This window comes from Flavobacterium sp. ACN2, from assembly GCF_002303885.1.
GTDB lineage: Bacteria > Bacteroidota > Bacteroidia > Flavobacteriales > Flavobacteriaceae > Flavobacterium.
In genome coordinates this window covers 230,686-288,356 of sequence record NZ_MRCM01000002.1, presented here as the reverse complement: position 1 = coordinate 288,356, position 57,671 = coordinate 230,686, and the positions used below count along the sequence as shown (strand labels likewise).

The 57,671-nt window shown below is 34.1% G+C and carries 46 protein-coding genes, 1 pseudogene and 1 riboswitch (2 of these 48 only partly in view); of the genes and pseudogenes, 32 read left to right on the top strand and 15 right to left on the bottom strand.

The annotated features are described in order from the left end of the window. From BSF41_RS03150 to BSF41_RS03080, 15 genes are all read left to right on the top strand, one after another. Positions 1-10: the 3' end of a HEPN domain-containing protein gene (locus tag BSF41_RS03150; protein ID WP_095928064.1), read on the top strand. The gene continues 2,081 nt to the left of window position 1, outside the view; only the last 10 of its 2,091 coding nucleotides appear in the window; its start codon lies off the left edge, out of view; it ends in the stop codon at positions 8-10. Further along, a complete protein-coding gene (gene cobA, locus BSF41_RS03145) occupies positions 3-776 on the top strand; it encodes a uroporphyrinogen-III C-methyltransferase (RefSeq protein ID WP_095928063.1) in 774 nt (257 codons plus the stop codon). Before BSF41_RS03150 ends, cobA begins: the two co-directional genes overlap by 8 nt. A 73-nt stretch (positions 777-849) precedes the next feature. Beyond that, the gene (locus BSF41_RS03140; protein ID WP_095928062.1) at positions 850-1,431 is read left to right on the top strand and encodes a bifunctional precorrin-2 dehydrogenase/sirohydrochlorin ferrochelatase; all 582 of its coding nucleotides are present in this window, start codon (positions 850-852) and stop codon (positions 1,429-1,431) included. A gap of 97 nt (positions 1,432-1,528) precedes the next feature. Then, positions 1,529-2,581, top strand: a complete 1,053-nt coding sequence (locus BSF41_RS03135; protein ID WP_095928061.1) for an NAD(P)/FAD-dependent oxidoreductase — start codon at positions 1,529-1,531, stop codon at positions 2,579-2,581. Positions 2,582-2,936: 355 nt separating this feature from the next. Then, positions 2,937-3,053, top strand: a riboswitch (SAM riboswitch). Between the two features lie 340 nt (positions 3,054-3,393). After that, on the top strand, positions 3,394-4,398 hold the full coding sequence (locus BSF41_RS03130; protein WP_095928060.1) for a homocysteine S-methyltransferase family protein: 1,005 nt from the start codon (positions 3,394-3,396) through the stop codon (positions 4,396-4,398). A 32-nt stretch (positions 4,399-4,430) separates the two neighbouring features. Then, positions 4,431-4,733: a hypothetical protein gene (locus tag BSF41_RS03125; RefSeq protein ID WP_095928059.1), complete on the top strand. Its 303-nt coding sequence runs from the start codon at positions 4,431-4,433 to the stop codon at positions 4,731-4,733. 344 nt (positions 4,734-5,077) lie between these two features. After that, positions 5,078-7,753 (top strand): methionine synthase, encoded by a 2,676-nt coding sequence (gene metH, locus BSF41_RS03120; RefSeq protein ID WP_095928058.1) that lies wholly within the window; start codon positions 5,078-5,080, stop codon positions 7,751-7,753. A gap of 160 nt (positions 7,754-7,913) precedes the next feature. Then, the gene (locus BSF41_RS03115; RefSeq protein ID WP_095928057.1) at positions 7,914-8,270 is read left to right on the top strand and encodes a four helix bundle protein; all 357 of its coding nucleotides are present in this window, start codon (positions 7,914-7,916) and stop codon (positions 8,268-8,270) included. A 69-nt stretch (positions 8,271-8,339) separates the two neighbouring features. Then, positions 8,340-9,296, top strand: a complete 957-nt coding sequence (gene metF / locus BSF41_RS03110; protein WP_095928056.1) for a methylenetetrahydrofolate reductase [NAD(P)H] — start codon at positions 8,340-8,342, stop codon at positions 9,294-9,296. A gap of 199 nt (positions 9,297-9,495) precedes the next feature. Further along, positions 9,496-10,149: a class I SAM-dependent methyltransferase gene (locus BSF41_RS03105; protein WP_095928055.1), complete on the top strand. Its 654-nt coding sequence runs from the start codon at positions 9,496-9,498 to the stop codon at positions 10,147-10,149. A gap of 182 nt (positions 10,150-10,331) precedes the next feature. Then, positions 10,332-11,555 carry a dicarboxylate/amino acid:cation symporter gene (locus BSF41_RS03100; RefSeq protein ID WP_095928054.1) on the top strand — a complete coding sequence of 408 codons (1,224 nt, stop codon included), beginning with the start codon at positions 10,332-10,334 and terminating at the stop codon, positions 11,553-11,555. Between the two features lie 112 nt (positions 11,556-11,667). Continuing rightward, the gene (locus tag BSF41_RS03095; RefSeq protein WP_095928053.1) at positions 11,668-13,068 is read left to right on the top strand and encodes a pyridoxal-dependent decarboxylase; all 1,401 of its coding nucleotides are present in this window, start codon (positions 11,668-11,670) and stop codon (positions 13,066-13,068) included. Positions 13,069-13,354: 286 nt separating this feature from the next. Then, a complete protein-coding gene (locus BSF41_RS03090) occupies positions 13,355-15,718 on the top strand; it encodes a TonB-dependent receptor (RefSeq protein ID WP_095928052.1) in 2,364 nt (787 codons plus the stop codon). A gap of 24 nt (positions 15,719-15,742) precedes the next feature. Continuing rightward, positions 15,743-16,972: a DUF4374 domain-containing protein gene (locus BSF41_RS03085; protein WP_095928051.1), complete on the top strand. Its 1,230-nt coding sequence runs from the start codon at positions 15,743-15,745 to the stop codon at positions 16,970-16,972. 99 nt (positions 16,973-17,071) lie between these two features. Next, positions 17,072-18,229, top strand: coding sequence for a PepSY domain-containing protein (locus BSF41_RS03080; RefSeq protein WP_095928050.1), 1,158 nt, complete (start codon positions 17,072-17,074; stop codon positions 18,227-18,229). A gap of 187 nt (positions 18,230-18,416) precedes the next feature. Here the strand turns inward: BSF41_RS03080 and BSF41_RS03075 are convergent, their stop codons facing one another. Together BSF41_RS03075 and gldA are read right to left on the bottom strand one after the other, a co-directional pair. Continuing rightward, positions 18,417-20,537, bottom strand: a complete 2,121-nt coding sequence (locus BSF41_RS03075) for an outer membrane beta-barrel family protein (RefSeq protein WP_095928049.1) — start codon at positions 20,535-20,537, stop codon at positions 18,417-18,419. 375 nt (positions 20,538-20,912) lie between these two features. Then, on the bottom strand, positions 20,913-21,809 hold the full coding sequence (gldA, locus tag BSF41_RS03070; protein WP_095928048.1) for a gliding motility-associated ABC transporter ATP-binding subunit GldA: 897 nt from the start codon (positions 21,807-21,809) through the stop codon (positions 20,913-20,915). Positions 21,810-21,957: 148 nt separating this feature from the next. Here gldA and BSF41_RS03065 point away from each other — a divergent pair, with 148 nt between their 5' ends. The 4 genes and pseudogenes from BSF41_RS03065 to BSF41_RS03050 all read left to right on the top strand — a co-directional run bounded on the left by BSF41_RS03065 (position 21,958) and on the right by BSF41_RS03050 (position 25,270). Then, positions 21,958-22,542, top strand: a complete 585-nt coding sequence (locus BSF41_RS03065) for an outer membrane beta-barrel protein (protein WP_095928047.1) — start codon at positions 21,958-21,960, stop codon at positions 22,540-22,542. Between the two features lie 223 nt (positions 22,543-22,765). Then, positions 22,766-23,353 carry an outer membrane beta-barrel protein gene (locus BSF41_RS03060; RefSeq protein WP_095928046.1) on the top strand — a complete coding sequence of 196 codons (588 nt, stop codon included), beginning with the start codon at positions 22,766-22,768 and terminating at the stop codon, positions 23,351-23,353. Between the two features lie 283 nt (positions 23,354-23,636). Beyond that, positions 23,637-23,825: pseudogene (locus BSF41_RS03055) on the top strand (Lrp/AsnC ligand binding domain-containing protein); the annotation flags it as partial. 98 nt (positions 23,826-23,923) lie between these two features. Next, positions 23,924-25,270, top strand: coding sequence for a deoxyguanosinetriphosphate triphosphohydrolase (locus BSF41_RS03050; RefSeq protein WP_095928204.1), 1,347 nt, complete (start codon positions 23,924-23,926; stop codon positions 25,268-25,270). A gap of 60 nt (positions 25,271-25,330) precedes the next feature. On the opposite strand, the gene BSF41_RS03045 is transcribed toward BSF41_RS03050, so the two are convergent. From BSF41_RS03045 to BSF41_RS03025, 5 genes are all read right to left on the bottom strand, one after another. Next, positions 25,331-26,332, bottom strand: coding sequence for a DUF3078 domain-containing protein (locus tag BSF41_RS03045; RefSeq protein ID WP_095928045.1), 1,002 nt, complete (start codon positions 26,330-26,332; stop codon positions 25,331-25,333). 34 nt (positions 26,333-26,366) lie between these two features. Continuing rightward, positions 26,367-28,154 carry a 1-deoxy-D-xylulose-5-phosphate synthase gene (locus BSF41_RS03040; protein WP_095928044.1) on the bottom strand — a complete coding sequence of 596 codons (1,788 nt, stop codon included), beginning with the start codon at positions 28,152-28,154 and terminating at the stop codon, positions 26,367-26,369. Between the two features lie 51 nt (positions 28,155-28,205). Beyond that, positions 28,206-28,844, bottom strand: a complete 639-nt coding sequence (locus BSF41_RS03035) for a hypothetical protein (protein ID WP_095928043.1) — start codon at positions 28,842-28,844, stop codon at positions 28,206-28,208. Then, entirely contained in the window at positions 28,844-29,662 is an 819-nt protein-coding gene (locus BSF41_RS03030; RefSeq protein WP_095928042.1) for an energy transducer TonB, read from the bottom strand. Before BSF41_RS03030 ends, BSF41_RS03035 begins: the two co-directional genes overlap by 1 nt. Before the next feature lie 80 nt (positions 29,663-29,742). Continuing rightward, a complete protein-coding gene (locus tag BSF41_RS03025; RefSeq protein ID WP_095928041.1) occupies positions 29,743-30,708 on the bottom strand; it encodes an energy transducer TonB in 966 nt (321 codons plus the stop codon). 60 nt (positions 30,709-30,768) lie between these two features. Between BSF41_RS03025 and BSF41_RS03020 the strand changes: the two genes are divergently transcribed. The 5 genes from BSF41_RS03020 to pbpC all read left to right on the top strand — a co-directional run bounded on the left by BSF41_RS03020 (position 30,769) and on the right by pbpC (position 41,053). Continuing rightward, positions 30,769-31,212 (top strand): nucleoside deaminase, encoded by a 444-nt coding sequence (locus BSF41_RS03020; protein ID WP_095928040.1) that lies wholly within the window; start codon positions 30,769-30,771, stop codon positions 31,210-31,212. Positions 31,213-31,224: 12 nt separating this feature from the next. Beyond that, positions 31,225-31,857 carry a hypothetical protein gene (locus BSF41_RS03015; protein WP_095928039.1) on the top strand — a complete coding sequence of 211 codons (633 nt, stop codon included), beginning with the start codon at positions 31,225-31,227 and terminating at the stop codon, positions 31,855-31,857. A gap of 175 nt (positions 31,858-32,032) precedes the next feature. Next, positions 32,033-37,720: an alpha-2-macroglobulin gene (locus BSF41_RS03010; RefSeq protein WP_095928038.1), complete on the top strand. Its 5,688-nt coding sequence runs from the start codon at positions 32,033-32,035 to the stop codon at positions 37,718-37,720. Between the two features lie 128 nt (positions 37,721-37,848). Continuing rightward, positions 37,849-38,439 carry a transposase gene (locus tag BSF41_RS03005; RefSeq protein WP_095928037.1) on the top strand — a complete coding sequence of 197 codons (591 nt, stop codon included), beginning with the start codon at positions 37,849-37,851 and terminating at the stop codon, positions 38,437-38,439. 238 nt (positions 38,440-38,677) lie between these two features. Then, a complete protein-coding gene (gene pbpC, locus BSF41_RS03000) occupies positions 38,678-41,053 on the top strand; it encodes a penicillin-binding protein 1C (protein ID WP_095928036.1) in 2,376 nt (791 codons plus the stop codon). Between the two features lie 8 nt (positions 41,054-41,061). On the opposite strand, the gene BSF41_RS02995 is transcribed toward pbpC, so the two are convergent. The 3 genes from BSF41_RS02995 to BSF41_RS02985 all read right to left on the bottom strand — a co-directional run bounded on the left by BSF41_RS02995 (position 41,062) and on the right by BSF41_RS02985 (position 44,261). After that, on the bottom strand, positions 41,062-41,865 hold the full coding sequence (locus BSF41_RS02995) for a hypothetical protein (protein WP_253251751.1): 804 nt from the start codon (positions 41,863-41,865) through the stop codon (positions 41,062-41,064). Between the two features lie 147 nt (positions 41,866-42,012). Continuing rightward, positions 42,013-43,557: a ribonuclease E/G gene (locus tag BSF41_RS02990; RefSeq protein ID WP_095928035.1), complete on the bottom strand. Its 1,545-nt coding sequence runs from the start codon at positions 43,555-43,557 to the stop codon at positions 42,013-42,015. Between the two features lie 413 nt (positions 43,558-43,970). Beyond that, complete coding sequence (locus tag BSF41_RS02985; RefSeq protein ID WP_007805026.1) at positions 43,971-44,261, bottom strand: HU family DNA-binding protein; 291 nt, start codon at positions 44,259-44,261, stop codon at positions 43,971-43,973. A gap of 140 nt (positions 44,262-44,401) precedes the next feature. Between BSF41_RS02985 and mutY the strand changes: the two genes are divergently transcribed. From mutY to gldD, 4 genes are read left to right on the top strand one after another with little or no spacing between them, the layout of a single operon-like run. After that, complete coding sequence (mutY, locus tag BSF41_RS02980; protein ID WP_095928034.1) at positions 44,402-45,448, top strand: A/G-specific adenine glycosylase; 1,047 nt, start codon at positions 44,402-44,404, stop codon at positions 45,446-45,448. A 35-nt stretch (positions 45,449-45,483) separates the two neighbouring features. Beyond that, on the top strand, positions 45,484-45,921 hold the full coding sequence (locus tag BSF41_RS02975; protein WP_095928033.1) for a single-stranded DNA-binding protein: 438 nt from the start codon (positions 45,484-45,486) through the stop codon (positions 45,919-45,921). Between the two features lie 26 nt (positions 45,922-45,947). Continuing rightward, the gene (locus BSF41_RS02970) at positions 45,948-47,243 is read left to right on the top strand and encodes a gliding motility-associated protein GldE (RefSeq protein ID WP_095928032.1); all 1,296 of its coding nucleotides are present in this window, start codon (positions 45,948-45,950) and stop codon (positions 47,241-47,243) included. A gap of 1 nt (position 47,244) precedes the next feature. Further along, entirely contained in the window at positions 47,245-47,805 is a 561-nt protein-coding gene (gldD, locus tag BSF41_RS02965; RefSeq protein ID WP_095928031.1) for a gliding motility lipoprotein GldD, read from the top strand. Positions 47,806-47,854: 49 nt separating this feature from the next. On the opposite strand, the gene BSF41_RS02960 is transcribed toward gldD, so the two are convergent. After that, positions 47,855-48,232 (bottom strand): heavy-metal-associated domain-containing protein, encoded by a 378-nt coding sequence (locus BSF41_RS02960; RefSeq protein ID WP_095928030.1) that lies wholly within the window; start codon positions 48,230-48,232, stop codon positions 47,855-47,857. 102 nt (positions 48,233-48,334) lie between these two features. Between BSF41_RS02960 and BSF41_RS02955 the strand changes: the two genes are divergently transcribed. Next, positions 48,335-49,201 (top strand): DMT family transporter, encoded by an 867-nt coding sequence (locus tag BSF41_RS02955; RefSeq protein ID WP_095928029.1) that lies wholly within the window; start codon positions 48,335-48,337, stop codon positions 49,199-49,201. Between the two features lie 299 nt (positions 49,202-49,500). Here the strand turns inward: BSF41_RS02955 and BSF41_RS02950 are convergent, their stop codons facing one another. Together BSF41_RS02950 and BSF41_RS02945 are read right to left on the bottom strand one after the other, a co-directional pair. Further along, complete coding sequence (locus BSF41_RS02950; RefSeq protein WP_172426840.1) at positions 49,501-51,549, bottom strand: pitrilysin family protein; 2,049 nt, start codon at positions 51,547-51,549, stop codon at positions 49,501-49,503. A gap of 12 nt (positions 51,550-51,561) precedes the next feature. Further along, on the bottom strand, positions 51,562-52,884 hold the full coding sequence (locus BSF41_RS02945) for a pitrilysin family protein (RefSeq protein ID WP_095928027.1): 1,323 nt from the start codon (positions 52,882-52,884) through the stop codon (positions 51,562-51,564). A gap of 274 nt (positions 52,885-53,158) precedes the next feature. Between BSF41_RS02945 and rplU the strand changes: the two genes are divergently transcribed. The 3 genes from rplU to BSF41_RS02930 all read left to right on the top strand — a co-directional run bounded on the left by rplU (position 53,159) and on the right by BSF41_RS02930 (position 55,293). Further along, the gene (rplU, locus tag BSF41_RS02940; RefSeq protein WP_073412831.1) at positions 53,159-53,596 is read left to right on the top strand and encodes a 50S ribosomal protein L21; all 438 of its coding nucleotides are present in this window, start codon (positions 53,159-53,161) and stop codon (positions 53,594-53,596) included. A gap of 24 nt (positions 53,597-53,620) precedes the next feature. Continuing rightward, entirely contained in the window at positions 53,621-53,881 is a 261-nt protein-coding gene (gene rpmA / locus BSF41_RS02935; protein WP_012023622.1) for a 50S ribosomal protein L27, read from the top strand. A 119-nt stretch (positions 53,882-54,000) separates the two neighbouring features. Next, positions 54,001-55,293: a hypothetical protein gene (locus tag BSF41_RS02930; protein ID WP_253251750.1), complete on the top strand. Its 1,293-nt coding sequence runs from the start codon at positions 54,001-54,003 to the stop codon at positions 55,291-55,293. Between the two features lie 6 nt (positions 55,294-55,299). Here the strand turns inward: BSF41_RS02930 and BSF41_RS02925 are convergent, their stop codons facing one another. Together BSF41_RS02925 and BSF41_RS02920 are read right to left on the bottom strand one after the other, a co-directional pair. After that, positions 55,300-55,812, bottom strand: a complete 513-nt coding sequence (locus tag BSF41_RS02925; RefSeq protein ID WP_095928025.1) for a ClbS/DfsB family four-helix bundle protein — start codon at positions 55,810-55,812, stop codon at positions 55,300-55,302. A 108-nt stretch (positions 55,813-55,920) separates the two neighbouring features. Then, positions 55,921-57,671: the 3' portion of an AsmA-like C-terminal region-containing protein gene (locus BSF41_RS02920; RefSeq protein WP_095928024.1), read on the bottom strand. Its footprint extends 1,012 nt past the window's final position; 1,751 of the gene's 2,763 nt are visible here — the last part of the coding sequence; the start codon falls outside the window, past its right edge — the gene reads right to left on this strand; it ends in the stop codon at positions 55,921-55,923.

Below are 57,671 nucleotides of genomic sequence, written 5' to 3'. Positions count from 1 at the left end.
AAATGCATAATATAAAACCCAAAATAACTTTAGTCGGTGCAGGTCCGGGCGATCCTGATTTACTTACGCTAAAAGCTGTAAAGGCATTGGCTGAAGCAAATGTGGTTTTATACGACGCTTTGGCCAACGAAGAAATTCTGGATTACGCACCTAAAAATGCAATTCGAATTTTTGTTGGAAAAAGAATCGGAAATCATGCTTACACACAGGATCAAATCAATCAGCTAATTGTTGACAATGCTTTGACTTACGGAAACGTAGTTCGATTAAAAGGCGGTGATCCATTTATTTTTGGAAGAGGTGGTGAAGAAATTGATTTTGCAGAAAGCTTTGGAATAGAAACTATCGTAGTTCCAGGAATTTCATCAGTAGTTGCCGTTCCTGCAAGTCAGGGAATTTCAATAACAAAAAGAGGCGTTTCAGAAAGCTTTTGGGCTATTACAGGAACAACATCTGATAGAAAATTATCGTCAGATGTAGCTTTGGCTGCGCAATCATCTGCAACGGTTGTAATCTTGATGGGAATGCACAAATTGCCTCAAATCATCGATTTGTTTCAAAAAGAAGATAAAGGAAATTTACCCGTTGCGATCATCCAAAACGGAACAACAACAGAAGAAAAAGTGGGTGTAGGAACAGTAGATTCAATTTTAGAAGTTGTAAAAGAAAAAGAATTAGGTTCACCAGCCATTATTGTTTTAGGCGAGGTTGTCCGCGAAAGCAATAAACTAAAAGGATTTTACGAAGAATTTCTATCAAAAGAAACCATTCATTAAAATAATTATATGTTCCGTTAGGAACAATTCGTTGGTAAATCATCTAATTTTGTTTAGATGAAATTAAATTAAAATGGAACAAAACGAATTATATCCAATATTTCTAAAGCTTCACAATTTAAATGTACTAATTGTAGGTGGAGGAAATGTAGGTCTGGAAAAGCTTTCTTTCTTGCTAAAATCAAGTCCGAACGCAAATGTTGAGGTAGTGGCAAAAGAATTTCATTTAGAAATAAAAGTTCTGGCCGAAAAACATCCTTCGATTAAATTAACAGAATCGAAGTTTAAAAAGAAAATGCTCAAAAAACGTCACATGGTAATTGCCTGTACAGACGATTTGAAAGTAAATAAAAAGGTTTACGATTTAGCGAGAAAACGTTATTTGATTTGCAATATAGCCGATACACCAGATTTATGTGATTATTATTTGGGCGGAATCGTAACAAAAGGAAATGTAAAAATTGCCATTTCAACCAACGGAAAATCACCAACAACAGCCAAAAGGCTTCGGGAGTTTTTTGAAGAAGTAATTCCTCAGGATATCAACCAAATGGTTGAGAATCTGAACGAATATCGAAAAACCTTAAAAGGCAATTTTGAAGAAAAGGTTAAACGAATGAATGAGATAACCGATTCATTGAAAAATAAAGAGTAAAAAAGTTTCGGAAAGAAATTAATGATAAAAATCATTGAAAGTACAAGGATTTATTCGTTTCTTTGCGTTATTAAGAATGATTATAAACAACAACATAATGATTAAAACAGATATACTTATAATTGGAGCAGGCCCAACAGGTTTATTTGCCGTATTCGAGGCAGGATTGTTAAAATTAAAATGCCACATTTTAGATGCTCTTCCACAACCAGGAGGACAGCTATCAGAGTTATATCCAAAAAAACCAATTTATGATATTCCTGGATTCCCAGAAGTATTAGCCGGAGATTTAGTTGACGGATTAATGGAGCAAATCAAACAATTTGAGCCAGGATTTACTTTAGGAGAGCGTGCTGAAACAGTTGAAAAGCAAGAAGACGGAACTTTCATTGTAACATCAAACAAAGGAACTAAATTCCACGCACCAGTTATCGCAATCGCTGGAGGTTTAGGAAGTTTCGAGCCTCGTAAACCACTTATCGAAGATATCGAGTTTTATGAAGATAAAGGAGTAAAATACTTCATCAAAAATCCTGAGAAATTCAGAGATAAAAGAGTTGTAATTGCAGGAGGAGGAGATTCAGCATTAGACTGGAGTATCTTCTTAGCAAATGTAGCTTCAGAAGTAACTTTGATTCACAGAAGAAACGAATTCAGAGGAGCTTTAGATTCTGTAGAAAAAGTACAGGAATTAAAATCAGCTGGAAAAATCAAATTAGTAACTCCAGCAGAAGTTATCGGAATCAATGGTGCTGAACACGTTGAGTCACTAGATATTGAAGAAAACGGAGCACACCGTAAAATCGAATGTGACTATTTCATCCCACTTTTTGGATTAACACCAAAATTAGGTCCAATTGGAGACTGGGGATTAGAAATCGAAAAAAATGCAATTAAAGTAAACAATGCATTAGATTACCAAACAAACATTCCGGGAATCTTTGCTATTGGAGACGTAAATACATACCCAGGAAAATTAAAGTTGATCCTTTGTGGTTTCCACGAAGCAACTTTAATGTGCCAGGCTGCATACGGAATCATCAATCCAGGTAAAAAATACGTATTGAAATATACAACGGTTTCTGGTGTAGACGGTTTCGACGGAACTCGTAAAGAAGCTCCAAAAGCGGTTGTTAAGGCGATTGTTTAATCGAAGGAGCTAAGGTTCTAAGGGACTAAGGCGCTAAGGTTTTTTAAATATCTTAAAGCCCAAACTTTTAAAGTTTGGGCTTTTTTAATTAATCCCAGAGGGATGACATATTTATAGAAAAGAAATAATTACGTTTATGTAAGAGCTCCAGCGGAGCGAAATATTATGTCGCTTCGCTGGAGCTTTTGTGTTGTAAATGTTGTTTTTCTATAAGTATTATACTCCTCCGAAGCTAAATCACGTAAAAGATAAAACCTTAGAACCTTAGCATCTAAGTCCCTCAGAACCTTAGAAAAAAAACATTTGCAAATAGAAAGCCTATTTCATACCTTTGCACTGTTCTTAAAATTATTGTCAGTTATCACGAAAGGCGGAGGGATAGACCCGATGAAACCTTAGCAACCCTTTATCATAAAGAAGGTGCTAAATTCTACTTTATACGACATTTTCCAGTATTAAAGATAGATAACACAAATACATACTCGTATTTCTCAAAACTTTTCTCGATAACATATAATATTTACTGAAACAGATTCTGTATCAGGAGCGAATCATTGGCGCATTTTTGCAGTCAACAGTTCCCGCTTTTCGTTGCAATCTTTTGCTTTTTTAAAGAAAAAAATCAAAAGGATTTCCACTTCAATCGGGGCTAATGAGCCAGCAATAGTGCACTTTTGGAATTAATGTGAACAAAAAAATATCCGAAGCAAACCTAACAGGTTTTAAAACCTGTTAGGTTTAAACTTCACAATCATAATAAAAAAACTTAGCATCTTAGAACCTTAGTATCTCAGAAGCTAAAAAAAGAAGCCATGGCAATAACAATTCAAGAAGCAATAAAAAAAAATATCCTAATCCTTGATGGAGCAATGGGAACAATGTTGCAACGCTATAATTTCTCAGAAGAAGATTTTAGAGGCGAGCGTTTCAAAGATTTCCCGCATCCGTTAAAAGGAAACAACGATTTACTATCCCTAACACAACCACAAGCGATTCGCGATGTTCATGCCGCGTATTATGAAGCTGGTGCAGACATCGTAGAAACCAATACCTTCTCAGGCACGACAATCGGTATGGCCGATTATCATATGGAAGATTTGGTTTACGAGTTAAACTACGAATCGGCAAAAATCGCAAGACAAGTAGCCGATGAGTTTACCGCAAAAAATCCAGAAAAGCCACGTTTCGTAGCGGGTTCAATTGGGCCGACAAACCGTACAGCAAGTATGTCGCCAGATGTAAACGATCCAGGATACAGAGCCGTAACTTTTGACGATTTACGAATTGCTTACAAACAACAAGCAGAAGCTTTAATGGATGGGGGATGCGATTTACTTTTGGTAGAAACCATTTTCGATACATTAAACGCAAAAGCTGCGCTTTTCGCAATTGAAGAAGTAAAAGAAGAACGAAACATCGATATTCCAATCATGGTTTCGGGAACAATTACAGATGCGTCTGGAAGAACACTTTCTGGACAAACTGTAGAAGCGTTTTTGATTTCAGTTTCGCATATTCCGTTATTAAGTGTAGGATTCAATTGCGCTCTTGGAGCCGATTTGCTAAAACCATATTTAAAAACATTAGCACATAACACAAGTTTTAATGTGTCGGCACATCCAAACGCAGGATTGCCAAATGCATTCGGACAATATGATGAAACGCCACAACAAACTCAGGCTTTCATTAGAGAATATTTAGAGGATAATTTAATCAATATTATTGGAGGTTGTTGTGGAACAACGCCAGATCATATTCGATTAATGGCTGAGGTTGCCAAGGATTATAAGCCGAGAGTTGCTCCGATTTTTGAGTAGAATTATTGTTTAATTAATGTAAGAATGTTGAAATGGAAGAGGGGCATTTTGATTTATTGGATGAATTAATGATAAAATATTCATTTAAGAAATATGGGAAATACAAAGATTGGAGTTCTTACGGAAATTTATTTTATTATAGTTTTAAAAAAGGTCTCTTGTCAATAATATTACATCCAGAAGGTAAGCCAACTGATCATATTGAATTAATACAATCAATTGTTAAAGATCTAATTGAAATTCTTCCAAAAGATTATAAATACAAATTATCTATTGATGGTTGGTATAGTGATATACAAAATGGAGATTTAAATATTGATTTTAAAAAATCATAAAGTATAATTGTGATTCCGACGAAGGAGGAATCTACATAATTTAAACAACTAACGAAGATTCCTCCTTCGTCGGAATGACAAAAATGAGGATTCAGAAAAAAGGTTGAATTTGTTTCGTTACCCATAATGACAATTGAAATCGAGTGTGCGTGAGGGATAGAAGTGAAAAGCCCACAGCCTGACGAAGGAAGAGCGAGGACTTGTAACGGATAGCCCGACCCGGAGGGGCACGCCCAAAATATTAAACATAAATACCTACAAGGTTTTGGAAACCTTGCAGGAAAGAAAATAGAATAAAAAACTTAGAACCTTAGAATCTCAGGATCTTAGTAACTTAGAAAGAAATGACAGAAAAAAGAAGAGACCTTGTATTATCAGGATTAGAACCGTTGATTATTACGCCCGAAAGTGTTTTCGTGAATGTTGGTGAGCGTACAAACGTAACAGGTTCAAGAAAATTCCTAAGATTAATCAAGGAAGAGAAATATGACGAGGCGCTTGATATTGCAAGACAGCAGGTAGAAGGAGGAGCACAAATCATCGATATTAATATGGATGAAGGAATGCTTGACGGTGTTAATGCAATGACTAAATTTTTGAATTTAATTGCTGCAGAACCAGATATTTCGAGAGTGCCAATTATGATCGACAGTTCGAAATGGGAAATCATCGAAGCAGGTCTAAAAGTAGTACAAGGAAAAAGCGTTGTAAACTCGATTTCGTTAAAAGAAGGAGAAGAAGCCTTTATTCACCACGCCAAATTAATCAAACGTTACGGAGCAGCTGCTATTGTTATGGCTTTTGACGAAGTTGGTCAGGCGGATAATTACGATCGTAGAGTTGAGATTTGTCAGCGTTCGTATGATATTTTGGTAAACAAAGTAGGATTTCCTCCGCAGGATATTATTTTCGATTTGAACATTTTCCCAGTTGCAACAGGAATGGAAGAACACCGCCTGAATGCTCTGGACTTTTTTAGAGGAACAAAATGGGTTCGTGAGAATTTGCCACATGCACATATCAGCGGTGGAGTGAGTAACGTTTCGTTCTCGTTTAGAGGAAATGATGTTGTTCGTGAAGCGATGCACTCGGTGTTTTTGTATCACGCAATTAAAGAAGGAATGACGATGGGAATCGTGAATCCGGAGATGCTTACGATTTATGATGATATTCCGAAAGACTTATTAGAACACGTTGAAGACGTAATTTTAGATAGACGTGACGATGCTACTGAAAGACTTCTGGATTTTGCAGAAAATGTAAAAGGTGAAGTAAAAAGCGATGAAAAAGCCATTCAGGAATGGCGTTTAGGATCTGTTCAGGATCGTATTACACATTCGTTGGTAAAAGGAATTGATGCTTTTATTGAAGAAGATGTAGAAGAAGCACGTTTGGCAGCGACAAAACCAATTGAAGTTATCGAAATCAATTTGATGACGGGAATGAATGTGGTAGGAGATTTATTCGGAAGCGGAAAAATGTTCCTGCCTCAGGTAGTTAAATCGGCTCGTGTAATGAAAAAAGCTGTGGCTTATTTATTGCCTTTTATCGAAGCAAGCAAACAAGCGGGAGATAAACAAGGAAACGGAAAAATCCTAATGGCAACCGTAAAAGGTGACGTTCACGATATTGGAAAAAACATAGTTTCGGTTGTATTGGCTTGTAACAATTATGAGATTGTAGATCTTGGCGTTATGGTTCCTCCAGAAAAAATCATTGCAGCGGCGATTGAACACGAAGTAGATATTATTGGATTAAGCGGATTGATCACACCTTCGCTTGACGAAATGGTATATTTAGCCAAAGAATTAGACAAACAAAATATTAAAATCCCGATTATGATTGGCGGGGCAACTACTTCTCGCGCGCACACCGCGGTGAAAATTGCGCCTCAATATAGAGAAACTGTAATTCACGTAAACGATGCTTCAAGAGCCGTTACCGTTGCAGGAAATCTGCTAGATCATAACCGAAAAATATATGCGGCAGATATTCGTGCAGAATACGATTCGTTTAGAGAAACGTTCTTAAATCGTTCGAGAGATAAAAATTTCTTGACGATTGAAGATGCCCGTAAAAATAAATTACCATTGGATTGGTCTGAGTATACACCAACTAAACCAAAAGTAATTGGCGCACAAACCATCGAAATTGAACTGGATGTTTTGGTTCCGTATATTGACTGGACACCGTTTTTCCAGACTTGGGAATTGTACGGAAAGTATCCAGCGATTTTAACCGATGAGGTTGTGGGCGAACAAGCAACATCTGTTTTTAAAGATGCTCAGGCGATGCTTAAAGTAATTTTAGAAGAGAAAAAACTAAAAGCGAAAGGTATTTACGGAATTTTCCCTGCGAATCAAGTTGGTGATGACGATATTGAATTGCGTGATGAAAACGGAAAAGTTTTAGAGAAATTCTTAACGCTTCGCCAGCAATCACAAAAAACAAAAGGCGCTCCAAACATCGCTTTAGCCGATTTTATTCTGCCAAAAGAAAGCGGAATCGAAGATTATATGGGAGCTTTCTGCGTAACTACAGGTTTTGGTGTAGATGAATGGGCTGCGGAATATGAAAAGAATTTAGACGATTATAATTCGATTATGGTGAAAGCACTTGCTGATCGTTTTGCTGAGGCTTTCGCCGAATATCTTCACGAGAGAGTTCGTAAAGATTTTTGGGGTTATGACAGCGAAGAATCTTTAACCAACGAAGAATTGATTAAGGAAAATTATAAAGGAATTCGTCCAGCGCCAGGTTATCCGGCTTGTCCTGATCACTTGGAAAAACCAACGATTTGGAAGCTTTTAAATGTAGCCGAAGAAATTGGAGTTACCCTGACAGAAAGTATGGCGATGTGGCCGGCTTCTTCAGTTTCAGGATATTATTTCGGAAACCCAAAAAGTAGATATTTCGGATTAGGAAAAATAAAAGAAGATCAGGTTGTAGATTACGCCAAACGACGTAATGTCTCAACAGATTACGCCATGAAATGGTTAAACCCTAATATAGCAGACTAGAATAGTTGATGGTTGATGGTTTTTGGTTGATAGGTTTTGTCAGATCTATAAACTTTTAATTTGAACCGATTAAAGTAGATTAATTTAGTTGATGTTTTTTGGTTGTAGATTACAAAAGAGAACCAACAACTATCAACCATCAACAAACAACTAAATAAGAATGGAATACAGTAAATTGGAAGTTTGGATTGAAGCGAGGAAGTTGGTGAATTTATTGTATGACTCTTCTAAACTGTTTCCAAAGGAAGAATTATTTGGATTGACAAATCAGATGAGAAGAGCTGCAATCTCAATTCCTTCAAATATAGCGGAAGGTTGTGGGCGTCAAACATCAAAAGATACAATACATTTTCTTCATATTTCACGAGGATCATTATATGAATTAGAAACACAATTTTATTTAGCATTAGATCAAAAATACATTGATGAGAATACATTTAATATTGTATTGGCACAGATTCAAACTTGTAAAAAGTTATTAAACGGTTTTATTAACTATTATAAAAAATTAATATAGTTGAAGTTGTAACTGTTGAGTTCGATAAGAACCATCAACCATCAACCAAAAACTATCAACTAAAAAAGAATGAAAGTAACAGAGCATATAGAAAACGCCAAAGGAAAAACATTATTCTCATTTGAAATTATTCCGCCTCAAAAAGGGAAAAGCATTCAGGAATTATACGATAATATTGATCCGTTAATGGAGTTTAAACCGCCGTTTATTGATGTAACGACTTCTCGTGAAGAATATATTTATATTGATAAAGGTAACGGACTTTTGGATAAGAAATTAACTCGTATGCGTCCAGGAACGCTTGGAATTTGCGCTTCTATAAAACATAAATACAATGTAGATACGGTGCCACATTTGCTTTGCGGTGGATTTACACAAGAGGAAACCGAATACATGCTGGTTGATTGCCAATATTTAGGAATCAACAACGTAATGGCACTTCGAGGCGATGCAATGAAAGACGAACAATCTTTTGTACCGAAAGCAGGAGGAAATCATTACGCAGTTGATTTGGTTCGTCAAATCAAAGATTTAAATTGTGGAAAATATCTGCATGAAGTGATGGATATCGATAACAAAGCTGATTTTTGTATTGGTGTTGCGGGTTATCCTGAAAAACATTTGGAATCGCCATCTTTACAATCAGATTTAAAAAGATTAAAAGAAAAAGTAGATGCAGGAGCAGATTATGTCGTAACACAAATGTTTTTTGACAACTCAAAATATTTTGCCTTTGTAGAAAAAGCAAGAGAAATGGGTATTACAATTCCGATTATTCCTGGAATTAAACCAATTGCGGTTCAGAGGCATTTACAGGTTTTACCACAGATTTTCAGAATCGATTTGCCAGAAGATTTAATCGATGCTGTAGATAAATGCAAAAACAACGCTGAAATCAAACAAGTCGGAATCGAATGGGCGATTCAGCAGTCATTAGAATTAAAAGCCGCTGGAGTTCCATTTTTGCATTATTACTCAATGGGGAAATCTGAGAATATTCGCCAGATTGCAAGTCAGGTTTTTTAATCTGTATGCAGTTTGTCATTCTGAGGAACGAAGAATCACACTAGAAATTCCGCAAAGTATGTCGTCCAATCTTTGTAGACATGCGAGTGTGATTGCTTTGCCAGTTCGCTATCGCTCGTGTCTTCGTTCCTCAGAATGACAAAAAAATACTCTTCGAATTTGGATTTTTGTTTAATTTAGATACTTAAATTTTCACGCCATGAAAAATGAAGAATTACAAGAAATTGCCTCTCAATTAAAACATCCATCGGGAGAAAAAGGAATCGAAATGGGCAATATGATGAACGAAACGAACATCAACATGACCAAACATTCGATTCAGAATTTAAATATAGCAAACGAAAATAGAATTCTAGAACTAGGCCACGGAAACGCTGGTCATGTAGAGTTTTTGTTTGAACAAGCCGAAAAGCTAAAATACTACGGACTGGAAATGTCGGAACTGATGTTTCAGGAAGCAAGACAAATCAACCGAAATTTCGTTTCTCAAAAACAGGCTTTCTTTTCACTTTATGACGGAAATACTATTCCGTTTGAAGCTGAATTATTTGATAAAATATTTACAGTAAACACCATTTATTTTTGGCAGAAACCTGAGGAATTACTATCAGAAATCTACAGGGTTTTAAAACCAAACGGTACTTTCTGCCTGACATTTGCCGAAGAAGATTTCATGAAAAAACTGCCTTTTACACAATTCGAATTTGAATTGTACAGTACAGAAAAAGCGCAGGAATTAATAAAAAAATCGGATTTTAAAATTGTGTATACAGAAACACAAACCGAAAAAGTAAAAAGCAAAACAGGAGAATTAGTCGATAGAGCTTTTACTACTATTGTTCTGGAGAAGTAGTTGAAATTTTTAAACACATAGAAACATAGATTTTTCTTAATTTTAGTTGAGAAGAATTAAAAGAAAAATATATTTTTTCACACATAGCTATGTTTGTTTAAATAAGTGAAACGCCTTTATAGACAAAGAGAAATATGTTTCTAAAAAATAAAGGTTGCTGAATTCTAAACCCTTGTATCATTATGGAAGTTAAGAAAATCAATTTTTTGCAGAATTACAGCAGTATTTTATGGCTTCTTGGCGGTATTATTATTGGAAGTATTTTCGGATTGGTGTTTGGAGAAGATGTTTTGATTATAAAACCACTTGGCGATATATTCCTGAATTTACTTTTTACAGCCATTATACCACTTATATTTTTCACAATCGGTTCTTCGGTTGCGAATCTGGAACGTACAGAAAGGTTAGGAAAACTGTTTGTTATAATGGTATTGGTTTTTCTCGCTACAATTCTGATTTCTGCCATTGTAATGATTTGTGCTGTTTATCTTTTTCCGATTCATGAAGATATCGCAATTGCGAAAGTTCCGTTTGAAGAAGTAGCGTCAGGATCAGCGGGAGATCAAATTGCCAAACTGCTTACAGCAAATGATTTCTTCGAATTATTGTCTCGAAAAAGTATGTTGGCGTTGATTATTTTTTCTTTTTTAGTGGGTTTTGCCACATTGCAATCAGGAGAAAAAGGAAACGCATTCAAGAGTTTTCTGGATTCTGGAAACGAGGTAATGAAACAGCTTTTAAACATCATCATGAAATTTGCGCCAATTGGTTTAGGAGCGTATTTTGCTTATCAAGTTGGAGTCTTCGGGCCACAATTGCTAGGAGTTTATGCAAAACCAATGGCAGTTTATTACGCTGCTTGCATTTTCTATTTCTTTGTGTTCTTTAGTTTATATGCCCTTGTCGCTGGCGGAAAAAGGGCTTTTAAAGTTTTTTGGAGCAATAACATAATGCCTTCTTTAACCGCTATAGGAACCTGTAGTAGTATAGCGACCATTCCAGCCAATTTAGCGGCAGCAGAAAAAATGGGAATTCCGGCACATGTACGAAATCTGGTAATTCCGCTTGGCGCACCTCTACACAAAGACGGTTCGAGTATGTCATCCATCTTAAAAATAACCTTTTTGTTTGCCATGTTTGGGAAAGATTTTACAGATCCAATGACGATTCTTTTAGCACTCGGAATTACAGTTATAGTTTCAATTGTCGAAGGCGGAATTCCAAACGGAGGTTATATTGGAGAAATTTTAGCTATTACTGTTTATGGTTTTCCGATGGAACAAGCTTTGCCGGTTGCCATGATTTTAGGAACTTTAGTAGACCCAATTGCTACTTTATTAAATGCCAATGGAGATGTAATCTGTTCTATGATGGTTTCACGATTCTCCGAAAAGACAAAGTGGTAGCTTCACTATAAATTTCCAATTCTTAAAATAAATACTGAAAACAACTTATCTCGCGTGAAATGGCTTCGACTTCGCTCAGCTTGACAATGCGTGATATAAATAACTATATAATATGAATTCAAAATTACAGCACGATCTCGACAATTTTGAGAATATCTTAGAAAAAACAAAACAGCAGGGAATTGATTTTTTGAGTAATATCGATAACATTCCAACCTCTAATACTTATTCAATAGATCCTAAAACGGAGCTAAATGAGCTAGGATTAGGATCTATTGAAGCTTTAAAGGAATTTAATGAAAGATTGGCTCCATTGATGGTTTCCTCGCCTGGTCCACGATATTGGGGATTTGTAACAGGGGGATCAACTCCCGCTTCTATTGTTGGAGATTGGCTGGCATCAGTTTACGATCAAAATACTCAGGCGGTTAAAGCACAGGGCGGAGCATCTGCATTAATAGAATTCGAAACCATCAATCTATTGTTGCAATTATTAGAACTTCCGGATGCATTTTTAGGAGGATTTGTAACTGGCGCAACAATGTCCAATTTCACCAGTTTAGCAGTTGCGAGACAATGGTTTGGAAAACAGTATGGAAAAGATTTTGCTAAAAACGGGATCTCTGAAACCATTAATATTTTAACAGCGACTCCACATTCTTCCTCCATAAAATCATTATCGATGTTAGGAATTGGAAGCCAGAATTATACAGTTATAAAAACAATTGAAGGCAATCGTGAAGCTTTGGATACTGCCGATTTAGAAGAAAAGATCAAAGCTCTAAACGGAGAACCTTTTATTCTAATTTCAAGTGCTGGAACGGTAAACACCGCCGATTTTGATGATTTTGAGGCAATTGCCAAACTAAGAGAAAAATACAATTTCTGGTGGCATATTGATGGTGCTTTTGGCGGTTTTGCGGCAGTTTCAGAAAAATACAAACATTATGTAAAAGGTTGGGAAGGAGCAGACAGTATTACGATTGATTGTCATAAATGGCTGAATGTTCCATACGAAAGTGCTTTTTATTTGGTTAAAAAAGAGCATGTTAATCTGCAAATTGAAACATTCCAAAATTCTAATGCGCCTTATTTAGGGAATCCTTTAGAGAATTTTAATTATCTGAATGTGCTTCCTGAAAATTCACGCCGTTTGCGTGCGCTGCCGGTATGGTTTTCGCTTAAAGCCTATGGAAAAGAAGGTTTTAGAGACCTTATTGAAGATAGTATAGCATTGGCTTTACATTTTGCAAATGCTCTAATAGAAAATGATTTTGAGCTTTTAGCGCCAATTCGTTTAAATAATGTTTGCTTTACATTAAAAGGAGAACACAATCAGGAAAAAGTAACTCCCTTTTTATCTGCTTTGAATGATACTGGAAAAGTATTTATGACGCCAACAGTTTATCAGAACAAAAAAGGAATTAGAGCTTCATTTGTGAATTGGAGGACGAATGAAGAAGATGTTAGAATAGTAATTAAAGAGATGAAAGATCTATTAGAAATCATTTAATCTGAAACATAATTACTCCTTTTAGAAACCTGCTTGCTAAGCAGGTTTTTTTATTTTTTGTAAGTTTTTTTATAAAAGCGATTTTAAATTTCTGATTTTATTTTGATTTTTTTTAATGTGATTTTAATCTAAAATTAATTAAATCTTAAGAAAGCATCTTTTTTTTAGAAGAAAATCATTTTTTACGTTAATAAAAACTTTTATTTAGAATAATTAAAAATAATTTGTTAAACCTGATTGTTGATGTTAATTTTGTGCCAAATTTAATTTAAACTAATTTTAAATAATGCAGATTAAAAGAATTGTAATCCTGTTATTACTGACACTTTCTTCGGTTCAGGGTTTCTCGCAAAACGGCAAAGTAGTTTTAAGTGGAGTGATTATGGTAGACAATGGTCAGCCGGCAGAAGGAGTTTCTGTAGCTCTAAAAGGAACCAATTATGCAGCCCTTACAAATGCAAATGGTGAATATGAAATTACTGCAGAACCTGGTAATTACACTTTAGTAGTTAATTATGTTGGTTATAAATCCAAACAGACCAAAATCAATTTACTATCCAATCAAACTGCGCCAAAAATTACTATCGAAGAAGATATGGCGGCTTTAGATGAAGTTCAGGTAACTGGAAAGTCTAAAATTGAGCGAGTTAAAGAACAGCCTTTTAATATTGCAGCAATTGATTTAAAGAAAACATATAATTCTTCAGCAGATTTAAATCAAGTATTAGGTACAACTACTGGAGTTCGTATTAGAGAAACAGGAGGAATGGGCTCTGATTTTAAATTTTCATTGAATGGATTTTCAGGGAATCAGGTAAAATTCTTTATGGATGGAATTCCAATCGACAGTTACGGATCTTCATTTACCCTGAATAACATTCCAGTAAACATGGCAGAGCGTATCGAAGTTTACAAAGGAGTGGTGCCTGTTGAGTTAGGTAGCGATGCCTTAGGTGGAGCGGTAAACATTATTACCAACCAATCTGTAAAAAGATATATTGATGCATCTTACAGTTTTGGATCTTTTAATACACACAGAGTTGCTGTAAACACCAGATTTACGGGTAAAAATGGTTTAGTGGCCAATGTCAATGCATTTGGTAATTATACCGATAACAGCTATAAAATTACTGCGACTACCTCTAATCCCGATGGTACATTTAACCCAGAACAAGAATACAAACATTTTCATGACGGTTACAAATCTGGAGCTATTATGGCTGAGGTTGGAGTAAAAGGAAAGAAATATGCAGATTATTTGTTGATTGGCATGATGGCTTCAGCAAATAAGAAAGAAATACAAACGGGATCTACTATGCAAAGAGTAGTTGGACAGGCTTTTAATGATAGTAAAGCTTTTGTGCCTTCCCTAAAATTCAAAAAAGACAGTTTATTCACTAAAAATTTATCGGTAAACTTCATTGCTTCGTACAATGTCGTTCAAAGCCGTTCTGTAGATACTTCATCTTATAGATATCAATGGGATGGGAGTAGTACGCCAAGTGTAGTAAGCAATAGCGGAGGAGAGTTAAATGATGAAAAAACGATTTATGTTTACGATGATAATTCTTTTCAAGCTAATACTAACTTCAAGTATGATTTGAATGACAGGCAGTATTTTGCTTTTAATTATTCTGTTAATACTTTAAAAAGAAAAGAAGACGATGAAGTTCGTGAAATTACTAAACCAGGTTCTCCAGTAGTAAACAAAAATATTTTAGGACTTTCTTATAATCTTGCTGCATTTGATAGAAAACTATCTGTAATCGCATTTGGAAAGAAATATTTCCTAAATACCAGTATGAATGTTTTAGAATACATAAATGGTAAAAATGTGTATACGCCACTTAAAAGCTCTTTTGATGACATAGGATATGGAGCAGCATTAGCGTATTTTGTAACAAGTGAACTGCAATTGAAAACGTCTTACGAGCATGCATATCGTTTGCCAACAGGCGATGAAATGTTGGGAGATGGTTTAAATCTTAGACCAGCACCGACTTTGAAACCAGAGGCAAGTGATAACTTTAATGCAGGACTTGTGTACAAGAAAGCTTTAGAAGATCATTCTTTTGGAGTGCAAGGAAATTTCATTTATAGAGATGCAAAAGATTTTATCCGAATCCAGACTCAAGGATTTCAGTCTATTTATCAAAATGAATACAGTGTAAGAGTTACTGGTTTTGATGCTTCTTTGCATTATGGATATAAAAATTGGCTGACAGTTGAAGTAAATGCTACTCATCAGAAAACTATTGACACCAATAAATTTGACCCTCCTGGATCTAATATTATCAATTACAATAATGGTTCTCAGCTGGCAAATGTTCCTATTTTTTATGCTAATGCAAGTGTTGGTTTAAACTTTAGAAAACTAAGAACTTCAGATGACAATTTATCAATTAATTTATTTACAAATTACATTGATGAATACTACTTAGTATCTACAAAAAATGGAACTCCCGACAGTAGAAAAACAATTCCGGAGCAACTTACACAGAATATTGCGGCTTCTTATTCTTTTCAAAATGGAAAATACAATATCGGAATAGAATGTAATAACGTTGCAGACACAAAAGTCTATGACTATTTTAAAGTGCAAAAGCCGGGAAGATCTTTTGCAGTTAAATTGAGATATTTTTTAAACTAATTATATAATTTTAAATTGAACACAATGAATAAAAGAATTAAAAATCTTTTGGCTTTAGCAGTATTGCCTGCTCTGTTTTTTTCATGCAGCAGTGATAATGATAATTCAGAGGTAAGAAATCCAGCTGATGAAACTTATGTGCTTTCATATCAAACAACTGATTGGGATGTTTATGTTTGGCAGTTTGAATCTGTAGATGAATTGATGACTGGGTCAATCAACATGGTTGGTAAAGGTATCGAGCAAGCAGGAGCTTTAGTTCCGGTTGCAAACACATTTTTTGCTTTAACAGGAAATGCAGAAGGGTCTGTTGGATATTACCTTAACACAGAAGGTAAATTAGGTACAACGGCAAACTTATTTACAGGAGATAGTTATGCTTACGGAACTACTGATGATAACAAATTGGTTATGATTAATTCTCCATGGGATGCTAGTTCTACTCAAAATGAAATTTTAATTTACGATCCAGCTACAGTTACAATTTCAAAGCGTGTTTATGATGACTTTGCTATTTCTAACGGACACTTTTTATGGCCAACTAGTGTAAATGTATCAGGAGATAAATTATTTGTTTCGACATTTGAGCGTGATAAAGACTGGAAACTTTACCAAGAAAAAGCAGTTGTAAAAGTTTACGAATATCCATCTTTAAAATACTTAAAAACTCTAGAAGATTCTCGTACTACAGCAATTGGTCAATATTATACTAATACTGGTATGGTACAAACAGAATCTGGAGATATTTATACTTTCTCTTCAAATTCAGTTTTATGTGGTTATACACCAACTGCGTCTCACTCAGGAATTCTTAGAATTAAAAAAGGACAGTCAGAATTCGATTCAACTTACTTCTTCGACTTTGAAACAAGTTCTCTAAAAGGAAAAGTTTTATCTGCTTATCCAGCAGGTGGAGAAAAAGTATTAGTTAACTACATTCCTGCAGATATTGACGCTGCACAACCAAACTGGGGATTCTTAAACTATAAATCTTTCAATTTAAAATCTGCTATCATCGATCTTAATACAAAAGCAATTACGCCAGTTACAGGATTGCCTGATCACGCTGGAGACAATTATTTTGGTTTCGGAAGTGCTTTAATTGAAAGTGGTAAAATTTACAAAAGTTTTGTAACTAATACAGAAGGACGTGTTTATCAAATTGATATTGCAACTGGTGTGGCAAAAGCAGGAGCTTTAATTACAGGCGGAGTTGATTTGCCAGCAATCACAAGATTGACAAAAAAGAAATAAGCAGTTACACAATTTAATTTTTACATAATTAAGACCATACAATTATTGCTTTAAAGCATTGATTGTATGGTTTTATTGCGTCATTAAACTAGGAACAAAATGAGTGTTATTAAATCACCAAAACCAAAATCAAAAGAGAAATCTCGATTCAGTAAAATTAATGCCTGGTTGCATCTATGGCTTGGACTTGCTTCTGGAATAGTAGTTTTTATAATGGGAATTACAGGCTGTATTTTGGTTTTTGAACATGAAATAAAAGAATTGACTTCTCCGTGGCTAAATGTAGAAGCACAAACTCCAGATAAAGTTTTGCCTCCTTCTAAAATTTATGCTGCAGTAAAAAAAGCCTTGCCAGAAAAGGATATTCATGGAGTATGGTATAATGGTTTAGATAAAACAATAAAAGTAGATATAGAATCTGATTCTTTGATTTATGTAAATCCTTATAACGGAAAAATAACCGGAATGGTCGATCATGAAGATTTTTTCCATGAAATTGATGAAGGTCATCGCTATGTTTGGCTAGGAAGAGAAATAGGAACTGCAGTAACCTCTTGGGCAACTCTTATTTTCTTCTTTTTATTAATAAGTGGCATCATTTTATGGTTTCCTAAAAAATGGAATAAAACAGGAATTAACAATAGTTTTAAAATTAAATGGAGTGCCAAATTTAAAAGACTGAATTATGACCTTCACAATGTTTTAGGGTTTTATTCGCTTCTTTTGGCATTTTTAATTGCGTTAACCGGATTAATAATGAGTTTTCATTGGGTACGAGAAAGCACTTATTGGATTACAGGAGGTTTTGGCAATGAAAAAGCAAAGAAAGAAGTGGTAGCCGAAATAAAATCGGATACGCTCTTAAAACCTAAATATGATATGCTTACTTCTGCTGATATTATATTTAATAAAGTCAGAAACGAGATTGCTAAGCATAATAATGAAGCTGTAATTATTCATTTTCCAGATGAACCCAAAGATGATTTTTATGCCTGTACCGATATGCATAACGGAAATTGGAGAGATTTATATTTTGATCAGAAAACATTGGAATTGCTTCCAAAATCTAGAAAATATATAGGCGACGAGAAATTCCACGATTGGATGAGCCGCTCAAATTATAGTCTTCACGTTGGTGCCATTGGCGGAATAACAACTAAAATTCTCTATTTTACAGCTAGTTTAATCTGCGCTAGCTTGCCAATTACAGGTTTTTATATTTGGTGGGGAAGAAAGAAAAAAACAAAGAAAAACTAAGAGGTTTCAAATAAAATAAAAAAAGTCTTTTAAAGCGAATAGCTTTAAAAGACTTTTTTTTATGTCTCAAAATCTAAAATCTAAAATCTAAAATCTGCAATCTAAAAATAGAAGAGCCTGTTTGAAGGAACAGGCTCTTGACTAACACAAAAAAAAACAAAAAACAAGGTATTTAAAGAACGAAACTTTATATACGGTATGTAAATGCAATTGTCGCTATACGATTGTCAAGATCATATCTTTTATCAATAGTAGTTTGCGCAACAGCAGATTTAATGTAGAAATTATTGGTATTGAAAACATCGGTAAAATTTAGTTTAATATTCCCTTTTTTAGCCAAAACTTGCTTAGAAATTCCAATGCTAAAATCAAAGAAACCATCTCTTTGGTAAATTCCAAGATTAGATTTTGACTGGTATTGTGCGTTTCCTTCTGCTTTCAAGGTTTCGGTTATAGTAAAAGAGTTTTGAACACTCAGATTGATTGTCATAATGGGATCAATTGTATTGCTGTTTAAAATTTGCCCCATAAATTTATTTTCAAAAACATTGAATAAAGTATTGACAGACCACCACTTGCTTAACTCAGAAGTATTGGTAATGTTAACTCCGTAATTGTATGATTTATCCACGTTTATTTGAGTGGTAACGGTTGTATTTGTGTCTAGATTGTAGTTGTACACTTCCGTAAAAACATCTTTGGTGCTATTGAAATAAAGAGAAGCCATAAAATTACTTTTCCAAGCATAACCAATTTCCATAGCGTGGGTAATCTCTGGAATCAAGTTCGGATTTCCTTGCGAGTAATTGAATGAATCATCGTAAAAACGGAACGGATTCAAATCAAACTGGCTTGGTCTATTGATTCTTTTGCTATAAGATGCATGCGCAGAATGATTGCTCGTGAATTCATATTTTAAAGAAAGACTCGGGAACCATTTCAAATAATCATCTTTATGTTCTTCATTCAATGTTTTCTGATCAATATTGATTGCAGTGTATTCGCTTCTTAAACCAGCCTGAATATTTAATTTTTCTAACTGATATTTGTAGTTGGCGTAAGCCGCGTAAATCTGTTCATTATATTCAAAATGATTGGTCGAATTAAAATCAATAAGCCATTCGTTGTTATCATAATATTCGTAAACAGACGGATTATCATTGTTTTTAATGCTGGCTTTAAAACCCCATTCAATAGATTGTTTTTCCTTGAACGGATTTACAAAATCGACTTTTCCTGTAAAGACTTTTAATTGAGAAGGAATATAACCGCGACGATCGTTTACAACAGTAGCATTTGCCGTATTATCGGCACTTTGAAATTGATTAGATCTAAACTTCGAAGTTTCATATTCAAAATCAAAAATCATATTTTTTCCTTCGTCATTAAATTTATGCGTACCAGAAAAAGCATACGTATAATCGTTCCATTTTTCTTTACTATCATTGTAAGTCAAAGCATCAAAAATGGGCTGATTTGAGGTGTTGAACACTTTATTTGTTCCGTCCGCCATATTTTCATAGCGTCCGATTTTGGCATCAACATAGAACTCTAAATTGGTTTTAGGCGAAACCTCATATTGAGTTCCAACCTTAAAATTATTAGAAGTCAAAGGCTCATCTGTTATAGAAGTTTGGTGATTGGTAGAAGCAATTTCCTGATGCGTAAGATTTGTATATTGAGTCTGATTGAACTGTTTGTGTTCTTCTTCGCCACGGAAAGTATAGCTGTAATTTCCGAAAACGCCCCATTTATCTTTATTGTAGTTTAAATTGAAACCCGAATTGGTTCTGTTTTTTCGACCTCTTCCGTAACTCGCAAAAGCAGTACCTTTTAAACCAGCTGAGTTTGGTTTTTTAAGTATGATGTTTATAATTCCAGCTTTTCCGGCTGCATCGTATTTAGAAGAAGGATTGGTAATTACTTCTATTTGTTTGATGTTCGATGAAGTTGTAGCTTTTAGATAATTGGCCAATTCTTTTTGAGAAAGCTGTGTTAGTTTACCGTTAATCATTACTGCAACGCCTTGTTGTCCGCGAATGGACAAATCGCCATCTTGAGACACAACAACGCCTGGCGCACGTGATAAGACGTCAAGCGCGGTCCCGCCTTCAGAAACGATGCTGTTTTCTACATTAAAAACAAGACGATCCGATTTTTGAGTGTAAAGTACTTTCTTTTTACTAATCACAATTTCATCTAAAGCATTTATAGTGGTTTCAACAATACTATCGGTTTCTTTTTCTGTTTGAGAATATCCATCATATACCGAAAAAGCAAGCATAAGAGAGGTTATAATTTTTTTCATGTTGTTTAAATTTGGCTAATTCTAAACCGAGATTTAGAACATAATAATCTTTTGTAGTTTTTAAAATCAGAATTTATTGCAGTACAATTTGTTCTAATTTGTCCGAAAACCTTTTTCGAAGATGTATTACTTGATTTAAAACAACAGAAATAAGTTTTTTAAGAGTAAGGAGAATAGGTAACATACCGTGGCATTTAAAATTTGATTTGCCAAATATAACACTATTTATAACAAGTCTAAATAAAAATAGAAATTATTTTTTTTGAAAAAGCCCTATTTTACTGATTTGCAGAAAAGAGGCAATAAAAAAAGCGGTCTGTTTTATTTAAAAACAAACCGCTTTTCTAACTGAAAACCTTGACTGCGATTGAAAAGTTACTTAGTAATTTCTCTAAAAACAGCTTCCAGATTTTTATTTTTCTGATTGAGTTGTAAAGTTTTTAATCCATTTTCGTTGGCAAAGTCAAAAATAGCGGGACGCATGTCTTTTTCTGTAACAAAAGTTAGTTCCCATGTCATGTCATGCGTATTTATATAAGAAGAAATATTTTCTAGTCTAGCCAAAAGCTGTTCTTCAACTTTGTAATCAAACTCTACTTCAATTACTTGCTCTTTATTGGTAGTAACTAAATGATCCAATTTATTGTCTGCAACGATTTGTCCTTTGTCAATAATTATGACACGATCGCAAATTGCTTCAACCTCTTGCATGATGTGTGTCGATAAAAAAACAGTTTTATTTTTCCCTGCATTTTTAATCACATTTCGAATTTCCATTAACTGGTTAGGATCCAGTCCAGTAGTTGGTTCATCCAAAATTAAAACTTCTGGATCATGAAGCAGGGCATTTGCCAATCCAACGCGTTGGCGGTATCCTTTAGAAAGCTGTCCAATCTTTTTATGACTTTCGGGTGTCAGTCCTGTCAGTTGAATTACTTCTTCAATTCTTGATTTTGGCACGTTGTAAACATCAGCATTAAATGCCAAATACTCACGAACATACAAATCCAAATATAACGGATTGTGCTCTGGTAAGTAACCAATCGAGCGTTGAACCTCTTTTGCGTTTGTCATGACATCGTGACCATTTACAAGGGCTGAGCCACTATCGGCAAGTAAATAAGTGGTCAAAATTTTCATCAAAGTAGATTTTCCAGCTCCGTTTGGACCAAGAAATCCTACGATTTCTCCTTTCTCGATTTTAAAAGAAATTTCATTTAGAGCTTTTTGCTCTCCGTAACTTTTTGATATACTGTTTACTTCTATCGACATGACTTTTTATTTGTTACAAAAGTAGCGAGAAATAGTTTCGATTGCTACAAATTTATCTCTTAAAGTAATTATAAAAAAATTGAGCAGCCCAGTATTCACGGCATCGTTATTGTTAAAGGAATGCTAAAATTAAAATAAAACCCAAATCATGAAAAAAATTCTAGTGATGGCTGCTTTAGCTATCTGCAGTTTTGCAAACGCACAAAAAGGTACAATCTTAGTTGGTGGAAACATCAGTTACACTTCTGAAAAATCAGAATACAGATTTAGCGAAGACAAAACAAGTACATTTACTTTTTCTCCAAAAGTAGGTTACCAATTTAACGATAACTGGACAGTAGGAGGAGAATTTGCAGTAAGTTCATCTAACAACGAAACTACAGCTGGTATCGAAGAAAAAAACAACAACTTCAAATTAGGAGCATTTGTTCGTTACTCTGTGCCATTAAGCCAAACTTTTGCAGTTTTTGCTGATATGGGTGCAGGTTTCCAAACTCAAAAAGACAAAGTATACGGTCCTGGAAATGCTTTCTCAAAATACAAAGGAGACGGTATGTATGTTGGAGTAACTCCAGCTCTTTTCATCAACATGAAAAAAGGTTTTGGTCTTAACTTCAGCATTGGTGGTTTAGGATACGAAACTTTAAGCTATGACAACAACGGAGCTGATTACAGTAAATTCTACTTCAACTTTGGTCAAACATTTAACATTGGAATCTCTAAAAACTTCTAATCTTAGTTTTTATATTCAATTTCAGAAAGCGCTCCATTTGGAGCGCTTTTTTTATGCTCTAATGTAAACTTATTGTTTACGAATTTGTAATAAAAAACGCAATTATTGCCAATGTGTTTAGAATGTATTAAGTAACTGTAAATGTTTGGTTTTTCGATTATTATTGATTGTCTGATGGCATTGTTGTTGGTTAATGCCTACAAATTTTAAATTATAAACCATTATGAAAAAAATGCTACTTATTCTTGCATTGTCAGTTTTTGGCTTTGCAAATGCCCAAAAGGGAACAATTTTAGTTGGAGGAAATATTGGTTATTCTTCTGAAAAAACGGATAGAGAAATTGCATCAGCAAAAAACAATGTTTTTGAGTTTTCTCCAAAAATCGGATATCAATTTCATGATAACTGGACAGCTGGAGTCGAATTTTCGGTACAATCTTCAAAAAGTAATCTTGGAGAGGGTGAAGGTAAAGCGAATACTTTTAAAACAGGAGCCTTTGTACGTTATACAATGCCATTGAACGAAACTTTTTCAGTTTTTGCCGATTTGGGGGCGGGGTTTCAAAATCAAAAAAACAAAAATTACGAAAATGGATCGCTTGTGTCAGAAAACAAAGCTGATGGTTTTTATACGGGTATCACGCCAGCTCTTTTTATTAATATGAAAAAAGGTTTTGGCCTAAATTTTAGTATTGGTGGATTAGGATACGAAACATTAAACTATGATATAAGTGGCAGTGATGTTGATTATAGTAAGTTTTTCGTCAATTTTGGAAAAACCGTAAACATAGGAATTTCTAAAAACTTCTAGTTTTGGATTTTTAATAAATACAAAAGCGTTCCAATTGGAGCGCTTTTTTGTTTACTAAAGTTCTTCTGAAAAATAATAGTTGTTTTTTAGCCCCGATAGGAACGGTATCCTTTTTCTGGCTTCTTTAGACAGGAAAAGATATAGTGGATAGCGGGACAGAAGTTGTTTCTGAAAACTAAATGCTTCTGCTCCTAAAAAATACCAACAAAATGAAGCCGAACCGAATCAGAACTAATATTCGGCCTCATTTGTTGACATAAAAAGCAAAAACTATTTAAAGGTATTAAGTCAAATTATAGAATGTTACAATATTGCTGGCGATTACGATTTTATGCTCAAGATCTTAGTGCAAGATATGGCTAGTTATCAGGATTTTGTAATGAATAAGTTGTCAACGATTGAAAACATTGGAAACACGAACAGTATTTTTGTAATGGGAGAAATCAAACATAGCACCGCTTTAGAATTTTAAAGCAGAAGAAAATCCTAAAATAAAACGTATTTTTGAAATCTAAAATCAGCAATTTAGATCAAAAATCTAAAATCGTTAATCTACAATCTAAAATTAAAATGAACTGGGAACAACTTTTATCATTAAAACGTCAGGGCGATACAAGCAAAAGATTACGTGTAGAACAAGATGATACTCGTTTAGGATTTGAAGTCGATTACGACCGAATTATATTCTCCGCCGCTTTTAGAAGTTTGCAAGATAAGACACAAGTTATTCCGCTTTCTAAAACCGATTTCGTGCACACGCGTTTAACGCATAGTTTGGAAGTTTCTGTTGTAGGGCGTTCGCTTGGGCGTTTGGTTGGAAAGAAAATCATTGAAAAATACCCTTATTTAAAAGAAGTTCATGGTTATCATATGAACGATTTTGGCGCAATTGTGGCTGCGGCTTCTTTAGCGCACGATATCGGAAACCCACCTTTTGGGCATTCTGGCGAAAAAGCAATTGGCGAATATTTTGCTATCGGAAATGGGCAGAAATATAGAAATCAGCTAACAGATAAGCAATGGCAGGATTTAATTGATTTTGAAGGAAATGCAAACGGATTTTCAGTTCTAACCGCAAGCCGCCCTGGAATTGAAGGCGGACTTCGTATTTCGTATGCTACTTTGGGGGCTTTTATGAAATATCCGAAAGAGAGTCTTCCGAAAAAGCCGACCAATAATATCGCTGATAAGAAATACGGTTTCTTTCAAACAGATAAATTATTCTTTGAAGAAGTTGCCAAAGATATGGGAATGATTGCCAATAAATCTGGAGACGATATTGGTTTTGAAAGACATCCTTTAGCGTATTTGGTTGAAGCGGCAGATGATATTTGCTATACGATTATTGATTTTGAAGACGGAATTAATTTAGGTTTGGTTTCTGAAGATTTTGCTTTAGAATATCTGATTAATCTCGTAAAAGATAATATTGGGGTTTCTAAATACAAATCGTTAACTACAAAAGAAGATCGTATCAGTTATTTGAGAGCTTTGGCAATTGGAACTTTGATTAATGATGCTGTAAATGTTTTTGTTGAAAATGAAGAAGCAATTCTGGCGGGAAATTTTCCGTATGCTTTAACAGATAAAAGCAAATACAAAGCACAGATGAATGATATTATCAAACTGAGTGTTGAAAAAATATACCAAAGCAGAGAAGTAATTGAAAAAGAAATTGTAGGTTACCAAATTATTCAAACGCTGTTGGATAAATTTATTACAGCATTTAATAATAAATATGATGGAACTGCTTCAAACTACGATAAGTTGATTTTGAAAATGCTTCCAGAAAAACATCATTTAGAGAAAACCAATTTATATGAGCGCCTATTGCATATCTGTCATTATGTTTCGCTCTTAACAGACGGAAATGCGCTTGAACTCTATGAAATGATTCAAGGACAAAAAAAGCGTTAAATAAAAAAGCTTCTTTCAGAAATATTCTAAAAGAAGCTTTTTTTATTTTTATTGATTTCTTTATTTGAAAGCATACACGAGACCAACACCAAGAACTTGTTTTAACTGCATTCTTGGACCTTCAGTAACTTGACTTTTTGTTCCTGTGGCTGGATCAATAACGTCTTTTTTGTTTTTAATGTCATCATCGTAAATTAAATGAACGCCAATATTTGCTTTGACATAAGCATTTACAACCAAATCTAGACGTGTGTCATAATCAATGTCGACATTTCCGAATCGATTTAAATAGTCAGTATATAAGGAAAGTCTGTTTTCGTAAAAAACATTTTTATAGATTTCGTTTTTCATGTAGGCAGTAAAAAGGATACCAAATTCGGCTTTTACCTTTTGACCTTCTTCAATCAAAATTTGCTGGGTTGGATCTAAAGGATCTGGCGCATAAACGGCTTTTTTAACACCAAAAGAACCTTGGTTTGCCAAATTTTGATCTAATACCAATGTAGTCTTTAAAGTAATTGGTGAGAAATAAAATGTTCTGTTTTTCTCTTTATTTGAATTTTCTGCTCCGGCTCCTAAAAAGACATATGCTGGTGCAAAAGGTCTAGAAATAGGAACGTCTCGATTAGGATAATTGTAACCGTTGGTAAACTGCGTATTGAAGTTAAACTTTGCTGAGTAGTACCAATTTGAAGCGGTATCTTTTCTAAAACCGTAAGTAGAGTTCAATTGAATCGCATCATCCGTTTTTCTCGTTTCAATATCTTCTTGTTTGTTTAGACCATATTTCATAATAAGTTCGTTGAACCATTTATGATTTCCTTTCAAATAAGTTCTAGAGAATTCTCCTTTAAATAATCCAGAGATAGAACTTGTTCCCCCCGCGCTCCAGTTTACAAAAGCTATTTGTGAAAGGTCAAAACCAAGTTGGTTTTTTTCTGTCCAGTTTGAAGGCGGTTTAGGTGCTTGATTGGGGCTTAGAGTTGTTTGTATAATCTGGGCAAAGTTATTAGAAGTACACAAAAGCAATAATAGCAAAAGGGTAGAACGCAATAATTTCATTATAGGTAATTTTTGTTTTGGTATCGCAAAATAATTATTTTGAACCGTTAGAAAAAAGATTTATTAAATTTTTAACGTCAATTTTACACAATTGTTGTAATTGATTTACTGTTCCATGCTCAATAAATTGGTCTGGAACCCCCAAAATTTCAATCGAATTTTTAAAATTATTTGATGCTGCAAATTCTAAAACAGCACTTCCAAAACCACCATTTTTAACTCCATCTTCGATTGTAATAATGTTTTTAAAAGTTTTAAATATAGTGGTTAATGTATTGGTATCTAGTGGTTTAATAAAGCTAAAGTTGTAATGGGCAATCTCATCAGAATGGGGAGATTCTTTGAGGGCATCTATAACATTATTTCCAATTGTTCCGGTCGACAGTACCGCAACTTTTGTACCATCTTTTAAACATTTTGCTTCACCTAAATTAATTTTTTTATAATGTCCGAAATTTTCTACTTCCCAATTTGGAAGTACGCCTCGACCTCTTGGATATCGAATTGCAATTGGATGATCTAATCCAAGTTGCGCAGTATACAAAATGTTTTGAAGTTCAATTTCGTTTAAAGGCGCATAGATAATCATATTCGGAATCGAACGCAAGTAGGCAATATCAAAAACACCATGATGTGTTGCTCCGTCTTCTCCAACTAGACCTGCTCTGTCCAAACAAAAAATAACAGGAAGGTTTTGCAGCGCCACATCATGAATTACTTGATCATAGGCGCGCTGTAAAAAAGTCGAATAAATATTGCAGTAAACAATCATTCCCTGAGTTGCCATACCAGCCGCTAATGTAACGGCATGCTGTTCGGCAATTCCAACGTCAAAGGCGCGATCTGGCAATTCGTCCATCATAAATTTTAATGAACTTCCAGAGGGCATTGCAGGAGTAATTCCGATTATTTTTTCATTCTTTTTAGCTAAATCTAAAATGGTCAAGCCAAAAACATCTTGATATTTTGGAGGAAGATTTTCTTCCGATTTTAAATGAATTTCGCCAGTCGAAGCATCAAACTTTCCAGGCGCGTGATATTTTACCTGATTTTCTTCAGCCTGAAGCAAGCCTTTTCCTTTTGTAGTTACGATATGAAGGAATTTTGGGCCTTTAATCTTTTTTAAACGTTTTAATTCTTTAATTAATTTCGGAAGATCGTGACCGTCTATTGGTCCCGAATAATCAAAATTTAAAGACTTTATGATATTATTTTGTATTGGATTTTTTCCGTTTTTGACAGAAGTCAGATATTGTTTTAAAGCGCCAACACTGGGGTCAATTCCGATTGCATTGTCATTTAGAATAACCAAAATATTAGCATCGGTAACTCCAGCATGATTAAGTCCTTCAAACGCCATTCCGCTTGCAATAGAAGCATCGCCAATTACAGCAATATGTTCTTTGTCAAAATCACCTTTTAGCTTAGAAGCAATCGCCATTCCTAAAGCTGCAGAAATTGAAGTGGAAGAATGCCCAACGCCAAAAGTATCGTAAACACTTTCGCTTCTTTTAGGGAAACCAGAAATACCTTCGATTTGCCTATTGGTATGAAAGTTTTCTCTTCTTTCGGTCAATATTTTGTGCCCATAAGCTTGATGTCCAACATCCCAAACCAATAAATCATCTGGGGTGTTAAAAACATAATGCAAAGCAATTGTAAGCTCTACAACGCCCAAGCTTGCCCCCAAATGCCCTTCTTTTACAGAAACGATATCAATAATAAATTGACGAAGTTCTTGAGCAACCTGAGTAAGCTGTTCTTCTTTTAAAAGACGTAAATCGGTCGGATTGTATATGTTTGAAAGTAAATCGCTTTTCATTGTATGGTAAAAAGCAAATTTACGGTTTTAAATTTAATTTCTCTGTGCGTATTATTTTAGAAGAATAGGCACAGAATATTGCATTCTGACTTTTTTTCCGTTTGATTCGCCTGGTTGCCATTTAGGACATAAGTTTAAAACCCTTATAATTTCTTTTTCTAGAGGCTCTTCAACAGGCGGCGAACATTCAAGAAATGAAACACTTCCGTTTTTTTCTATCGCAAAGGCAAGGGTGAAATTGAGTTTCCAGTAATTTACATTTTCTGGTTTTTTATATTCTTTCATGAAGAAAGTATGAAATTGATCAATACCACCAGGAAATTCGGCGTTTGTATTTGAAAGAGGTTTTAGAGTTGAAGAAGCATCATCTTTTTTTGCTTTATCAGATTTCGAAGATTTGTTCTCATCCACTTCTCTAGAGGCTATTGTTGTCGTTTTTTTTATTTTAAGCTGCTCAATTTTTGATACATCTGAAGGTGCTTGATCTGTTTTTTTTGTACTAATTGCAGTTGCATCTAAAGCTTCTGGTTTTGCTGTCAAAGTATCTTCAATAACTTCAATATTTTTAATTTCTTGCTGTTTGGCTTCTTTGTTTTGACAACCGAAAAAAACTACAGCTATAACTACATACAACGTTGGCAAAAACGATTTGCGATTTATATAAGTAGTTATTTTATGTTTTATTTTCATTATTTAAATGTAATTGGCAAAATGAAAGTTGATCGAACAAACTGATTGTTTGTTTTTCCAGGAATCCATTTTGGGCCAGATTCTAATACTTTAATAACTTTTGCTTCATTTTCTGACGACTTGTTTTGAGTTACTCTAAAATTGCTTAAAGTGCCATCTCTTTCTACAACAAATAAAACAGACATTTCTCCTTCTTTTGAAGTAGTATAATTTTTTGCAAAATAAGAATAGAATTTTTTAATTCCGTTTTTTGGAGCGGGTAGAATATCCAAATCAACGGCATTATATATAATACTATATTTAAAATGTAGTCTCTCATTTTCACTAGCTATAAGAGGAAGTACCGCTCCCATTGTGATTCTTTCTCTTGGCTTTTTTGTTTTTTCTTTTTTAGATTCAATCTCATGGCCATAGCAGGAGGAAACATCTTCATCTTGATTTTGTGTCAGATTGTCGACGATTTCAATTTGATCAATTTTTTGCTTGTTTCCTTCTTTATCTTGGCAGCTAAAAAGAGTTGTTCCCATGGCAATAAACAAAGCAAGTAGAAACATTTTATGATAGTTGGTCTGAGAATATAAAATGCGATTAGGAATTTGAATCGTAATGGTATCTAACTGTGATTGTTTAAATCTCCCGCAAATTTTATCATTTTGATTTTGAATAAAATAATGCTGAATTTCTTCTGGAAGCATAGAACTAAAATCTATAACCGTTTTAGAACAGCTCAGACAAAAACGGCCATTTTCATTTGGCGTCATTTTGTTCCAATCTTCATGACATGGTTCTGGTATTGTTATTTTTCCTTTTCTTTCCATTTCTAAATTCAGAGAATTAAACGTAATAAATAATAAGCACAAGCAATTTTTTTATAGAAAAATCTCTTAAAGTTAGTCCTTTATGGTTGTAAACTTAATTCGGTTTGTTCCTGACTATCACCAGTTTTAACAATTTGCATGGTCGTAATTTTTGAAAACTTTCTCTTCCTTTTTTTCGGATTTAAAGTGTCGAGTTCCAATGTGATGGGTAGATTGTAAAAAGTTCTAACTTTCCTTCCTTGGATTTCGCCTGGAGTCCATTTTATAGATTTTTGTAAAACTCTGATAGCTTCTTCTCCAGTTCCAAAACCAAGATCTTCAATGGTTTTTATTTCATTTAAACTTCCGTCTTTTTCAATAACAAAAGACATTTTGATTACTCCGGTAGATTTTTTTAACTCTTTGGGTATTTTAAATTCAGATCTAAATGCTTCGTAAAATACATCTTTCCCCCCAGGGTAATCCGGTATAACATCAATTCCCATTCCTCCATAGACGGTATTGTCTTCATAAATATCCTCATTGGGTAGCGTTTCTGCGCATTCTGTTTTTACTAAAGAAAGGGATTTTTTGCTTTTTAGAATAGGAACCTTTTTAGATTTTGTTTTGCTAACGGTTGTTGGTTTAGTAGTAGATACTTCCTGCTTTTCGTTGGATTCAGTTTTTGGAGAAGGAGCATTTTCAATTATTTCAATTTTCTCTATTTTTTGTTTGTTCCCCTCTTTATTCTGACAGCTAAACAAAGTAGTTCCCATGGCAATAAATAAAGCCAGTAAAAACATTTTATGAAAATGCGTTTGGGTATAAAGAACTATACTCGGAATTTGGATTGTTATCGAATCAAGTTGAGATTTTTTAAATCTGCCACACATTTTATGGCCTTGATTTGTAATAATATATTGCTGAATTTCTTCTGGAGACATCAAGGTAAAATCAACAACAGTTTTTGAACAGCTCATGCAGAAACGGCCATTTTCATTTGGCGTCATTTTGTTCCAGTCTTCAGAGCATGGTTCAGGAATGCTGATTTTGTAATTTCTTTCCATATTCAGATATCAAGGATTAAATGTAATAAAAATAAGTTCTAAACTCCTATTTTTGCAATTATGATAAATCCTTTTACAGACGAATATTTTATGAAAAAAGCTTTGCAGGAAGCAGAAATAGCTTTTGAAAGAGGCGAAATTCCTGTTGGCGCTGTAATTGTCGTTGCAGATAAAGTAATTGCAAGCAGTCATAACTTAACCGAATTATTAAATGATGTTACAGCTCATGCTGAAATGCAATCTATCACAGCAGCAGCAAACTTTCTAGGCGGAAAATACTTAAAAGACTGTACGCTTTATGTTACTCTTGAACCTTGCCAAATGTGTGCTGGCGCTTTGTACTGGAGCCAGATTTCTAAAATTGTTTTTGGCGCAAGAGACGAACAACGTGGGTTTATCAATATGGGAACAAAGCTGCATCCTAAAACGACTGTCGTTTCTGGGGTGATGGCTAATGAAGCTGCAGATTTGATGAAACGATTCTTTCTTGAAAGACGTAAATAATTCCAATATACCATGACAGATTTTTCAAAAATAAAAAAGCTTTTTGGCATTACAGAACCCAATGGTTTTACCGAAAATGAAATTCAACTTATAAGAGATATTTTTGGAGATCTTCCAGCAGTTTTTGTTGATTACTATACTGAATTGGGGAAAATTGAAAATTTAAATCAGACCCAAGATTTATTGATTGTTCCAGAACGTTTTCAATATTTTAAACACAATGATTATTTGATTTTTTACTATGAAAATCAACGGGCTTGTGTTTGGGGAATTCATAAAGACGATTTGTCAAAAACGAATCCGCCAGTCTATATGAGTTATGATGAAAAGGAATGGAATTTGGAAACAGAGACCTTGACAGACTTTTTTACTGCAATGGCATTTCTTCAGGCTGGTTTTGCGCTAGAATTTCCCAGCAATACATTTTATGAAATAGAGCCGAACGATCTAGATTTTATTATCAAAAATTACTCAGACAAAGGCGTATCATTTAAGCAATGGCTTGAAGGAATACAATTTTACGGAAACCATGATGATGAGGTTATTATAATTACAGGTGGTAATCAAATGTTTTATTCCTCAAACACAGAAAATCATTTTTTGGAAATGGATAAAGTTTTATCAAAATTAGGTTCTGAGCTTTGAGGGCAATGATAAAACTTCAACAAAAGTTAAATAATCATATTAGAGAATTTTCTTCTTAAAAGATTCAGAAAATATTTTACTTTTATAATAATTTAATTGCGTTTTTGCTGTTACAACTTTTGACAGTAAATTGTATTAAATTCTTAGTTTATTAACCAATTAACTCTAATTAAAGGTGAAAGTAAAAGGACTAATTTTCGTATCTTTTGTGTTTTTTATTTTTCAATCTTGCGGGCGCAAATCGGCAGCAGATTTCAATTCAGATTTTTCACTATTTAAAGATTACATTACCAGTTTTACGGGCGGAATCGTTTCTTCGGATTCTGACATTCGTGTGGTTTTGGCTTTCGATAAAAACGACTGGAAGCCAAATCAGGAATTAGATGACGATTTGTTTGACATTTCGCCAAGTGTTCACGGAAAAGTCATAGCGCTTTCAACAAACACGTTAGCTTTTATTCCGGAGAAAAAACTAAAAATGGGAACAGAATATCAGGTTACTTTAAACTTAGATAAACTGACTGCCATTCCGAAAGAGAAAGAAAAGGAACTTTCAAAATTCAACTTTACAGTTAAAACGGTTAAGCAAGATTTTACCATCAATACGGGTGATATTCAATCGTATAGCAAAGAATATCAATATTTAAACTGCGTTTTAAAAACAGCCGATAATATTGATTTGGAAACCGCTCAAAAGCTGGTTGAAGCCAAACATAAAGGGAACAATCTTAAAATTAAATTTGAGAAAGTAGCTGGCCCTGCTAAAGAATTTCGATTTATAATTGATAGCATTCAGCGTCAATCAGAAGCTTCCACTTTGGAAATTATCTATGACGGAAATGATGTTGACATTGATCAAAAAGGACAAATCGATTTCCCGATTACGAGCATCAACGAATTTAAAGTTATAAAAGTTGAAGTTCCAGACGGAAACAATCAGCAGGTTTTAATTAATTTCTCTGAACCTTTAGAAAAAGGTCAGGATTTTGCCGGATTGGTTTCGATTCAAAACACTAATAATCTTAAGTTTTCTACCCAAGGAAATTTACTTAAAGTATATTTTACAAACCAAAATGCTTCTAAAAAACAAGAGCCTGTAGCAGTAGCTGTGCAAGAACCAGTTGCAGTTGCAGTAGATTCGGCTGCGGTTATGGTTGACTCAGCTGCTGTTGCCGTAGATTCAGCCGCGGCAGTTGTAGAAGAAGCTGTTGAATATGTACCAGACGAAGAACCAGAACAAGTTGTTACGGGCGAATTATTATTGGAAGTTTTTCAGGGAATCGAGAGCCAATATGGTAAAAAACTGGAAAACAATTACAGCGAGAAAATTTCTTTTGACCAGATAAAACCAAACATTCGTTTTATTAAAAATGGAACAATTTTGCCAAGTTCCAACAATTTAAAACTGAATTTTGAAGCTGTAAATCTAAGTGCTGTAGATGTAAAAGTATACAAGATTTATAAAAATAATATTCTGCAATTTCTTCAATACAATGAATTAAATGGCGGGCAAAATCTTAAAAAAGTCGCACAGCCAATTGCTAAAACCACTTTAAATTTAAAAGAAAGTACGCTCGCAAATCTGGCGAAATGGAATACGTATGCCTTAGATTTATCTAAGATCATTAAACCAGAACCAGGAGCAATTTACAGAGTTGAATTTGTTTATAAAAAGAAATATTCGCTTTATAAATGTGAAACATCAGACAATAGCGATGATGAAGCCGAGGAAGAAGAAGTTGATGAAAACGACGTAAACTACAGCGGAAACTCTTATGACGATTACTATTATTATGATGATTATGACTGGAGAGAAAGTCAAGATCCGTGTACAGGTTCTTACTATTACAACGCTAGAATTGCAACCAATATTTTAGCATCAGATTTAGGAGTTATTGCCAAAAGAGGAGAAAACAAATCATATTTATTTGCGGTAAATAATATCGTTACAACTGAACCTGTTTCAAATGCAAGGGTAGATTTATACAATTACCAACAGCAAAAAATAGCGACAGAAGCAACCAGCAGTGAAGGTATTGCATCTTTCCAATTGGATAAATTTGCCTATTTTGCCATTGTTACTTTAGGCGATCAGTCGACTTATGTGAAGTTAGACGATGGACTTTCGTTATCTGTAAGTAATTTTGATGTTGCAGGTGAAACTTTGCAAAAAGGACTGAAAGGATTTATTTATGGAGAAAGAGGCGTTTGGCGTCCGGGAGATAATTTGTATCTGTCATTTATTTTGAATGATGCCGCGAATAAACTTCCAAAATCACATCCAATTAAATTCAGATTAAACGACCCGAACGGTAAAACGGTTTATCAGACTGTTCAAAAAACGAATGATTTAAATCATTATGCCTTTATAGTGCCAACAAATCAAGATGCACCAACAGGAAACTGGGAAGCAATGGTAAGTGTTGGTGGAGCTAAATTCTATAAGAACATTAAGATTGAAACCATCAAACCAAATCGTTTAAAAATCAAGAATACATTTAGCAGAAAAACACTTTCGGCTTCGTATCCAAATACAGACAATCTTGAGGTAACATGGCTTCACGGTGCAATTGCTAAGAATTTGAATGTAGAAATGCAGGCTAAATTCTCTCAACAAAGCACGACTTTTAAAGGTTATGAAAAATATACTTTTGATGATTTAGCACGTCAATTCAGTACAGAAGAAATTAATATTTTCTCTGGCAAATTAAATGAAAGCGGAAAAGCATCAGTAAACATTCAGCCAAGATTACAAGGTCAGGCACCCGGAATGCTTCGTGCTTCATTCATTACAAAAGTGTACGAAGAAGGAGGAGATTTTAGTACAGATGTGATGTCAACGACCTATTCTCCATACAAAACCTATGTAGGTTTAAAAACGCCGGAACTGAATAAATACAGCATGCTTGAAACGAGAACAAACAATCGTTTTGATGTTGTAACAGTTGACGAAAACGGAAGACCAAAATCGGTTCGTAATCTCGAAGTACGAGTTTATAAAGTAGACTGGAGATGGTGGTGGGATTCTTCAAGCGATAATTTATCAAATTATAATTCTTCGAATGCAACAACTTCATACAAAACTTTTGTCATCAATACCGATTCGAGCGGAAAAGGAAGTTTCCAATTTGCCTTGACAGACGAAGAATGGGGACGTTATTTAATTCGTGTTGCCGATCAGCAAGATGGTCATGCAACATCTTTAACCGTAAATATCGATTGGCCAATCTGGTCTGGAAAAACACGTAATAGAGATGCTTCTACAGCCAATATGTTAGTTTTCTCTACCGATAAAAAGAATTATGCTGTTGGAGAAAAAGCACAGATTTCTTTCCCTTCAAGTGAAGGTGGCCGTGCTTTAATTTCAATTGAAAACGGATCGAGAGTAGTGCAGACTATTTGGGCTGAGACTAAAAAAGGAGAAACTAAAGTTGAGGTTCCAATTACAGGAGCAATGGCACCAAACGTATATTTTAATATTACATTATTGCAGCCACACGCTTCAACCAAAAACGATTCGCCAATTCGTATGTACGGAATTGTGCCAATCGAAGTGGTAGATAAAAACACTATTTTGGCACCGACCCTTAATATGCCAGACGTGTTAAGACCAGAACAGCCGTTTACAGTAAAAGTAGGCGAGAAATCAGGTAAAGAAATGACGTATACAATCGCAGTTGTAGATGAAGGACTTTTGGATTTAACTCGTTTTAAAACACCAAATGCGTGGGATAGTTTTTATGTGCGTGAAGCTTTAGGAGTAAAAACTTGGGACGTTTACGATGATGTAATTGGCGCTTATGGCGGAAAAATAAATCAGATTTTCAGTATTGGTGGAGATCAGGATTTAGGAGGCGGAAAAGCTAAAAAAGCCAACCGTTTTAAACCTGTAGTGTTATATTATGGACCATTTAAATTAGGAAAAGGAGAAACGAAATCGCATGATTTAAAGCTTCCAAAATATATTGGTTCTGTTCGAACAATGGTAGTAGCGGGTGATGCGAATACAAGCGCTTATGGAAGCGTCGAAAAAGCAACGCAAGTTAAGAGCCCGTTGATGGTATTGGCTTCACTGCCTAGAAAAATTTCGCCGTCAGAGAAAGTAACATTGCCTGTGACCATTTTTACAACAGAAAATAAAATTAAAAATGTTTCGATTCAGGTAAAAACCAGCAACGGATTGAAAGTAATGGGAAGTTCGGTTCAGAAGCTAAGTTTTGCACAGCCAGATGAGAAAATGGCATATTTTAATCTGGTTGTAGGCTCTGCAACTGGAATTGCAAAAGTTCAAGTAATAGCAACATCTGGAAGTGAGAAATCGACTTATGATGTTGAAATCGACATGACGAATCCAAATCCGGTTACGAGTACTTTTACAGATGTTGTTTTAACGCCAAATAGTACGAAGACAATTTCATGGAATACTTTCGGAATTGCAGGAAGCAACAAAGCAAGATTAGAAGTTTCGTCTATGCCATCAATGAATTTGAACGGAAGGTTACAATTCTTAATTCAGTATCCACATGGATGTGTAGAACAGACGACTTCATCTGTTTTCCCACAATTGTATTTGGGCGATGTGGCCGATATAGATGCGAAACGCAAAGATCTGATTCAGAAAAATATTGCAGCCGGAATTGCCAGATTGGGTAATTTCCAATTATCAAATGGCGGAATGCCGTACTGGCAAGGAAATGCAATTGCAGATGATTGGGGAACTTCTTATGCTGGACATTTCTTAATTGAAGCAGAGAAAAAAGGATATGTACTGCCAATTAATTTCAAATCGAAATGGCTGTCGTATCAGCAGAAAGAAGCGAAACAATGGCGTTTTGAGCCTAAATACGGAAATGATTTAGCTCAGGCGTATCGTTTGTACACTTTAGCTTTAGCAGGAAATGCTGATTTATCAGCAATGAACAGATTGAGAGAAACAAAAGGTATTTCGAATGAAAGTATGCTTCGTTTGGCAGCCGCTTATGTTTTAGCAGGTCAGAAATCGGCTGGGCAAAGTTTGTTCCTGAAAACCAGCATTGATGGTAGTTCAGATGGCTACAGCTATTACTATTATGGTTCAAGTGAAAGAAACCGAGCAATGGCTTTAGAAACGATGCTTCTTTTAGATCAGAAACAAAAAGCATTTGTTACTGCAACAAAATTAGCCAAAGAAATGTCAGCTAATCAATGGATGAGTACACAGACAACAGCTTATTGTTTGTATGCAATGTCGAAATTTGCGGTGAGTAATGGTCCGAAAGGAATCAATATCCAATTTAGTAAAAACGGAAAAGGAGAGACAATCAATACAGGTAAATCAGTTGCAGATCGCAGTTTGTCTGTTGCTTCGGGTTCAAACAGTATTACGCTGAAAAACAATAAAGCCAATACAGTTTATGTTCGTGTTTTGAACACTGGAATTCTGCCTATCGGACAAGAAAATGCGGTTCAAAGTGATGTTACGGCTTCTATTGTTTTCAAAAATAGAAAAGGAAGTGTAATTAATGTTTCAAGAATTAATCAGGGAACTGAATTTGTTGCCGAGGTTACAATTAAAAACCAAAGAGGAGAAAGCGTTCAAAACGTAGCGTTATCTCAAATTCTGCCTTCAGGATTCGAAATTGTAAACACTCGTTTTACCGATTATGGAGATGCTGTAAACAACATTGCAGATTATATTGATATTCGAGATGACAGAACTAATTTCTATTTCGGAATGAAAGCAAGAGAAACTAAGGTATTTAGAATCCTGTTAAATGCATCGTATTTAGGAAATTATTACCTGCCAGGATTACAATGTGAAGCGATGTATGATAATACATTCTTAGCCAGAACAAAAGGATTCTGGGTTGAGGTTGTGAAATAAATTATTAGCACACGTATCCTAACAGGTTTCCAAAACCTGTTAGGTATTATATTAAGTTTTTAGAAGAAGAAAAAAAAGATACCTAACAGGTTTTGGAAACCTGTTAGGATAATAAAAAGAATAAGATTGTGGAGAGGGATGTTTTTGAGGCAGGCCAATATTATCATGTGTATAATCGAGGAAATAATGGGGAGGATATTTTTATTGAAGAGAAAAACTATAATTATTTTTTAGAAAAGCTTAAAAAATATATTTCGCCAATTGCTGATGTTTATGCTTATTGTTTGCTCAAAAATCATTTTCATATTGTTCTAAGAATAAAAGATAAAATTAATCTACCTGAAAAGTTTAAAGAAAAAATTCATCTTCCATTTTCAAATTTATTTAACTCTTATTCTAAAAGCATAAACAAGGCTTATGATAGAACAGGAAGTTTGTTTCAGGAACATTTGCAAAGAAACAGAATCGAAAATGAAGAATATTTAAGACAGTTGATCTTATACGTTCATTTAAATCCTGTCAAGCATAAATTTTCTAAAGATTTTCAATCTTATAGACATTCTTCTTATCGTTCATATTTGTCAGATAAACAAAGTAGCATTGATCGAGAATTTATTTTAGAATTATTCAATGATTTAGAAAATTTCATATTTTGTCATGATGAAAAAAAGTTAATTTATGAAGGAGTTTTAAATGATATAGACTTACTTGACCAATAGAAAATAGTATTCGACTATCCTAACAGGATTCCAAAACCTGTTAGGCATTTTATAGATATAGAGAAGAAAATTTTATTTTTTCTTTTAGAAAGGGATAAAGAATATCCAATGGCTTTCTAAAACCTGTTAGATGTTTTTAGATAAAAGAAAAGATTTTGTTTTTTTATCTTTTTGGAATGGATAAGGAATACCTAACAGGTTTTGAAAACCTGTTAGGATACGCAATAACAATTTAATTTTGAAAAATAAACTTATAGCGTTTTTCCAACGCATCATAAATTGGATTAAAAAGAATAAAGTTAAATCAGCAATTGCATTTCTGCTCTTGCTGATTTACTATTTTTCGATACCTCGAACGTTATTTAAAGAGCCTTATTCAACCGTAATTGAAAGCAAAGAAGGAGAATTACTTGGAGCTAAAATTGCCCGTGACGGACAATGGCGTTTTCCAGCACAAGATAGCGTTCCAGATAAGTTTAAAAAATGCATTGTGTATTTTGAAGACGAGTATTTCTATAAACACCCCGGATTCAATCCTGGTGCAATGATTAATGCTTTTAAGCAAAACCGAAAAGCAGGAAAAGTGGTGAGAGGAGGAAGTACCTTAACACAACAGGTTATTCGATTATCCCGAAAAGGAAAAAACAGAACGTATTTTGAAAAAATAATAGAAATTATTCTCGCCACGAGATTAGAATTAGGGTATTCTAAAAATGAAATTCTAGAAATGTATGCTGCACATGCGCCTTTTGGAGGAAATGTTGTGGGATTGGAAATGGCTTCATGGCGCTATTTTGGAGTGCAGTCCAATCAGTTATCGTGGGCAGAAAATGCAGTTTTGGCTGTTTTACCGAATGCGCCAAGTTTAATTTATCCGGGGAAAAACCAGATAAAATTATTGAACAAAAGAAACCGACTTTTATTAAAACTACATCAGGAAGGTATCATCGATAAGCAGACATACGAACTTTCAATAGAAGAACCATTGCCTCAGAAACCTTATGATTTGCCTCAAATCGCTCCGCATTTATTACAGAGAGTTGCAAAAAATGAAGAAGGAACAAGAGTAAAAACTACTATTGATTATGCCTTGCAAAATCGCGTCAATCAAATTGCAAGATATTATTACAACCAGTACAAACAGAATGAGGTTCATAATCTGGCGATTTTGGTTATTGATGTTCAGAGTAGAAATGTAATGAGTTATGTTGGAAATTCTCCGGCAGATGCAGATCATCAAAAAGACGTAGATATTATTGATGCGCCAAGAAGTACAGGAAGTATTCTAAAACCACTTTTGTATGGAGCAATGTTGGATGATGGCGAATTACTGCCCAATACTTTAGTAGCTGATATTCCAACGCAGATTTCTGGATATACGCCTCAAAATTTCAATTTAACTTTTGATGGCGCTGTTCCTGCACATCGCGCATTATCACGTTCGTTAAATATTCCTGCGGTTTTAATGCTTCAGGAATTTACTGTAAACAAGTTTTATGAAGAACTTCAAAAATTCAAATTAAAGAACATTAATAAAACACCTGATCATTACGGTTTGTCGCTTATTTTAGGTGGAGCCGAAAGTAATTTATGGGATTTATGCCGAACGTATGCAAACCTTTCGTCTACAGTCAATTATTACACTAAAAATAAGAGTAAGTATAGAACTAACGAATTTACTGAACTTAACTATAAAAACGATTTTAAGCCCGATTTTGGTTCAGAAACCGATCAGAAGAATATTTTGGGTGCGGGATCAATTTGGTTAACGTATAATGCAATGGAAGAGGTTAATAGACCGGAAGGAGATGAAGCGTGGAAGTTTTATGACAGTTCGCTTAAAATTGCATGGAAAACGGGAACCAGTTTCGGAAATCGTGATGCGTGGGCTATTGGAACCAATTCAAGATATGTAGTTGGAATTTGGGTAGGAAATGCAACAGGAGAAGGAAGGCCAACTTTAACTGGAGTTACGAGCGCTGCGCCAATTTTATTTGATGTTTTTAATTTATTGCCAAGACAACGATGGTTTGATACTCCGTATAATGATTTAGCAGAAGTTGAGGTTTGCCGTTTAAGCGGTTATCTGGCAAAAGAAAACTGCCCAAAAATTAAACAATGGGTCTCTAAAAAAGGCAAATCGACTAAGGTTTGTCCGTATCATAGAACAATTCATTTAGATCAAACAGAGCAATTTCAAGTCAATAGTAGCTGTGAGAGTATTGATAATATTGTGACTAAAAACTGGTTTATACTGCCTCCTGTTATGGCTTGGTATTATAAAAGCCAGCATATTGAATATTTGCCGTTACCGCCATTTAAAGAAGGATGCGAAGGAACGCAAACCACTACAATGGACTTTATTTATCCGAAAGCGAATAGTAAAATATATTTAACAAAGGATTTTAACAGTAACATACAGCCCGTAATTTTGAAAGTAGCGTATTCTGAAAGAGATAAAGAATTATTTTGGTATGTTGATGATGTTTATAAAGCCACAACAAAAACTTTTCATGAACTGCCTATTAGGCCAACAACAGGAATACATTACATAACAGTTGTAGATGCTTCTGGAAATGAAATTAGAAGAAAAATTGAAATTGTAAAGGAATAATGAATTTATTACATGATTTTGAATTTGCCATATACATTTTTATTGTTTGTAAATCGGAACGTAATTGAAGTGGTAAATCCCTCATAAGTTGGAATTTTTTCTTTGTTATATGAAAGTGAATAACCTAAGCCTAAATCTATCATGTTTAAAAAGGTTACGCCTCCCATTGCATATGCATTTTTAGTAGAACTCCCAGCTTTTAAAAATAGAAAATATTCTGTATTAAATGACAAATGTAGATCTGGAAGACCATAATATTTGTCATTGTAGCTGTTTGTAATTCCGTACCCAGCACCTATGAAGAGTTTGTTGTCAGTATGGCAAACTAAACAAAATTCCATACCTGCAGTTAAAAGACTTTTGTTGGCAATTGAATAATTTAAATAAAGTATAGGCCAATCTGGAATCCTAAATTTTGGTGTAGCATTGTTTTCTCTGTAGTCAAATTCTCTCGTTTCAATTGTGTCGTCGTTTTCATTATACCATTTTGCTTTCCCAACTAAATAATCACCATTGTAATCTTTAGAATAGCCTTGAAATTGTATTTTATTGCTATTTAAATAGTAATCGTTAATTGTAAAAAGAGAGTCAGTATTCTTTATTTTATATCCTAAAGCATCTTTTGTTTTTATTTTTAAAGGCTTAATTCTGTAATAAAAAGCAACTTCTTTGGTAGATATTTTCCATTGTTTATCAAAAAAGAGAGTATCGTTTTGCGCAGCCACTTTCGAAGAAAGCAAAAAAAGGATTGTTATAAGAAGGTAAATGGCATATTTTTTTTTCTCAAAACTATAAGTCGTAACAATTTTCATTTATTATCTTTTAAAGATTATATAAACTTACTTTAAAATATAAATATTTTGTAAACGCATAAGCTTTTTTTGTGTTAGTATAAGACATAAAAGAAGTTATAAAAAAGCACAAAAAAACCGCCAATCTCACGAAAGGCGGTTTTTGATTTATTCTGAAATAACATTTCCTTTTTTATCATAGAAATGGTATTCTAAGTACGTGTAAGCGTCACGAGGTATGATTTTCACCCATTTCTTATGTTCAAAAAACCATTTTGAACGTAATGATGGAAAACCTTTACTGAGGTATGCAGCCACAAACGGGTGTGTGTTTAGTACAACCTTATTGTGGTTTTTTAAAAGTCTTTCTAAATCAGCGGTGATCTTATCAATGATTAAAATTGGAGCTTCAATTTCACCATTATGTTTGTTAGGATCTTCCTCTCTGGTTTTGATATTCACTTCTGGTCTTACGCGCTGTCTTGTAATCTGGACCAAACCAAATTTACTCGGCGGTAATATTTTATGTTTTGCTTTATCGTCGCTCATTTCTTCTCGCAAGAAGTCGAACAAAACTTTCCTGTTTTCTGGATTAGACATATCGATAAAATCAACTACGATTATTCCGCCCATATCACGCAAACGAAGTTGTCGTGCGATTTCTGCTGCGGCAATCATATTCACTTCCATGGCTGTGTCTTCTTGGTTGGTCGCTTTATTAGAACGGTTTCCGCTGTTTACGTCTATAACGTGTAACGCTTCAGTGTGTTCTATAATAAGATACGCACCTTTGCTCATGGAAACAGTTCGGCCAAAAGAAGTTTTGATTTGTCTCTCTATATTGTATTTCTCAAAAATGGGAGTGTCATTTGATTGATAAAACTTAACAATCGATTGTTTTGAAGGTGCAATTTCTTGCAAATATTCCTTCGTTTGATGGTACAACTCTTCATCATCTATTTGAATACCACTGAAGGTATCATTAAATACATCTCTTAATATCGAAGAAGCCCTATTAAGCTCTCCTAATACTTTTGATGGATGATGAGCAGTTGGTAATTTTTTACACATTGCAGACCATCTGCCAAGCAGGTTCTGCAAATCTTTTTCTAATTCGGCTACGTTTTTGCCTTCGGCTACTGTACGAACAATAACACCAAATCCTTTAGGTTTGATCGATAGAACAAGTTTTTTTAGACGATCCTTTTCTTTTTTGTCCTCTATTTTTTGAGAAATAGAAACACGGTCAGAGAAAGGAACTAGAACAATAAATCTTCCGGCAAGAGAAAGCTCAGCACTTATTCTTGGGCCTTTGGTTGATATAGGTTCTTTAACTACTTGAACTAAGACAGATTGATTGGCACTTAAAATATCAGTAATGATGCCATCTTTGTCAATCTCTTTTTCAAACTGAAAGGTTTTTAGGGAGAAATCTTTTAATTTACCTGCGCTTACAAGTTTTATGAATTTCAGCTGAGAAGCTAGATTTGGACCCAAATCGTGATAATGTAAAAAGGCATCTTTTTCGAAGCCTACATTTACAAAAGCGGCGTTAAGTCCAGCAACTGGTTTTCTGATTTTGGCAATAAAAATATCACCAACCTGAAAGTTGCTTTTTTCTTCTTCTTTGTGTAATTCAATTAGTTTTCCATCTTTTAATAAGGCAAAATCTACTGCTTCAGAACTAGATCTAATGATTAATTCTTTATTCACACTGTAAATTTTTATCTGTTTTTTCAGAAAATAGAAAAAGAGAGAAGAGTATAGATTAATAAAAATCTAAAATCTAAAGTCTAAAATCTAAAATCTTATCTACAGATGGATTAAACAATATTTTAACAGGTATTGAACCCGGGAGGGAAACTTAAATTTCAAATTTTTAAATTCCAAATTCCAATTAAATCAATATTGATTTCTTAATTTTTGGATTTTGGATTTTATTTTTTGGAATTTTTGAAATTTCCCAAATTTCAATGAACGTTTAAAAAGAAAAAAGTAGTTTAAAACTACTTTTTCTTTTTGTGGCGGTTAGCTCTCGCTCTTTTTTTACGTTTGTGAGTAGCTACCTTATGTCTCTTTCTTTTTTTACCACTTGGCATATTGTGTCAGATTTATGTTAATTAATATTATTTTGCTTCGTTGTTGGTTTTAACTCCTTCTACAAAAACTTTTGCAGGTTTGAAAGCAGGAATGTTGTGTGCTGGAATTTTAATAGTAGTGTTTTTAGAAATGTTTCTTCCAGTTTTTTCAGCTCTAGTTTTAACGATAAAACTACCAAAACCTCTAAGGTATACATTGTCTCCAGTCTCTAAAGAAGTTTTAACTTCTTCCATAAAAGTTTCTACTGTTGCTTGAACGTCTCCTTTTTCAAGACCTAGCTTCTCTGAAATCTTCGCTACGATATCTGCTTTCGTCATTTTCTTTCCTATTTTATTTTATAAATGGTGTACTATTTTTTTGAGTTTGCAAATATAGGAATTAAAAAAATAATTAATCAAGCTAATTCGTTAAATTTTAATTACATAAACATTTACTTTTGTAATCTAAGTATTTTGCAATGGATTTTCATAACATATTGATAAAATGGTATTTACAGCACCAGCGTGATTTACCGTGGCGAAAAACGGTCGATCCGTACCAGATTTGGCTCTCAGAAATCATGCTTCAGCAGACGCGAGTTGCGCAAGGAATGCCTTATTTTTTTTCATTTACTCAGGAATTTCCTACCGTAAAACATTTAGCAGATGCTTCAGAAGAGAAAGTTTTGAAACTTTGGCAAGGTCTCGGGTATTATTCTCGAGCTCGTAATCTTCATAAAACGGCTCAATATATATCTAATGACTTAAATGGAGTTTTTCCTGATTCTTATAAAGAGCTGCTAAAACTCAAAGGTGTTGGCGAATATACAGCTGCTGCAATAGCTTCTTTTTCTTATAATGAAGCGGTTCCTGTTGTAGATGGAAATGTGTTTAGGGTTTTGGCTCGTTATTTTGATATTGAATCTGATATTGCGCTTCCTGCAACCAAAAAAGAGTTTGCCGCTTTGGCACAGCAATTAATGCCTAAAGATAATCCAGCGATATTCAATCAGGCCATAATGGAGTTTGGTGCGCTGCAATGTGTTCCTAAAAGTCCTAATTGTGCGATTTGTGTTTTTAACGAAAGCTGTGCTGCTTTGCAAAAAGGAAAAGTAAATATGCTTCCTGTTAAGTCAAAAAAGGTAAAAGTGACCAATCGTTACTTTAATTATTTGATTTTAGAAGATGCTTCAGGAAACACATTAATTCAAAAAAGAACTGCAAAAGGAATTTGGCATAATTTATATGAGTTTCCGTTATTGGAAACGCAATCAATTGTTGATTTTGACGAGATTTCTCGAACAGTCAAAAATGAAATTTTTACAAAGTATACTATTATAAGTGTAGAAGATTGCAACGAATCGACGCTTATACACAAGCTTTCGCACCAACATTTGCATATTCAATTTTGGAAAATTAAAGTGAAAGAGGAAGTCGAAAACGGAGTAGATGCTCAAAAATTGAAAACTTTTCCTTTTCCTATTGTGTTGTATAATTTTATAGAAAAGCAAGAAATAAATTGCTAAAAAAATGTATCTTTGGGAGAAATACCACCAAAACTATGAACGGAACATTAAATAAAGTGATGCTTATTGGCCATTTAGGCGATGATGTAAAGATGCATTATTTTGATGGAGGAAACTGCATCGGACGTTTTCAGCTGGCTACCAATGAGGTATATATCAATAAAACGACTAATGAAAAAATAACCTCTACAGAATGGCATAATTTGGTTGTGCGTAATAAAGCTGCAGAGATTTGCGAAAAATATCTTTCTAAAGGAGACAAAATTTATGTCGAAGGAAGAATAAAATCTCGCCAGTGGCAAACAGAAGATGGAACGACAAAATATACGACCGAAATTCAGGTAACGGAGTTTACTTTCCTGACAACTAAAAAAGAAACTGCGTATACTAAACAAAACCAGGATACAGAGTCGGCAAAAAACACTAACTTTGATGCTCCTGAAGGGCTTCCAATTAACGATCTGCCCTTTTAAGCGATGTTTAACTAATTTTATTCAGTTTGGACCCAGAGCCCAGTTTACTTTTTTCTACAAATCTTGACGCCAATTTAATTATTGGTTTCGTCGGAATTTTTATTTTATTATTTCTTTCAGCAATCGTTTCTGGTGCTGAAGTAGCTCTTTTTTCTTTATCGCAGCAAGACATCGATGATTCTTTAAATGATAGTCCAGCAAAAGGTAAAATTATTTCGAATCTATTAGAAAAGCCCAAAAAGCTTTTGGCAACTTTATTGGTCGCGAATAACTTTTTTAATATTGGTGTAGTAATCCTGTTTGCTTATATAGGGCAAAATATTTTTGCCAATATAAGTTCGCCAGCCTTTAAATTTACTCTAGAGGTAATTTTAGTTACTTTCTTAATTTTATTATTTGGTGAAGTTCTTCCTAAAGTTTACGCTAGCAGAAATAGTATCCGTTTTGCTAAGCGAGTTGCGTATCCGCTGGCATTTTTAGACAAAGTGCTTTCTCCTGTTAGTTTGCCAATGCGTGCCGTTACTATATATTTTCAAAATAAATTAGGAAAGCAAAAAAGTAATTTTTCTGTTAATCAACTTTCTCAGGCATTGGAACTTACAGATTCGGAAGGGACATCGACAGAAGAGCAAAAAATTCTGGAAGGAATTGTTTCTTTTGGAAATACAGATACAAAACAGGTAATGAGTCCGAGAATTGATATTTTTGCATTGGAAATATCAGAAACATTTGCGGAGATTTATCCTAAAATAATAGAAACAGGTTTTTCGAGAATTCCTATTTATCGAGATAATATCGATCAAATTGAAGGCGTGCTTTTTGTAAAAGATTTACTGCCTCATATTGATAAAGAAGAATTTGACTGGACCTCTTTGATTAGAGAAGCGTTTTTTGTTCCTGAGAATAAAAAACTAGATAATCTGCTAAAGGATTTTCAGAGCTTAAAAAGCCATTTAGCCATTGTGGTTGATGAATATGGAGGTACTTCTGGATTAGTTTCTTTAGAAGATGTTATCGAAGAAATTGTTGGAGATATTAGTGATGAGTTTGACGATGAAAATCTAAACTTCTCGCAGATCGATGAAAATAATTTTCTTTTTGAGGGAAAAATAAACCTGAAAGATTTCTATCGAATTGTAGATGTCGATGAAGATGTCTTTGAAGCTCATAAAGGAGAAGCCGAAACATTGGCCGGATTTATTCTGGAGATTTTGGGTAATTTTCCTAAAAAAGATCAAAAAATACCTTTCGAAAACTGTATTTTCACAGTAGAAACAGTTGATAAAAAGCGTGTAAAACAAATAAAAGTAACCATAAATTAAAATGCTTAATAAAATACTTTCAATATCAGCAATTTTGCTTGCGTTAACGGTTATAAGCTGTAAAAATGATGTTTTGCCAAAACCAGCAAGTTACCTGCGATTAGATTATCCGGAAGCAAAATATGTGAATTTTGAAAACAATTGTCCGTTTGCTTTCGAAATGAATGAAGATGCAATCATCAAAGGAGAGAAAGAATGCGGATTTGCAATCACGTATCCAAAGATGAAAGCAACGATTTATTTGACATATAAGCCAGTAAATGGAAATATTGATAAGTTATTGCGTGACGCACAAAAACTGACTTACGAACACGTTATTAAAGCCGATGATATTTTGGAACAGCCGTATTTAAATCCGCAGAAAAAGGTTTACGGAATGTTTTATCAAGTTGATGGAAATGCAGCGACAAACTCTCAGTTTTACGTTACAGACAGCACAAAACATTTTTTAATAGGCTCTGTTTATTTTTACGCTAAACCAAATTTCGACTCGATTATGCCTGCCGCGAGTTACGTTAAAAATGATATGCAGCGTTTGATGGAAACGTTGAAATGGAAATAAAAAAAAGGAATCCGATTTGGATTCCTTTTTTTTATTGTAATTGATCTGTTTACGATTTAAAATTCGAAACTTTATATGTTTTTCCGTCTCCAGTTTCTTGAACGACTTTTGTTAAAGATTCTGAGTTTTGGATTGTTTTATCAAAACTTACCGTTGCAGTTTTTTTGTCAAAATCAACCGTTGCTTTGTCAACTCCGTCAAGATTAGATAATTCTTCTTCTATTGTTTTTGCGCATCCCATAGCACAAGTCATTCCGTCAATTTTGAAGCTTGCTGTTTGAAGATTTTCGGCAGCAATAGGTTTGTGTTCTTTTGGAGCACTTTTTTCTGCATTTACAACCTCAAGACTTTTGTCTTCTGCTTTTTTACAGCCAACAAATACTAAACCGGCGATTGCTACAGCGAATAAGATTTTTGAAATTTTCATTATATATAAATTTAAAAATTGCGAATAAGATTCTTGCAAAATTAATAAAAAGAGAATGCTTAGTTCGTAAAATAATTACAAATTTGCAGTAAATAACAATTTATGGAAACAAAACAGTTAAAGTGGATTTACTTAACGATACTTTCTCTTATCTGGGGAAGCTCTTTTATTCTGATAAAAAAAGGATTGATTGGTTTAAGTGCTGTTCAGGTAGGATCGTTCCGAATTATTTTTGCTGCTTTGTTTTTATTGATTGTGGGTTTTAATAGTCTGAAAAAGATTTCGCGCCGCCAATGGAAATTTGTCGCCATAACTTCGCTTTTCGGGACTTTTATACCGGCTTATCTTTTTGCTATTGCAGAAACTCAGGTTAATAGTTCGATAGTTGCGATTTTAAATTCGTTAACGCCATTAAACACTTTGATTCTAGGAATTATAGCATTTGGGATTCAGTTTCAAAAAAGACAGGTTTTAGGTGTTTTTGTCGGACTTGTAGGTTGTCTGCTTTTGGTTTTAAGCGGAGATTCCGCAAGTGGAACTCAAAATTACCTCTATGTTTTATTGGTTGTTATTGCAACGCTTAGTTATGCAATCAACGTAAATCTGATTAAAAAATATCTTCACGATCTAAATTCTGTAAGTATCACAACAGGAAATTTTGCGGTTTTGCTTTTGCCAGCATTAATCATTTTAAGCACAACCGATATCAGTCAGAAAATACATTTTGCAGAAACGCAACACTCTATACTTTTTGTGGCAATTTTAGGTGTTCTTGGAACGGGAATCGCCAACATTCTATTCTTCAAGCTAATTCAGATGTCATCGCCAGTATTTGCAACATCTGTGACGTATTTAATTCCGATCGTAGCATTCTTCTGGGGATTGTTAGATAATGAATTCCTGACGCCAATTCAATCTGTTGGCGCTTTTATTATTTTAATTGGAGTTTATTTGTCGGCGAAGAAGTGATTTGAATTGTGAAATGTTACTTGTAAAATGTAAAATGTGATTTGATGCGAATGTCTCCCTGAGCGATTCCGAGGCTTGGGGAGAAAGGCGTTCCAATAGGACTGGGGCTTCGACTTCGCTCAGCCTGACAAAAGAGAGGGGTTTTCTAATATCGCGGGATCGCTCAGCCTGATAGATGATATAAATAAAAAAAAGCATTGTCAAAGTTTTAAACTTTGACAATGCCTTGAAATCTTAGAGCCTTAGCAACTTAGAAGCTTAGCAACTTAGAAGCTTAGTATCTCAGAACTTAGCATCTTTTAAAGAAAATCTTTCTCAGAAACCCCTTCGTTAATCTTAATATCAGACATCTTAATATCTAATTCAAAACCAACATTCTGAACTAAGTTAAAAGGAACTTTAACGCCTTTTACTTCTTTATAATCATTGAAATTAGTGATTTGTTCAACTGATTTTCCGCCTTGTTCGCGAACTTTAGATTCGGCTGTTTTTAATCCAGATTTAACGTCGTAATAATACTTTGTTTTGCCATCTTTAATTACGTAAGCATCATTTCCGTTAATTGGTTCAATTCCTTCTACTTTAAGGTCTGTTCTTTTTACAAGTTGTAATTCTTCAAAAGGAGCGGCATTAGCTTTCATTTCGGCTAAATCTTCACCTTCAAGGTTTTTTCTTTGGCCTTGCTGTTCAACGTAAGCACCTTTTTCGTTAACCACCTGTTTCATTAAATTCATAGTTCCCATAGAAAGCGAAACCATCATTTTTCCTTTCGAATCTAATTTAGAGGTAAACGTTAATGGATTAGGGGCCTGCGGAACAGTTGTTGTGCCATTCATGTATAATGTTTTTACTGCGGTAACAGCTTTTTCTCCACCAATTGCGTTAATATAGTTTTCAAAAACCGTTTTTGCGCTAACATCTTTAGGAGCCTCTTTTTTTGTAGCAGGTTTTTCAACTGGATTTCCGTATTTGTCGAAATAATGAATCGGAATTTGTAATTTTTCTAAACCAGGAAGTACATCAGAACCTTTGCCAACTATTACGATACGCATATTGTCTAACAAGAAATACTTGTTGGCCACACGATAAATATCATCGGCAGTAACATTGTTAATGGTCTGAATGTATTTTTCGTAGAAATCTGCAGGAAGTTTTTCTGTTTCAATGTTCAAGGCGTAACGCGCAACAGCTTGCGGTTTTTCAACTTGCATTACAAATCTTCCAATATAGCCTGCTTTTACATTTCTTAAAACTTCTGGATCAACTCTTTCTGTTCTAATTCGCTTTATTTCTTTAACGAATTGAACAACAGCGCTATCTGTTACCGTATTTCTAACAGCAGATGAAGCCTTAAATTTAGTAACATATTTCCCGCTCCCAATGCTAGAACTTGCTCCATAAGTCCAAGCGTGCTGTTCGCGTAAATTCATGTTTAAGTAGCTATTAAAATCGCCTCCAAGAATTTGATTGGCAATAACGGCAGGAAAAAAATCTGGATCGTTCATTCTTAAATTTACCGTATTTACTAATGAAATTTCAGATTGAACCGCATTTGGAACATCAACAAAATCGATTTGTAAGCTCGAAACATTTACTGGAGTTGGGTAAGTGTTTTTTGGTGCAGTCTGCTTTTTCCATCCGCTGAATAATTTTTCAACAGCAGTTTTTGCTTCTTTAAATTTGACGTCTCCAATAATAACTAAATAAGCATTTTCTGGAACGAAATAAGTATTGTAATTGTTTTGGACATCTGCAAGAGTTACATTTTTTACAGTCTCTTCAGAAAGATATTCTCCTACCGGATGATTTTTCCCAAAAGCCAAAACGTCAACTACTCGGTTTGAAATGGCAGGAACGCTTTTTTCGTCGGCTTTAAGACCTTCCAAAAGTTTTGCTTTTTCTTTATCAAATTCAGTTTGAGTGAAATTAGGTTGTAAAGCACCTTCTGCTAAAAGCTCTAAAACGCGGCCAGAATATTTTGACAATGAACTTGCATAGGCGCCTTGAGAAGTAAAGTTGATATTAGCTCCGTAAAAATCAATTTCTTCGTTAAAAGCTTCTTTGGTTGTTTTTTTAGTTCCGTTTCCAATTAAGCTGCTGGTCAATTCATCAACCCCTTTTTTGTTGCCTTCAGTAAACGGAGCATTATCTAAAGTAAGTGTATAGCTCACTCTAGGTAATTTGTGGTTTTCAACAACTAAAACTTTCATTCCGTTTGCTAAAACAAAGGTCTGCGGTTTTTTGATGTTGACTACTGGGGCATTTCCTGGTTTGGGTTGTGGACGATCTTGTGCTTGCATAATTCCAGTTAGGAAAATAAGGATTAAAAAAGGATATATTTTTTTCATGATTCGATATTCTTAGTTTTGAGATTTGGCAGTAGGAACATAATCTAAAATCAAACGCTGATTCGGATTCAGGTATTTTTTGGCAACTTCTCTAATTTCTTCTCTCGTAATAGAATGGTAAATGTCGATTTCGGTATTAATTAAATTGACATCTCCGTAAAGAAGATAATAAGAAGCCAGATTTTCTGCAATTCCTTCTACGCTTGCATTGGCATTTACGTAATTGTTATCGAATTTATTCTGTAATTTTTCATAATCTTTTTCGGAAATAAGATCGGTTTGGATTTTTACAATTTCCTCATCCATTTCCTTTAAGATATCATTAATGGTGTATGGTGCCATTGGTAGGCCGTAAAGAATGTACATTCCGTAATCTTCTTGGCTAAATCCTACTGCGCCAATTTGTAACGCCATTTTTTTGTCGTCAACTATTTTTTTATAAAGTTTAGAACTTTTTCCATCACTTAAATAAGAAGAAATTAAATCTAAAACCCTTGCATCTCTTGTTTTCATTGAAGGTGTTCTATAAGAAGCCACAATCATTGGGATCTGAATATTCGGATCTTCGTAAGTTGCTTTAATGGTTTGGTTTATAGGTTCTTCTGTGTAGGTTTGTTTTTTAACTTCTTCCCCTTTTGGAATTGGTCCAAAATATTTCTGAATCCATTCTTTTGTTTTTGTTTTTTCAAAATCTCCTGCCACGACCAAAACGGCATTATTTGGAGTATAGAATTTTTTATTGAAAGCCTGGAATTCTTCAAGAGTTGCTGCATCCAAATCTTTCATAGAACCAATTGTAGTCCATCTATAAGGATGATTTTTGAACATGTTCTTTTTAACCTCAGGAAGAATATTTCCGTACGGCTGATTGTCATAACGCATTCTTTTTTCTTCTTTTACGACTTCATTCTGCGTGTCAACTCCAATCTTATTAATAATAGGATGCATTAATCTTTCAGATTCCATCCATAAACCAAGTTCTAAACTGTTAGAAGGAAAAACTTCATAATAATAAGTTCGGTCATCAGATGTGTTGGCGTTGTTTACGCCTCCATTTGCAGTAACAATTTTCATCCATTCCCCACGTTTTATATTTTGGGTTCCTTCAAATAATAGATGTTCAAAAAAGTGAGCAAATCCAGTTCTGTCAGGACGTTCGTCTTTTGATCCCACATGATACATTACCGAAGTGATAACGACAGGGGCAGAAGGGTCATTGTGTAAAATGACATGTAGGCCATTGTCTAAGTCGTATTCTTCGAAAGCTACTTTTTGGGCATGAGCCACTCCGCCAAGCATTAATGCAGCACTTAACATCATTACTGATTTTTTCATAAAGATTAATAATTTTAAAATATCAACATATAGTAGGTAGATAAGAGTTGATTTTGGTTACATCAAAAATAGTTTTTTTTAATTACGAATTGTAGATTTGTTTTTAAATAAATACGATTTTAACAATCTTTTACTTTAAATTAATTCTATTTTATGTGCAGAACTACTTGAAAAACAAGGTTTTTTCGGGTAAAAATATTTTTGCTTGTATGGGTTGCATAGTAAATTATTAGTTGTATATTTGCAACCTTAAAATTCAATAAATCAATTTGATATGTATGCAATCGTAGAGATAGCAGGGCAACAATTTAAAGTAAGCAAAGACTTAAAGGTTTATGTTCACCGTTTAGCTAATGAAGAAGGTTCAAAAGTTTCTTTTGACAAAGTTCTTTTATTAGATGATAATGGAAATGTAACTTTAGGCGCCCCAGCTATAGAAGGTGCTTCAGTAGAAGCTAAAGTGTTACAACACTTAAAAGGTGATAAAGTTATCGTTTTCAAAAAGAAAAGAAGAAAAGGATACAAAAAAAGAAATGGTCACAGACAATATCTTACACAAATTGTAATTGAAGGTATTACTGCAGCAGGAGGAACTAAAAAAGCAGCAGCTAAAAAAGCGGTTGTAGCAGAAGAAGCAGCTACTGAAGAAGTAGAAGCTCCAAAAGCTAAAAAAGCAGCTCCAAAAGCTAAAAAAGAAGCTACTAAAGAATAATAACAATATTTAAACTCATACGTCATGGCTCACAAGAAAGGTGTCGGTAGTTCGAAGAATGGTAGAGAATCAGAATCAAAACGTTTAGGCGTTAAGATTTATGGTGGACAAGCTGCTATTGCTGGGAACATCATCGTTAGACAAAGAGGTTCAAAACATAATCCAGGTGAAAACGTTTACATTAGTAAAGATCACACTCTTCACGCAAGAGTTGCTGGAGTTGTTAAGTTCCAAAAGAAAAGAGATAACAAATCTTATGTATCTATTATTCCTTTCGAGGCTTAATAATCAAAGATTACTTTTTATAAAAAACCCGTTCAGAAATGATCGGGTTTTTTTATTTCTATGACTTTTTTGGAAAGACTTTAAAACTTACATTTGTTAGCCTCTTTAAATAAAAAAGTTTGAAAAAGATTTTAATATTGTTTTTGTTGTGCTGTCTTGGCGCTTATGCAAATACTCCTTCGGAAAATATTGTAAGTCATTTAAGTTCTTTAAATGAAAAACAGAAAAAAACTTTATATGAATTTGAAGTTCTAAAAAGGAATGGCTTTAAAACAGATCAATTTTGGGAGGAAAACAAAAGATTGTTTCCAGAGTTTGATTCTAAAACGAGAGATGAATTAGCTCAGCAGATTTTTGAAAATTCCAAAGTAATCTACGAACCTCAAAAAAACTCCAGAGTTCAAATTTGGATGCAGACTCAATTGTTTACGAACTGGATGTTTTATTTGTCGGCCTTTATAGCTATTTGTGCGGTTATTGCGCTCTTTAAAAAATATTGGAGTTTGTGGATTGGATTTCTTCTCAAGCGTTTAGAGCCTGTTTTAAGATATTTATTTTCTCCTTTATTGTTGACTTTTGAACTTTTGATAGTAGGAGTCGCTTGTATCTTTTATGCCGTTTCTGTTGAGGATTTTGTAGTGCGAACAGTAAGTATTCATTTGGGACTATTTTTATTATGGAGTCAGTCAACGGCTTTGTTTACTAGAGAATATTGGGTTAAAAAATACGTTTTTGAGATCGGAAGTAATTTCTGGGGAAAAGATCCGTGGGAGACCATAAAAACAATATGTCTGCCAGCTGTTTTGGTTACATTGGCTCTTTGGTATGTATTGTTTAAAGTTCCCACAGATATTTTTTATAACTACGAAATTGTGGTTTCAGCAATTGCTGCAATTTATGCTTTACCGTTTTGGCGTACATTGGAAAAATTTATGTATCCAATTTTATTTCCTTTTAAGAATGAAGTATATAGAGAAAGAAGTGTCAATTCTCTAGCTGCATGTACAGTTGTAGCGGTTGTTTTGACTATTGTTCTTGTGCTGCAATGGAATGCTGTTTTTTATAATGTTATTGCGGCATTCATAAGTTTGGAGATTTTTTCATTTTTAATACTGTCATTAAAAATGAATCATAAATACAGTTTTAGAAATTATTATTTTATACAATTGGTAACGTTCCTTTTTCTTGGTGCGGTTTTTCTGTATGGTTTTTATTTTGGTTTATACGAAGTGATCTGGTTTGCCATTATAGGATCAACCTTATTTGTAATAATAAAGTATATGGAAGTTTTTTCTTTTTTCTCAAATTGGAAAAGAGGAAGAGGTTGGGCTTGGAAATTATTGGGACTTGCTTTATTGTTGTGGTTGATGGGCAAAGGGATTTTGTATGTTTCTAAATTTGTCTTTTCTTAATTGAAATTATAAAATATTGTTTTCTTTTTTCCACTTGCGAATTCTGCCTCTTGCATTATTGTAAGGAGATGCCGTATTAAATTGTATCATTCTGCCTAATGTCCACTTTTCATACCAAGCGGTTTCATATAATTCTGTATTAGATTTCTCTTCAATTAAAGAAAGAATCTTTTGAACGGTATTGTTTAGTTTAGTGCATAAGGTATTAAAGTCGTCTTTTTCATAATCCTTATAGAATTTTTGTGCCAGTTTTCCCAATTCATTCCATTTGTAACCTGTTTCAGGAAAATCAACCGTTTCGTTTAGTTCTTTCTTTGTGTTCCATTTTAGCACCAATTCTCCCCATCCTATTAAATAAGAAACAAGATTGTTAATGCTCATTAATGTATCTTTTGCATGCCCCTGTAAATTTGGAATTGTGGTGGATTCTTCAGGAGTTTTAGACAACTCTTTTTTGAGCTTACTGTAATTGGTTTTGATTGCAGTTTGCAATTCTTCTTTGTTTGTCGGAATAGCCATGATTTAAGGGAGTAAAACTTTATCAAATTTATATAAAAAAACCTTTGTCAAAATTTTACACTATGACAAAGGTTGATATGTTGAGATCGAGTTTGGAATTTGAAATTTTTAATCTTCAGTATCCTTAGTTTCTTCCAAGTCTTCAGTTTTTCTTCCCACTTTTACTTTTGGATTATCCTGTGTTCCTGTTACGGTTAATGGAATTCCAAAAATACCGAAAGGAGGCAGTCCTAAACGCATTTTTAGGTTAAGTCTTCCGTCTAGGCTTGATGTTCCTTCGATTCTTGGTCTAAAGCCAGCAAACTTAAATTTAAAGCGCTCTACAGTTATAATATTGTTTTTAACGGTTGTTTTAATATCTACTTTAGAAAGATCTGGATTTTTCATAGACTCTGAATTTGTTTGTTTGCTTACAGCATTAAACATTTTCAAACCTCTCACTTTTACATCTTTTACAGAAAGTGTCCCGCCACCTACAAGAGAAGGATAGACAGGATCCATATTTGCATTTAAGCGACCTTTTAATTGATAGTCTAAAGAAACAATCCCTTGTGCTTTCTCTGCAGCGCTGGCCATTTTTCTAAAAACTTCGATTTCATTATACGCTCTTTTAATATCAAAATCAGTAGCTTTTATAGCATAATCAAAATTTGCTTTTTGCGGAGTTACAGCTTGATAATTGGCGTTCATAGAAACGTTGCATCCAATTAGGTTGAAACCAGTATTTTGCATAGTTAATTTACCATTTTTCATGGTTAAATTTCCAGTTGCATTTTGCAGATTTAGTTTGTCGAAATTAACTTTTTGTGCATTTGCGAATAACTGTAAATTTAAATTGTTTGGAATGATAATAACGCCAGTTTGGGTGTTGTCTGATTGTTTGGCTTCTGTTTTTGGAGCTGAACTTTCTGTTACGGGTGTATTAGGATCTACACTCGACATAAATTCGTCAATATTGATATATCGAGAAGTAACTTTAAAAGAACCTCTTAAAATGCCTGTATTGGTCATGGCGTAATTGAAAACATTCTGTAAATAACCATTCATTTTAAAATCAGATTGTCCGTAAGCGGCCAAGAAATTATTGAACGACATTTTATCCTGATTGATTTTGAAAATTCCTTCTTTGATAATGAATCTCTTTGGAAGATATTCAGAAGCAATTCCGATGTTTCTTAATTCAAGAGTTCCTTTATTGTTTAGTTTGCTGTAATTTCCTTTTTCGGCATCGCTTTGTTTTCCTTTCAAAGACAAATCTGCTTTTACGAAACCGTCAAGATCAAGGCCTTTTTGCGAGAAAACTTTATAAATTCTGCTCACATCCAATTCTCCTTTTGCTTTTATGTCATAATTTAAATCGTCAAAATTGCTTAAATAAGCTTGCACAAAAACTGGTTTTCCTTCAAAAGTAAATTGAGTTGGGGTTAAGTTTATTTTTAAATCCTCAAAAGTTCCTTTTTGGTTTTCGATTTTAGATTTAATGGTAATGTTTGTAATCGGATTTGGGTAATACGGTGTTTTTAAATAACCATTTTCTAAATTAACGATTCCGTTTGTAACAGGAAAACGCTTGTTTTTTTGATCGAATACTCCGTTTGCTTTTACATCTCCAGCCAAAGCTCCTTTTAGCTCAATATCAGGAATTCCGAGTGCTTTGGTTAGTTTTTCAAGATCAATTTTAGCTTTGAAATCGGCGTTAATTTCGGGTGTGTTTACTCCTTTAACCAAAAATGTAGATTTTAAATAATCCTGATTAATGTTCAAGGAAAGGTTTTTTGCATCGACAATAACCAGATCCGGATTTAAAGACGGAACTTTAGTTTTGATGTCTAAATTTAAGTTTGAAACTGGAAATGCGC

What these genes read in the sequence shown, in the direction of transcription:
- cobA (WP_095928063.1), top strand. Translation starts at nt 3, where the DNA reads ATGCATAATATAAAACCCAAAATAACTTTAGTCGGTGCAGGTCCGGGC.
- BSF41_RS03140 (WP_095928062.1), top strand. Translation starts at nt 850, where the DNA reads ATGGAACAAAACGAATTATATCCAATATTTCTAAAGCTTCACAATTTA.
- BSF41_RS03135 (WP_095928061.1), top strand. Translation starts at nt 1,529, where the DNA reads ATGATTAAAACAGATATACTTATAATTGGAGCAGGCCCAACAGGTTTA.
- BSF41_RS03130 (WP_095928060.1), top strand. Translation starts at nt 3,394, where the DNA reads ATGGCAATAACAATTCAAGAAGCAATAAAAAAAAATATCCTAATCCTT.
- BSF41_RS03125 (WP_095928059.1), top strand. Translation starts at nt 4,431, where the DNA reads ATGGAAGAGGGGCATTTTGATTTATTGGATGAATTAATGATAAAATAT.
- metH (WP_095928058.1), top strand. Translation starts at nt 5,078, where the DNA reads ATGACAGAAAAAAGAAGAGACCTTGTATTATCAGGATTAGAACCGTTG.
- BSF41_RS03115 (WP_095928057.1), top strand. Translation starts at nt 7,914, where the DNA reads ATGGAATACAGTAAATTGGAAGTTTGGATTGAAGCGAGGAAGTTGGTG.
- metF (WP_095928056.1), top strand. Translation starts at nt 8,340, where the DNA reads ATGAAAGTAACAGAGCATATAGAAAACGCCAAAGGAAAAACATTATTC.
- BSF41_RS03105 (WP_095928055.1), top strand. Translation starts at nt 9,496, where the DNA reads ATGAAAAATGAAGAATTACAAGAAATTGCCTCTCAATTAAAACATCCA.
- BSF41_RS03100 (WP_095928054.1), top strand. Translation starts at nt 10,332, where the DNA reads ATGGAAGTTAAGAAAATCAATTTTTTGCAGAATTACAGCAGTATTTTA.
- BSF41_RS03095 (WP_095928053.1), top strand. Translation starts at nt 11,668, where the DNA reads ATGAATTCAAAATTACAGCACGATCTCGACAATTTTGAGAATATCTTA.
- BSF41_RS03090 (WP_095928052.1), top strand. Translation starts at nt 13,355, where the DNA reads ATGCAGATTAAAAGAATTGTAATCCTGTTATTACTGACACTTTCTTCG.
- BSF41_RS03085 (WP_095928051.1), top strand. Translation starts at nt 15,743, where the DNA reads ATGAATAAAAGAATTAAAAATCTTTTGGCTTTAGCAGTATTGCCTGCT.
- BSF41_RS03080 (WP_095928050.1), top strand. Translation starts at nt 17,072, where the DNA reads ATGAGTGTTATTAAATCACCAAAACCAAAATCAAAAGAGAAATCTCGA.
- BSF41_RS03075 (WP_095928049.1), bottom strand. Translation starts at nt 20,537, where the DNA reads ATGAAAAAAATTATAACCTCTCTTATGCTTGCTTTTTCGGTATATGAT.
- gldA (WP_095928048.1), bottom strand. Translation starts at nt 21,809, where the DNA reads ATGTCGATAGAAGTAAACAGTATATCAAAAAGTTACGGAGAGCAAAAA.
- BSF41_RS03065 (WP_095928047.1), top strand. Translation starts at nt 21,958, where the DNA reads ATGAAAAAAATTCTAGTGATGGCTGCTTTAGCTATCTGCAGTTTTGCA.
- BSF41_RS03060 (WP_095928046.1), top strand. Translation starts at nt 22,766, where the DNA reads ATGAAAAAAATGCTACTTATTCTTGCATTGTCAGTTTTTGGCTTTGCA.
- BSF41_RS03050 (WP_095928204.1), top strand. Translation starts at nt 23,924, where the DNA reads ATGAACTGGGAACAACTTTTATCATTAAAACGTCAGGGCGATACAAGC.
- BSF41_RS03045 (WP_095928045.1), bottom strand. Translation starts at nt 26,332, where the DNA reads ATGAAATTATTGCGTTCTACCCTTTTGCTATTATTGCTTTTGTGTACT.
- BSF41_RS03040 (WP_095928044.1), bottom strand. Translation starts at nt 28,154, where the DNA reads ATGAAAAGCGATTTACTTTCAAACATATACAATCCGACCGATTTACGT.
- BSF41_RS03035 (WP_095928043.1), bottom strand. Translation starts at nt 28,844, where the DNA reads ATGAAAATAAAACATAAAATAACTACTTATATAAATCGCAAATCGTTT.
- BSF41_RS03030 (WP_095928042.1), bottom strand. Translation starts at nt 29,662, where the DNA reads ATGGAAAGAAAAGGAAAAATAACAATACCAGAACCATGTCATGAAGAT.
- BSF41_RS03025 (WP_095928041.1), bottom strand. Translation starts at nt 30,708, where the DNA reads ATGGAAAGAAATTACAAAATCAGCATTCCTGAACCATGCTCTGAAGAC.
- BSF41_RS03020 (WP_095928040.1), top strand. Translation starts at nt 30,769, where the DNA reads ATGATAAATCCTTTTACAGACGAATATTTTATGAAAAAAGCTTTGCAG.
- BSF41_RS03015 (WP_095928039.1), top strand. Translation starts at nt 31,225, where the DNA reads ATGACAGATTTTTCAAAAATAAAAAAGCTTTTTGGCATTACAGAACCC.
- BSF41_RS02995 (WP_253251751.1), bottom strand. Translation starts at nt 41,865, where the DNA reads ATGAAAATTGTTACGACTTATAGTTTTGAGAAAAAAAAATATGCCATT.
- BSF41_RS02985 (WP_007805026.1), bottom strand. Translation starts at nt 44,261, where the DNA reads ATGACGAAAGCAGATATCGTAGCGAAGATTTCAGAGAAGCTAGGTCTT.
- mutY (WP_095928034.1), top strand. Translation starts at nt 44,402, where the DNA reads ATGGATTTTCATAACATATTGATAAAATGGTATTTACAGCACCAGCGT.
- BSF41_RS02975 (WP_095928033.1), top strand. Translation starts at nt 45,484, where the DNA reads ATGAACGGAACATTAAATAAAGTGATGCTTATTGGCCATTTAGGCGAT.
- gldD (WP_095928031.1), top strand. Translation starts at nt 47,245, where the DNA reads ATGCTTAATAAAATACTTTCAATATCAGCAATTTTGCTTGCGTTAACG.
- BSF41_RS02960 (WP_095928030.1), bottom strand. Translation starts at nt 48,232, where the DNA reads ATGAAAATTTCAAAAATCTTATTCGCTGTAGCAATCGCCGGTTTAGTA.
- BSF41_RS02955 (WP_095928029.1), top strand. Translation starts at nt 48,335, where the DNA reads ATGGAAACAAAACAGTTAAAGTGGATTTACTTAACGATACTTTCTCTT.
- BSF41_RS02950 (WP_172426840.1), bottom strand. Translation starts at nt 51,549, where the DNA reads ATGAAAAAAATATATCCTTTTTTAATCCTTATTTTCCTAACTGGAATT.
- BSF41_RS02945 (WP_095928027.1), bottom strand. Translation starts at nt 52,884, where the DNA reads ATGAAAAAATCAGTAATGATGTTAAGTGCTGCATTAATGCTTGGCGGA.
- rplU (WP_073412831.1), top strand. Translation starts at nt 53,159, where the DNA reads ATGTATGCAATCGTAGAGATAGCAGGGCAACAATTTAAAGTAAGCAAA.
- rpmA (WP_012023622.1), top strand. Translation starts at nt 53,621, where the DNA reads ATGGCTCACAAGAAAGGTGTCGGTAGTTCGAAGAATGGTAGAGAATCA.
- BSF41_RS02925 (WP_095928025.1), bottom strand. Translation starts at nt 55,812, where the DNA reads ATGGCTATTCCGACAAACAAAGAAGAATTGCAAACTGCAATCAAAACC.